This window comes from Streptomyces sp. R302, assembly GCF_012927245.1.
Classification (GTDB): domain Bacteria; phylum Actinomycetota; class Actinomycetes; order Streptomycetales; family Streptomycetaceae; genus Streptomyces.
In genome coordinates, this window is record NZ_JABBGE010000005.1 from 107,563 (window position 1) to 164,629 (window position 57,067).

The 57,067-nt window shown below is 74.7% G+C and carries 49 protein-coding genes and 1 pseudogene (2 of these 50 running past the window's edge); 30 read left to right on the forward strand and 20 right to left on the reverse strand.

The window, feature by feature from the left end; translation table 11 throughout:
- Positions 1-176, reverse strand: partial view of an alpha-N-acetylglucosaminidase gene (locus HHL19_RS16825; protein ID WP_169090382.1) — the 5' portion only. The gene continues 2,092 nt to the left of window position 1, outside the view; 176 of the gene's 2,268 nt are visible here — the first part of the coding sequence; it begins with the start codon at positions 174-176; its stop codon lies beyond the left edge, outside the window.
- A 314-nt stretch (positions 177-490) separates the two neighbouring features.
- Here HHL19_RS16825 and HHL19_RS16830 point away from each other — a divergent pair, with 314 nt between their 5' ends.
- From HHL19_RS16830 to HHL19_RS16840, 3 genes are all read left to right on the forward strand, one after another.
- Positions 491-3,523 (forward strand): AAA family ATPase, encoded by a 3,033-nt coding sequence (locus HHL19_RS16830; RefSeq protein WP_346768441.1) that lies wholly within the window; start codon positions 491-493, stop codon positions 3,521-3,523.
- Between the two features lie 67 nt (positions 3,524-3,590).
- Complete coding sequence (locus HHL19_RS16835) at positions 3,591-4,088, forward strand: hypothetical protein (RefSeq protein WP_169090384.1); 498 nt, start codon at positions 3,591-3,593, stop codon at positions 4,086-4,088.
- A gap of 18 nt (positions 4,089-4,106) precedes the next feature.
- A complete protein-coding gene (locus tag HHL19_RS16840) occupies positions 4,107-4,475 on the forward strand; it encodes an RNA-binding S4 domain-containing protein (RefSeq protein WP_169090386.1) in 369 nt (122 codons plus the stop codon).
- A gap of 54 nt (positions 4,476-4,529) precedes the next feature.
- On the opposite strand, the gene HHL19_RS16845 is transcribed toward HHL19_RS16840, so the two are convergent.
- The 3 genes from HHL19_RS16845 to HHL19_RS16855 all read right to left on the reverse strand — a co-directional run bounded on the left by HHL19_RS16845 (position 4,530) and on the right by HHL19_RS16855 (position 10,313).
- Positions 4,530-6,782 carry a germacradienol/geosmin synthase gene (locus tag HHL19_RS16845; RefSeq protein ID WP_169090388.1) on the reverse strand — a complete coding sequence of 751 codons (2,253 nt, stop codon included), beginning with the start codon at positions 6,780-6,782 and terminating at the stop codon, positions 4,530-4,532.
- Positions 6,783-6,941: 159 nt separating this feature from the next.
- Entirely contained in the window at positions 6,942-8,891 is a 1,950-nt protein-coding gene (locus HHL19_RS16850) for a peptidoglycan recognition family protein (protein ID WP_206325286.1), read from the reverse strand.
- A gap of 285 nt (positions 8,892-9,176) precedes the next feature.
- Positions 9,177-10,313 carry an aminoglycoside phosphotransferase family protein gene (locus tag HHL19_RS16855; protein WP_169090390.1) on the reverse strand — a complete coding sequence of 379 codons (1,137 nt, stop codon included), beginning with the start codon at positions 10,311-10,313 and terminating at the stop codon, positions 9,177-9,179.
- Positions 10,314-10,548: 235 nt separating this feature from the next.
- Between HHL19_RS16855 and HHL19_RS16860 the strand changes: the two genes are divergently transcribed.
- Entirely contained in the window at positions 10,549-12,039 is a 1,491-nt protein-coding gene (locus HHL19_RS16860) for a hypothetical protein (protein ID WP_169090392.1), read from the forward strand.
- 111 nt (positions 12,040-12,150) lie between these two features.
- Here the strand turns inward: HHL19_RS16860 and HHL19_RS16865 are convergent, their stop codons facing one another.
- On the reverse strand, positions 12,151-13,674 hold the full coding sequence (locus HHL19_RS16865) for a SpoIIE family protein phosphatase (protein ID WP_169090394.1): 1,524 nt from the start codon (positions 13,672-13,674) through the stop codon (positions 12,151-12,153).
- 178 nt (positions 13,675-13,852) lie between these two features.
- On the opposite strand from HHL19_RS16865, the gene HHL19_RS37295 reads away from it, so the two are divergent.
- Positions 13,853-16,411, forward strand: coding sequence for a hypothetical protein (locus tag HHL19_RS37295; RefSeq protein ID WP_240981647.1), 2,559 nt, complete (start codon positions 13,853-13,855; stop codon positions 16,409-16,411).
- A 5-nt stretch (positions 16,412-16,416) separates the two neighbouring features.
- On the opposite strand, the gene HHL19_RS16875 is transcribed toward HHL19_RS37295, so the two are convergent.
- Positions 16,417-16,731, reverse strand: a complete 315-nt coding sequence (locus HHL19_RS16875) for a hypothetical protein (RefSeq protein WP_169090396.1) — start codon at positions 16,729-16,731, stop codon at positions 16,417-16,419.
- 234 nt (positions 16,732-16,965) lie between these two features.
- Here HHL19_RS16875 and HHL19_RS16880 point away from each other — a divergent pair, with 234 nt between their 5' ends.
- Both HHL19_RS16880 and HHL19_RS16885 read left to right on the forward strand, forming a co-directional pair.
- Positions 16,966-18,516: a HEAT repeat domain-containing protein gene (locus HHL19_RS16880; RefSeq protein ID WP_206325284.1), complete on the forward strand. Its 1,551-nt coding sequence runs from the start codon at positions 16,966-16,968 to the stop codon at positions 18,514-18,516.
- Between the two features lie 28 nt (positions 18,517-18,544).
- Entirely contained in the window at positions 18,545-19,741 is a 1,197-nt protein-coding gene (locus HHL19_RS16885) for a pyridoxal-phosphate dependent enzyme (RefSeq protein WP_169090398.1), read from the forward strand.
- A gap of 7 nt (positions 19,742-19,748) precedes the next feature.
- Here HHL19_RS16885 and HHL19_RS16890 read toward each other — a convergent pair whose 3' ends face one another.
- Complete coding sequence (locus tag HHL19_RS16890; RefSeq protein WP_169090400.1) at positions 19,749-20,786, reverse strand: hypothetical protein; 1,038 nt, start codon at positions 20,784-20,786, stop codon at positions 19,749-19,751.
- A gap of 117 nt (positions 20,787-20,903) precedes the next feature.
- Here HHL19_RS16890 and HHL19_RS16895 point away from each other — a divergent pair, with 117 nt between their 5' ends.
- Together HHL19_RS16895 and HHL19_RS16900 are read left to right on the forward strand one after the other, a co-directional pair.
- On the forward strand, positions 20,904-21,596 hold the full coding sequence (locus HHL19_RS16895; protein ID WP_240981648.1) for a TetR/AcrR family transcriptional regulator: 693 nt from the start codon (positions 20,904-20,906) through the stop codon (positions 21,594-21,596).
- A 3-nt stretch (positions 21,597-21,599) separates the two neighbouring features.
- Complete coding sequence (locus HHL19_RS16900; RefSeq protein WP_240981649.1) at positions 21,600-22,100, forward strand: GNAT family N-acetyltransferase; 501 nt, start codon at positions 21,600-21,602, stop codon at positions 22,098-22,100.
- Between the two features lie 75 nt (positions 22,101-22,175).
- On the opposite strand, the gene HHL19_RS16905 is transcribed toward HHL19_RS16900, so the two are convergent.
- Positions 22,176-22,760 (reverse strand): YdeI/OmpD-associated family protein, encoded by a 585-nt coding sequence (locus HHL19_RS16905; RefSeq protein WP_346768440.1) that lies wholly within the window; start codon positions 22,758-22,760, stop codon positions 22,176-22,178.
- Positions 22,761-22,965: 205 nt separating this feature from the next.
- Between HHL19_RS16905 and HHL19_RS16910 the strand changes: the two genes are divergently transcribed.
- The 9 genes from HHL19_RS16910 to HHL19_RS16950 all read left to right on the forward strand — a co-directional run bounded on the left by HHL19_RS16910 (position 22,966) and on the right by HHL19_RS16950 (position 35,839).
- Positions 22,966-23,982, forward strand: coding sequence for a LacI family DNA-binding transcriptional regulator (locus tag HHL19_RS16910; RefSeq protein ID WP_346768439.1), 1,017 nt, complete (start codon positions 22,966-22,968; stop codon positions 23,980-23,982).
- Between the two features lie 74 nt (positions 23,983-24,056).
- Positions 24,057-25,751 (forward strand): ABC transporter substrate-binding protein, encoded by a 1,695-nt coding sequence (locus tag HHL19_RS16915; RefSeq protein WP_169090402.1) that lies wholly within the window; start codon positions 24,057-24,059, stop codon positions 25,749-25,751.
- Between the two features lie 87 nt (positions 25,752-25,838).
- The gene (locus HHL19_RS16920) at positions 25,839-26,816 is read left to right on the forward strand and encodes an ABC transporter permease (protein ID WP_169090404.1); all 978 of its coding nucleotides are present in this window, start codon (positions 25,839-25,841) and stop codon (positions 26,814-26,816) included.
- A gap of 16 nt (positions 26,817-26,832) precedes the next feature.
- Positions 26,833-27,765 (forward strand): ABC transporter permease, encoded by a 933-nt coding sequence (locus HHL19_RS16925; protein WP_169090406.1) that lies wholly within the window; start codon positions 26,833-26,835, stop codon positions 27,763-27,765.
- Positions 27,762-28,709, forward strand: a complete 948-nt coding sequence (locus HHL19_RS16930) for an ABC transporter ATP-binding protein (protein WP_169090409.1) — start codon at positions 27,762-27,764, stop codon at positions 28,707-28,709. Before HHL19_RS16925 ends, HHL19_RS16930 begins: the two co-directional genes overlap by 4 nt.
- Positions 28,706-29,713 (forward strand): ATP-binding cassette domain-containing protein, encoded by a 1,008-nt coding sequence (locus tag HHL19_RS16935; RefSeq protein ID WP_169090411.1) that lies wholly within the window; start codon positions 28,706-28,708, stop codon positions 29,711-29,713. Before HHL19_RS16930 ends, HHL19_RS16935 begins: the two co-directional genes overlap by 4 nt.
- Positions 29,710-31,224: a glycoside hydrolase family 32 protein gene (locus HHL19_RS16940; protein WP_169090413.1), complete on the forward strand. Its 1,515-nt coding sequence runs from the start codon at positions 29,710-29,712 to the stop codon at positions 31,222-31,224. The genes HHL19_RS16935 and HHL19_RS16940 overlap by 4 nt, the downstream gene beginning before the upstream one ends.
- Before the next feature lie 92 nt (positions 31,225-31,316).
- Positions 31,317-34,922 carry a glycoside hydrolase family 32 protein gene (locus HHL19_RS16945; RefSeq protein WP_169090415.1) on the forward strand — a complete coding sequence of 1,202 codons (3,606 nt, stop codon included), beginning with the start codon at positions 31,317-31,319 and terminating at the stop codon, positions 34,920-34,922.
- 5 nt (positions 34,923-34,927) lie between these two features.
- The gene (locus HHL19_RS16950) at positions 34,928-35,839 is read left to right on the forward strand and encodes a carbohydrate kinase (RefSeq protein ID WP_169090417.1); all 912 of its coding nucleotides are present in this window, start codon (positions 34,928-34,930) and stop codon (positions 35,837-35,839) included.
- A 21-nt stretch (positions 35,840-35,860) separates the two neighbouring features.
- Here HHL19_RS16950 and HHL19_RS16955 read toward each other — a convergent pair whose 3' ends face one another.
- Positions 35,861-37,150, reverse strand: coding sequence for a bifunctional GNAT family N-acetyltransferase/ATP-binding protein (locus HHL19_RS16955; RefSeq protein ID WP_169090419.1), 1,290 nt, complete (start codon positions 37,148-37,150; stop codon positions 35,861-35,863).
- A 186-nt stretch (positions 37,151-37,336) separates the two neighbouring features.
- Positions 37,337-37,774 (reverse strand): SPW repeat protein, encoded by a 438-nt coding sequence (locus HHL19_RS16960; protein WP_169090421.1) that lies wholly within the window; start codon positions 37,772-37,774, stop codon positions 37,337-37,339.
- A 177-nt stretch (positions 37,775-37,951) separates the two neighbouring features.
- On the opposite strand from HHL19_RS16960, the gene HHL19_RS16965 reads away from it, so the two are divergent.
- On the forward strand, positions 37,952-38,317 hold the full coding sequence (locus tag HHL19_RS16965) for a cupin domain-containing protein (protein WP_169090423.1): 366 nt from the start codon (positions 37,952-37,954) through the stop codon (positions 38,315-38,317).
- Positions 38,318-38,438: 121 nt separating this feature from the next.
- Here the strand turns inward: HHL19_RS16965 and HHL19_RS16970 are convergent, their stop codons facing one another.
- Entirely contained in the window at positions 38,439-40,274 is a 1,836-nt protein-coding gene (locus HHL19_RS16970) for a glycoside hydrolase family 15 protein (protein WP_169090425.1), read from the reverse strand.
- Positions 40,275-40,425: 151 nt separating this feature from the next.
- Here HHL19_RS16970 and HHL19_RS16975 point away from each other — a divergent pair, with 151 nt between their 5' ends.
- The 3 genes from HHL19_RS16975 to HHL19_RS16985 are packed head-to-tail and all read left to right on the forward strand — an operon-like array spanning position 40,426 to position 41,600.
- The gene (locus HHL19_RS16975) at positions 40,426-40,647 is read left to right on the forward strand and encodes a hypothetical protein (RefSeq protein WP_169090427.1); all 222 of its coding nucleotides are present in this window, start codon (positions 40,426-40,428) and stop codon (positions 40,645-40,647) included.
- A gap of 43 nt (positions 40,648-40,690) precedes the next feature.
- Positions 40,691-41,203: a DinB family protein gene (locus HHL19_RS16980; protein WP_169090429.1), complete on the forward strand. Its 513-nt coding sequence runs from the start codon at positions 40,691-40,693 to the stop codon at positions 41,201-41,203.
- A gap of 7 nt (positions 41,204-41,210) precedes the next feature.
- A complete protein-coding gene (locus tag HHL19_RS16985; RefSeq protein WP_169090431.1) occupies positions 41,211-41,600 on the forward strand; it encodes a DUF4440 domain-containing protein in 390 nt (129 codons plus the stop codon).
- A gap of 47 nt (positions 41,601-41,647) precedes the next feature.
- Here HHL19_RS16985 and HHL19_RS16990 read toward each other — a convergent pair whose 3' ends face one another.
- Together HHL19_RS16990 and HHL19_RS16995 are read right to left on the reverse strand one after the other, a co-directional pair.
- A complete protein-coding gene (locus tag HHL19_RS16990; protein ID WP_169090433.1) occupies positions 41,648-42,016 on the reverse strand; it encodes a hypothetical protein in 369 nt (122 codons plus the stop codon).
- Between the two features lie 44 nt (positions 42,017-42,060).
- Positions 42,061-42,459: a nuclear transport factor 2 family protein gene (locus HHL19_RS16995; RefSeq protein WP_169090435.1), complete on the reverse strand. Its 399-nt coding sequence runs from the start codon at positions 42,457-42,459 to the stop codon at positions 42,061-42,063.
- Positions 42,460-42,630: 171 nt separating this feature from the next.
- Between HHL19_RS16995 and HHL19_RS17000 the strand changes: the two genes are divergently transcribed.
- Positions 42,631-44,076: a carboxylesterase family protein gene (locus HHL19_RS17000; protein ID WP_169090437.1), complete on the forward strand. Its 1,446-nt coding sequence runs from the start codon at positions 42,631-42,633 to the stop codon at positions 44,074-44,076.
- A 22-nt stretch (positions 44,077-44,098) separates the two neighbouring features.
- On the opposite strand, the gene HHL19_RS17005 is transcribed toward HHL19_RS17000, so the two are convergent.
- From HHL19_RS17005 to HHL19_RS17015, 3 genes and pseudogenes are all read right to left on the reverse strand, one after another.
- Positions 44,099-44,536: an OsmC family protein gene (locus tag HHL19_RS17005; RefSeq protein WP_169090439.1), complete on the reverse strand. Its 438-nt coding sequence runs from the start codon at positions 44,534-44,536 to the stop codon at positions 44,099-44,101.
- Positions 44,537-44,618: 82 nt separating this feature from the next.
- Positions 44,619-45,287: a response regulator transcription factor gene (locus HHL19_RS17010; RefSeq protein ID WP_169090441.1), complete on the reverse strand. Its 669-nt coding sequence runs from the start codon at positions 45,285-45,287 to the stop codon at positions 44,619-44,621.
- Positions 45,284-46,411, reverse strand: a pseudogene (locus tag HHL19_RS17015) (sensor histidine kinase). The gene HHL19_RS17010 and the pseudogene HHL19_RS17015 overlap by 4 nt, the downstream one beginning before the upstream one ends.
- A 333-nt stretch (positions 46,412-46,744) precedes the next feature.
- On the opposite strand from HHL19_RS17015, the gene HHL19_RS17020 reads away from it, so the two are divergent.
- From HHL19_RS17020 to HHL19_RS17040, 5 genes are all read left to right on the forward strand, one after another.
- Positions 46,745-47,146, forward strand: coding sequence for a DUF6223 family protein (locus tag HHL19_RS17020; protein ID WP_169090443.1), 402 nt, complete (start codon positions 46,745-46,747; stop codon positions 47,144-47,146).
- Between the two features lie 95 nt (positions 47,147-47,241).
- Complete coding sequence (locus HHL19_RS36785; RefSeq protein WP_206325283.1) at positions 47,242-47,622, forward strand: hypothetical protein; 381 nt, start codon at positions 47,242-47,244, stop codon at positions 47,620-47,622.
- Between the two features lie 17 nt (positions 47,623-47,639).
- Entirely contained in the window at positions 47,640-48,080 is a 441-nt protein-coding gene (locus HHL19_RS17030) for a hypothetical protein (protein WP_169090445.1), read from the forward strand.
- Between the two features lie 144 nt (positions 48,081-48,224).
- Positions 48,225-50,588, forward strand: coding sequence for a molybdopterin cofactor-binding domain-containing protein (locus HHL19_RS17035; RefSeq protein ID WP_169090448.1), 2,364 nt, complete (start codon positions 48,225-48,227; stop codon positions 50,586-50,588).
- 18 nt (positions 50,589-50,606) lie between these two features.
- Positions 50,607-51,086: a (2Fe-2S)-binding protein gene (locus HHL19_RS17040; protein ID WP_169090450.1), complete on the forward strand. Its 480-nt coding sequence runs from the start codon at positions 50,607-50,609 to the stop codon at positions 51,084-51,086.
- A 207-nt stretch (positions 51,087-51,293) separates the two neighbouring features.
- Here the strand turns inward: HHL19_RS17040 and HHL19_RS17045 are convergent, their stop codons facing one another.
- The 4 genes from HHL19_RS17045 to HHL19_RS17060 form a co-directional block, all read right to left on the reverse strand.
- Positions 51,294-52,121, reverse strand: a complete 828-nt coding sequence (locus HHL19_RS17045; RefSeq protein ID WP_169090452.1) for a hypothetical protein — start codon at positions 52,119-52,121, stop codon at positions 51,294-51,296.
- Entirely contained in the window at positions 52,121-53,401 is a 1,281-nt protein-coding gene (locus HHL19_RS17050; RefSeq protein ID WP_169090454.1) for a VWA domain-containing protein, read from the reverse strand. Before HHL19_RS17050 ends, HHL19_RS17045 begins: the two co-directional genes overlap by 1 nt.
- A 90-nt stretch (positions 53,402-53,491) precedes the next feature.
- Positions 53,492-54,292: an endonuclease gene (locus tag HHL19_RS17055; protein ID WP_169090456.1), complete on the reverse strand. Its 801-nt coding sequence runs from the start codon at positions 54,290-54,292 to the stop codon at positions 53,492-53,494.
- 198 nt (positions 54,293-54,490) lie between these two features.
- Positions 54,491-54,955, reverse strand: coding sequence for an Lrp/AsnC family transcriptional regulator (locus tag HHL19_RS17060; RefSeq protein WP_169090457.1), 465 nt, complete (start codon positions 54,953-54,955; stop codon positions 54,491-54,493).
- Positions 54,956-55,093: 138 nt separating this feature from the next.
- Here HHL19_RS17060 and HHL19_RS17065 point away from each other — a divergent pair, with 138 nt between their 5' ends.
- Positions 55,094-56,206 (forward strand): asparaginase, encoded by a 1,113-nt coding sequence (locus HHL19_RS17065; protein ID WP_169090459.1) that lies wholly within the window; start codon positions 55,094-55,096, stop codon positions 56,204-56,206.
- Positions 56,207-56,442: 236 nt separating this feature from the next.
- Positions 56,443-57,067, forward strand: partial view of a GMC oxidoreductase gene (locus HHL19_RS17070; protein ID WP_169090461.1) — the 5' end (the start) only. The gene runs 1,025 nt beyond the window's last position; the window shows 625 of its 1,650 coding nt (coding positions 1-625); the start codon lies at positions 56,443-56,445; the stop codon falls past the right edge of the window.

The window sequence follows — 57,067 nt, forward strand, 5'->3', positions numbered from 1 at the left end:
GGCGCCGCGGCCGCCGCGGCCGCCGGGCCCGCGGCGCCGGCGGCCGGAGCGGCGGCCGAGGGGTCCGCGGACGCGGGCGTCGCGGCCGGCAGCGCGGTCAGCGCGGTGGCGCACAGGGCGAGGGAACACACCGAGCGGGCGGCCCAGGACCGGGCGCGGGAAATGGGAGGTCTCATGGTCGGCTCATCCCCTCATCAGGACCGTGCGACGATCATGACCTGACCGTCCGTCATAGAGGAGTCCGCGCGAGGACCACAATCAAGGACGACACGCCCCCTGTGCGCCGCACCCGACTTCGTACATCCGTCCGTCGAACACGCCTCGACCTGCGGGGCCTTCGGGAGGCCCGCCACGCCGAAGGCCACCCGAACTGCTTGGAAGAATGCCGTTACACGGGGCTCGTTCCGGCGTACGCTGGACCTTTCGCGGGGTGATCGCCCAGGCGCCCTGACCGTGCGCCGGGCGTGCGCCCCCTGTGTGGGGGTGGAACGTGGCACGACAGGACGGCAGGGCGGCCCGCCTGGGTTTCGGCCTCTTCGAACGGGAGGCCGCGCTCGACGCCGCGGAGGAGGCGCTCGACCTCCTCACCGGCCTCGCGCAGGACGAGCCCCCGTCCGCGCCCGCACCCGTGCCCGCCCCGCGCGACTCCCGCGTCGTCCCCCTCCTCTCCGCCCGCTCCGCCCCCGACGCCCCGCGCCCCGTCGAACCGCCCGCCGCCCAGGGCGGCGTACTCGTCTACGCGGCGCCCGCCGGACTCGGCAAGACCACCCTCCTCGCCGAGATCCGCCGCCGGGCCGTCTCCCGAGGCTGCACCGTCCTCTCCGCCCGCGGCGGCGACCAGGAGCAGCGGGTCGCCTTCCACGTCGCCCGCCAGCTCCTCCAGCCCCAGCTCGCCCACGCCTCCGACGCCGAACTCCGCGAGCGGCTCGGCTCCTGGTACGACATCGTCGGCCCCGCCCTCGGACTGCGCGCCGCCACCGCCGGCTCCCCGCCCGACCCCCAGGGCCTGCGCGACGGCCTCGACTGGGTCCTCACCCACCTCGCCGTCCGCCGCGCCCCGCTCGTCGTCGTCCTCGACGACGCCCACTGGGCCGACCCCGAGTCCCTCGGCTGGCTCGCCTCCTTCGCCCCGCGCGCCGACGACCTCCCCATGCTCCTCGTCGTCGCCTACCGGCCCGACGAACTGCCCGAGGAGGGAGCCGAGTTCACCGGACGCCGGTCCGGACAGCGCCCGCACGGCCTGGCGCCCCTCACCGCCGACGCCGTCGCCCGCCTCGTCCGGGACCGCATCGGCGCCCACGCCGACGACGAGTTCTGCCGCGACTTCTGGACCGTCACCTCCGGCAACCCCTTCGAGACCGTCGAACTGGCCGCCAAGGTCCGCGACCGGGGCCTCGACCCCACCGCCGACGGCGCCCACGAGCTCCGCGACCTCGCCGCCGCCCTCAAGGGCAGCGGCCTCGTCAACCGCATCGAACGCCTCGGCACCGCCACCATGCGCCTCGCCTGGGCCTGCGCCGTCCTCGGCACCGAGATCTCGCCCTCGCTCGCCGGCGCCCTCGCCGGGCTGGGCGACGAGGCGGTCGCCGATTGCGCCGAACGGCTCCGCGAGGCCCGGGTCCTCGCCGACACCGGCACCGCCGACGGACCCCTCGAATTCGTCCACCCGCTCGTCGCGAGCACCATCTACCGCGCCATCCCCGACGCCATCCGGGTCGCCTTCCACGGCCAGGCCGCCTGGTGCGTCATCGACGCCGGACACGGCCCGGCCGCCGCGGCCCGCCACCTCCTGGAGACCCACCCGGAGGGCGACGCCTGGGTCGTCACCCAGCTGCGCGCCGCCGCCCGCGAGAACCTCCGCGCGGGCGCCCCCGACGCCGCCCGCCGTCAGCTGGCCCGCGCCCTGCGCGAGCCTCCCACCGCCGACGCGCGGGCCGCCGTCCTCTTCGAGCTCAGCTCCGCCTCGCTCCTCACCGAGCCCGCCACCACCGTCAACCAACTCCGCGCCGCCCTGGAGGAGCCCATCTCCGACGAGGCCCTGCGGCACGGCATCGTCTACCGCCTCTCCCAGGTCCTCGCCCACAGCGACCGCCTCGTCGAGGCCTCCGAGCTGCTCGAACACGAGACCCGGCAGACCACCGACCCGCGCAGCCGCCTCCGCATGCAGGCCGAGCGGTTCATGTGGGACGCGCTCCGCTCCGACGAACCCGAGTCGCCGGCCCGCTCCCGCCGCCTCGCGGCCCTCGCCGACCGGCTCACCGGCCGCGACCTCACCGAGCGGTACATCATCGGCCTCCGCGCCTGGGACGCCACCCTGCGCGCCGAACCCGCCGCCGTCGCCCTCCGGCACGCCGAGCGCGCCCTGGAAGGCGGCCTGAGCTGGGCCGACGAGAGCCGCGGCTTCGAGGTCCCGGTCCTCGTCGCCCTCACCCACCTCTACGCCGACCGGCCCGGCCGCGCCGAGGAGCTCTTCGCCGCCGGCACCGCCGAGTTCGAGAAGCAGGGCTGGCGCGGCGCCCACCTCTCCTTCGCGTACACCCTCCTCGGCTACATCCGCTTCCGCCGCGGCCGGCTCATGGAGGCCGAGGACTTCGCCCGCGCCGGACTCCGCCTCGCCGAGCGCGTCGGCCCCCGCACCCCCGCCCTCTGGTACGCCACCGGCGTCATGATCGAGGTCCTCCTCGCCCGGGGCCGTACGGAGGAGGCCGAGCGGGTCGCCCGCGACCACGACTTCGGCGAGCCCTTCCCGGCCGCCGTCACCATCCCGGACTGCGAGACCGTCCACGCCGAGCTGCTGCTCGCCACCGGCCGCGCCGAGGACGCCGCCGCGGCGCTCGCCGACATCAAGCGCCGCCTGGAGCCGCGCGGCAAGCGCAACCCCTCGTGCAGCCCCTGGCAGCTCCACCTGGCCCTCGCCGAGGCCGCCACCGGCTCCCCGGCCAGGGCCCTCGCCACCGCAGAGAACGCCGTCGCCCGCGCCCGCCAGTACGGCGCGCCGTCCGCGATCGGCCAGGCGCTCCGGGTGACCGCCGAGGTCACCGACGGCGCCGAGCGGATCAAGCTCCTGGAGGAGTCCGTCGACTGGCTGGACCAGTCCCCGGCCGCGTACGAGCTGGCCCGCTCCCTCGTCGCCCTCGGCGCGGCGCTCCGCAGGACCGAACGCCATGCCGAAGCCGCCGACCACCTGTACCGGGGCCTGGAGACCGCGCAGGACTGCGGCGCCGACGGCCTGGTCGACGAGGCCAGGGCCGAGCTGGCCGCCGCCGGACTGCGCCCGCGCGCCCTGCACACCGCCGACGGCCACTCGCTCACCGCGCGTGAGCGGGCCGCCGCCCGGGCCAGCGTCCGCGGCCAGGACCCGGCCGCCGCCCTCGGCATCGACGCCACCACGGCCGCCCGGCTGCTGTCCGCCGTCTACCGCAAGCTCGGCACCGACCGCTCCGGCCTCGCCCACGCCTTCGGCGACGCCGGCGAGCCCCGCACGGAGGCGGAGAAGCCGAAGGCGGCGGAGCCGGCCGAGTGAGCCCCCGCGGCGCCGGGACGGAGGAGCCCGGCGCCGCACCGCGCGCCCGGGCACGTACCATGGCCGTATGTCCTTCCTCCGCCGTCGCAGCGCCACTCCCGCCGGTCCGGACTTCGATGTCCTGGCCATGGATCCGGGGGACTGGCCCGGCAATCTCGGCGCGGGCCTGCTGCCCGCTCCCGACGGTTCCTGCCAGGGCGTCTTCCTGCGCTACGACCTCTTCGGCGGCCGCGGCCCCGCGATGATCATCGGCAACCTCCCCGAGGGCTCCCCGGCCCGGGAGCTCGCCGAGGGCCAGATCCCCTTCGAGGTCGCCCAGCTCCTCGCCGCCCTGGAGAACGACGAGCCGGTCGAGGTGCTCGACGCCGAGGACGTCCCCGTCATGCAGGGCGACAACCTCCTCATCGTGCGCCGCCTCAAGCTCTCCGAGAGCCGCATCTCCTGCGTCCAGTTCGACCGCAGCGACAACGTCCTGGTGACGATCGCCAGTTGGGACCGGCCGATCACCGACGACCTCTACGCGCTGCTCAAGCCGCTGCCCGCCGAGCTGTTCCAGCAGGGCTGAGCGGGGAGGGCGGGGCCGATGAGCGCACGCGTCGACGCCTGGATCTGGGCGGTCCGGCTGACCAAGACCCGCTCCCAGGCCGCCGCGGCCTGCCGGGCCGGCCACGTCAAGGTCAACGGCGAGCGGGCCAAGCCCGCGCAGGCCGTGAAGCCGGGCGACGAGGTCCGGGTCTACGTCGCGGGCCGCGAGCGGATCGTCGAGGTCAAGGAGCTGCTGACCAAGCGGGTCGGCCCGCCGGTCGCCGCCGAGGCGTACGTGGACAACAGCCCGCCCCCGCCGCCGCGCGAGCACGTCGCCCTCGCCGCCGTCCGCGACCGCGGCGCGGGCCGCCCCACCAAACGCGAACGCCGCGAACTCGACGAGTTGCGCGGCCGCGGCTCCCACTAGACCCGGTCGAAGCGAAGGGCCGCCCCGGAGACCCGGGGCGGCCCTTTCCGCGCGTCAGGACGACACGCCGGCGAAGGCGGTCGCGACCCGCGCCGCGGTGGTGCCGAGGCCGCGCGGGGTGGTCCAGTCGGGCACCGGAGCGGTCTCCCCGGTGCGGTCGCGGAGCAGCGGGGTCCCGGCGCCCGCGTGGACGTCCCCGGCGCCGTACCGCCGCACGGAGCGGTGCCAGTGCAGGATGCCCGCGAGCCAGTCCTCCAGCTCCCGCAGTCGCGCCTCGAAGGCCGCCCTGCCGTCCGCGTCCAGCTCGAAGTGGGCGTACATCAGGGGTACTTCACGCTGCTTCAGGTGCTCGTACTGGCGCAGCCGGCCGCCCATCAGCTCGTGCACCATCCGGGCGGCGGTGTCCCGGTCGACGTCGAAGAACTTCTCCAGGACGAGCACGCCGTTGTGCAGCTCGCCCTCCACCTCGACCTCCTTCTGGTACGAGAAGAGGTCGTTGACGAGCGCCGCGTAGTCGGCCACCGCGTTCTCCAGCGCGCGGACCGTGCCCGAGCGGAACACCTCCGGCGGCAGGACGCCGCCGTGGCGCAACCGGCCCAGCAGCATGGTCAGTTCGGAACCGAAGGTGCTGCGGCGCATCTCGACGTAGTCGACGGGGTCGGGCACGCGGTGCTGCGCCTGGTTGTGCAGCTCCCACATCCAGCTCTCCAGCATCGCGTCGAGCGCCGTCCACAGCTGCGCCCGTGCCTCGGGCTTCATCGGCCCGGCGGTCCGCGCCCACACGTCGGCGAGCGCCCGTTCCATGGGGTTGACGGCGAACCCGGCGGCGGAGGCGGGGTCGTCGACGGGCAGGCACGCCTTGAGCCGCTCGGTCTGCGCCCGCGCGCCCGCCAGGTCGCGCGGGCGGCCGAAGACCATCGGGTAGTAGTCGTCGGCGTAGGTGCCCCAGGTCAGCCAGAGGGTGCTGAGCTCCAGCTCCTCCAGGGTGGCGTCGGGGTCGAGACCGGCCGAGCAGAGGGCGAGGTCGGCGCCCTCCAGCAGCGGCCGGTCCCAGATGTCGTCCAGCAGCCCCATGGCCTCGGCCCACTCCTCGGAGCGCCGCTTGGCCTCCCGGTAGTGCGGGCTGAGGGCGAGCGGGTAGGGGAGCGCGAAGTCGGGCAGCGGGAGCGGGCCGACGGGCTGGTGGGGCGTGTGGGTGAGGCTCCGCCGCCGTGCCTCGGCGGACCGGCCGCCGAGCAGGGTGCGGATGTCGAGGACGCCGGTGCCGAGGGCGGGGGCGCCGGCGGTGGCGTCGGGGCCGTCGGAGTCGTCGAGCATGCCCTCGTTCATGTACCGGCTGGAGCGCATGTGCCACTCGTGGCCACCGGACTGCCAGTCCTGGAGCCCCTTGGTGTACGCGCCGATCGCCGCGATCTCCAGCGGGGTGAGGCGCTCCAGGACGGCCAGCGCGGGTACTTCGGTGAGCGCGGTGTTCTCGAACTGCTGGAGCCGCGAGGTCAGCAGGTCGTTGACGGCCTCGGCGGCCTCCTGGGTGGAGCAGCGGAGGAAGTGTTCCAGGACGAGTACGCCGTTGCTGTTCTCGCCCTCGTCCTCGACCTCGCGCTGGTACGAGAAGAGGTCGTTGCGCAGGTGGACGGCGTCCGAGAAGGCGTCGCGGAGCACCCGCAGGGGCCGGGAGGCGGCGACCCGGTCGGGGACCTCGGCCCCGGCGGCGTACTCCACGAGCCCGGCGGACCAGGGGGCGCCGCCGACCTTGCGGCGCATCTCGATGTATTCGAGGGGGTTGGCGATCCGGCCGTCGTTGATGTTGTCGAGCTCCCAGAGGGACTCGTAGAGGAGGGCCTCGGTGGCCTCGGCGAAGCGGCGCCGCCAGCCGTCGGACATCGCGGGGACGGTGCGCCGCCACAGGTCGGCGAGGCCGGCCTCGACGGGGTTGGTGGGCTCGGGCATGCCGGTCGCCGGGTCGGCCGGCATGAAGTGGGGGAGCCGGTCGAGGTACTCCTTGCCGGCCGCCCGGTCCTGGGTGCGCTTGAAGACCTCCAGGAAGTGGTCGTCGAAGAAGAAGACCCACGTGTACCAGTCGGTGACGAGGTTCAGCGCGTCCTCGTCGCAGTCGGGGTGGGTGTACGCGCAGAGCAGCGCGTAGTCGTGCGCGTCGAGGTCGGCCGTCTCCCAGACCCCGGAGCCCTCCAGCATGCCCATGGCGCGCGCCCAGTCCCGGGTGTGCGTCCGGGCCGCCTCCACATGGGGATTGAGGCGCGCCGGATACGGGACGTAGAAATCCGGCATGGTGAAGGGCTGAGGCATGTGCGGGCGGGCCTTTCCGGTGGCGGGGTGCTGTTCCGGCCCAGCCTTACCCCTGCCCCGGCCGCCGAACCCCGCGTCGGGATTAGTCATATGAGTGCGGGGAGGGGTGGCGCCGGAGGGGAACCCCGGCGCCACCCCGCACCTTTCGGCCGGACTCGCTCAGCCCTGTGAAACCCGCACGTCAGCGGCGCTCACGAAGGCGATCCGATGGCCGAACTGGATCTGGTAGTACTCCTCCTGCCCGCGCACCACCCGGTGCTTGCTGCTGTCGAACACCGGTGCGTAGTAGTACTCCCCGGGGGTCTTCCCGCCCACCACGTACCGCTGCCCCGCGAGCAGCCGGTACGGCAGCGGCGACACCGCCTGCACCGGAACCCCCGCCGGATACGCCGACGCCTCCGGATAGGCCCGCCCGTACACCGGCACCTCCGCCAGCCCCTCCCGCGGCGTCAGCACCTGCCCGCGCGCGCCCACCGCCGTCGGCGCCGCCTTCGGGTCGTGGAACCACGCCTTCTGCCCCAGGTACCAGACCGCCGTCCAGTCGCCCCGGCGCTCCGCCACCGCGTAGCTCTGCCCCGTCGTCGCCCGTGCCCCCGTGTCGTCGACTCCGGTCGTGGAGTCCTGCCCGCCGGGCCGCAGGCCGATGTCCTTCACCAGGGGCGCGTCGGCGCTCGGCGCGGTGTGCAGGCGCACGGCGCCGCTGCCGTGCGGCGCGCACGCCTCCCCGGCCGCCGCGCACCCCGTGTACACCGGCCGGTTGTCGCCGTACTCCGGGCGGATCGTCACCACGCCCGCCGCCGGGCCCGCGCTCGGCGCCAGCGGCCGTCCGAGGAGCCGGAAGTAGTGCGCCCAGTCCCAGTACGGCCCCGGGTCGGTGTGCATGCCGCGGATCGACGAGGTCACCGTGCCCGGCACGTTGTCGTGCCCGATGACGTGCTGCCGGTCGAGCGGGATGTCGTACCGCTTCGCCAGGTACCGCACGAGCCGCGCCGAGGACCGGTACATCGCCTCCGTGTACCAGGAGTCCGGGGCCGTCAGGAAGCCCTCGTGCTCCAGGCCCACCGACTTGGCGTTCACGTACCAGTTCCCGGCGTGCCAGCCGACGTCCTTCAGCGGCAGGTGCTGGGCGATGTGGCCGTCCGAGGAGCGGAGCGAGTACTGCCAGGAGACGTACGTCGGATCCTGCACCAGCTTCAGGGTGACGTCCCAGGTCGCCTCGGTGTCGTGGACCACGATGTAGTCGATCTTCTGCGAGACCGGCCGGTCCGCCTTGTCGTGGTTGCCGTAGTCGCCGTCGCCGAACTCCTCGTACGGCGCCGGGATCCACTCGCACGCCACCGTCGTCGGGCACTCCACCGGGCCCCGCTCCGGCGCGCGCAGCCCGAGCGCCGCCAGCTGACCCGTCTCCGGCACCACGCCCGGCGCGGCCGCCAGCGCCACCCGCTGCCCGCTGTCCGTGACGCGCGCCTCGCCCGTCCTCAGGACCTCGAAGACGTCGTTCGCGTACGCCGCCGCCGTGGCCGCGTCGTCGGCGCCCGAGTACCGCGCCACCGCCCCGTACCAGTCGGCCGGATCGGCGCTCGGCGCGAGACCGGCCTCCCGCTGGGCCGCCGCCAGCAGGGCCGCGCCGCCCTCGATGTTCGCCGCCGCCGAGGTCCGCAGCTCCTCCGCCGGGATCCCGGAGAGCGCCGAGGCCCGCTCCAGGGTCCGGAGCCGCGCGGGCAGCTCCTCCGGGGCGGGCGGGCGGGCCTCCGCCCCGGCGCGGGCGGGCCGGGACCCGTCGCCGCGCGCGTCCTCGCCGTCCGCCGAGTGGTGCGGTACGGAACGGGCCAGCGCGGTCGCCGTGTCGGTGAGGTGCATCGGCCCGTATCCGCCGGTCACGCTGGGCGCGCCGGCGTGCCCGTCCCAGCGAGACTGGAGGTACGAGACGGCCAGCAGCACGCCCTCCGGCACGCCGTGGCGCTCGGCAGCCGCCGCGAACCGGCGCTGCAGCGAGTCCGTCACCGGCGCGTCGGCACCGGCCGGCGGCGCGCCCGACAGGAGGGGGAGGAGCAGGGCGGCGGACCCGGCGAGCGCGAGCACGCGGCCTCGGGACGCGGAACGGAGCAAGGCAGCCTCCAGGGGCGGGGGTGACACGGGGGCGTGCGGGAACCGAACCCGTACAGGGGTAGCCGCTCCCGGACCATCCGTCAATCACCCCTCACCGAAGGCGAGTTCCCAGGCCAGCGCGGTGGTGTGGGCCGATCGGGGGCACTTTCGCGATGACGGCCCGCCCACCGGCGGCGCGTCGGTGGACTCGACCAATGAGGGGCCTCTGGAGACGGCGAAGCGCCGCACTCCCGGTGTGTCGGCACCGGGTGCGCGGCGCACACCCCCGTCTCGCGGTGGGGACGCTCAGCGCGTCCCCACCGCCGCGCGCAAGGCCCGCCGTGCCATGGCGCAGTCGTCGTGCAGCCGCCTCAGCAGCAGCCGCTGTTCCTCCCCGGGGGCCAGCGCCCCCGAGCCCATCGGCACCGAGCCCGCCGGCGGGGCCTCCTTGATGGTCCGCTGCACGGCCGTCTCGTACGTACGGATCTCCCGCGTCAGCACCAGCATCAGGTTCACCAGGAAGGCGTCCCGGGCGGCCGGGCCCTGCGCCTGCGCCATCTGGCTGATCTGACGGCGCGCCAGCGGCGCGTCGCCGAGGACCGTCCAGAGGGTCGCCAGGTCGTAGCCGGGGAGGTACCAGCCGGCGTGCTCCCAGTCGACGAGGACCGGACCCGCGGGGGAGAGGAGGATGTTGGAGAGCAGGGCGTCACCGTGGCAGAACTGCCCCATGCCCTGCCGGCCGCCGGCGTGCGCCAGGCCGTGCAGCAGCGACTGCAGGTCGTCGCGGTCGCGGTCGGTGAACAGCCCCAGCTCGTGGTAGCGGGCGATCCGCGCGCCGTAGTCCAGCGGCGCGTCGAAGGTCCCGGCCGGCGGCCGCCAGGCGTTCAGCCGGGCGATCGCCCCGAGCGCCGCCCGCACGTCGGCCCGCGGCGGGGCCTCCACGGGGTGGCGCGAGAGGGCCGCGGCCCGCCCGGGCATCCGCTCGATCACCAGGACGCCGTTCTCCGGATCCGCCGCGACGAGCCGCGGCGCGCGCACCGGCGGACGGTGGCGTACGAAGGAACGGTAGGAAGCTATTTCGTGCTGGAACCGCTCGACCCACGCGGGGGAGTGGTCCAGTAAACACTTCGCCACCGCCGTCATGCGTCCGGTGGTCCCGACGATCAGGACGGACCGGCCGCTGCGGCGCAGCACCTGCACCGGATTGAACTCCGGGCAGATCCGCTGCACCGAGGCGATGGCGACCTTCAGCTGCGCCCCCTGCGGACCGGAGAGGTCGATCCTGCCGCTGACCTGCGCACCGGGTCCGGTGCCGGTCCCGGCCGCCCAGGGCCGCGGACGCACCGACCGCTGCGCGGGGGTGAGGTACGGTCCGGCCCCGGCCGGCACCAGGCGGGTCCCCGGCCGGGGCGGGGCGGACACGGAGGACGATGCTGTGTACATGGAGGTGACAGATCCCTTCGTGTGCCGACGAATCGCGTGCGTCGCCCCGCCCGCCCCCGGTCCGCACCCTGGGGAAAATGAGGGCCGGTCGACGGGGCGGGGTGGCGCATACCTACCTGACACCCGCGCGCGGGTGGCGGAACATCGAGCGCACCCTGGCGAACCATGGCGAATAGTCGCCAGCCCTATGACAGCGGGCTACTGTCAACTCAGCCGAGAACCTGGGGGCTTAGACGTGACAGGACAGACCAACACCCGCCTGGCGGACCTCTTCGGCCTCGCCGGCTGGTCCAAGGGCGAACTCGCGAGACTGGTCAACCGGCAGGCGGCGGCCATGGGCCACCCCCAGCTGTCGACCGACACCTCGCGGGTGCGGCGCTGGATCGACAGGGGCGAGACCCCGCGCGATCCCGTACCCCGGGTGCTGGCCGCCCTGTTCACCGAGCGACTCGGTCGTGTCGTGACCATCGAGGACCTCGGGTTCGTACGACGCGGGCGTGCCGGAACGCGGCAGGCCGTCAGGAACAAGGACGAGAACCCTGACGGAATGCCCTGGGCTCCCGACCGTACGGCTGCGGTCCTCACCGAATTCACGGGAATGGACCTCATGCTCAACCGACGCGGCCTGATGGGCGCGGGTATCGCGCTCACCGCCGGATCCGCACTCAACAGCTCCCTGAACGACTGGCTCAGGACCGAGCCGTCCCGACCCGCCGCGGCCCCCCGCGCCACCGATCCGTACCACGCCGACCCCGCCGGCTTCGACCGCTACGAGGCCGCCCCCATCGGCTCCGAGGAGATCGAGGCCCTGGAGCAGTCGGTCAAGATCTTCCGTGCCTGGGACGCCTCCCGGGGCGGCGGCCTCCAGCGCAAGGCCGTGGTCGGCCAGCTCAACGAGGTCGGCGGCATGCTCGCCTACCGCCACGCCGACCACCTGCAGCGGCGGTTGTGGGACGTCGCCGCCAACCTCGCCGTCCTGGCCGGGTGGATGTCCCACGACGTGGGCCTCGAACCCACCGCGCAGCGGTACTTCCTCATCGCCGCACACGCGGCCCGCGAGAGCGGCGACCGGCCGCGCGCCGGCGAGGCGCTCTCCCGCGCGGCCCGGCAGATGGTCCACCTGGGCCGCCCCGACGACGCCCTCGACCTGATGGAGCTGGCCAAGTCCGGTGCGGGGGAACGGCTGTTGCCGCGCACCCAGGCCATGTTCCACACCATCGAGGCGTGGGCGCAGGCGTCGATGGGCCGAGGGCAGGCGATGCGCCGCACGCTGGGCGAGGCCGAGGACCTCTTCGTCTCCGACCGGAACGAGGAGACGCCGAGCTGGATGCAGAGCTTCGACGAGGCCGACATGCACGGCATGCAGGCCCTCGCCTACCGCACCCTCGCCGAGCACGACCCGGCGGCGGCGGCCACCGCCCAGCACCACGCCAAGCTGGCCCTGGACCTGAGGCGCGACGGACACGACCGCTCCAAGCTCTTCGACCACATCTCGATGGCCTCGGCCTGCTTCATCGCCGACGACCCCGAGCAGGCCGACCGCTACGCCCGGCTCGCCCTCATCTCCATGGGCGAGACCTCCTCGCACCGCACCTGGCACCGGCTGCGCGAGATGTACCGGCTCACCGGCCAGTACGCGGGCTACTCGAAGATCGAGGACCTGCGCGCCGAGCTGGAGGTCGAACTGCCGCGCTCGCCGGAGGCCTCGAGAACGGGCCGGATCTGAGGGCGGGGGCAGGACCCGCGCGGCGGTACGCGCATACGCGGGCGGCTCTGTCGACTCCGTCGACTCCGTCGACGAGGTCGCGCGCGAAAGGGCCGGCGGCCCCGGTCCGCCTCAGGAACCGACGCGGACGACCATCAGGCAGGTGTCGTCCTCACGGGCCTCCTCGCCGAACTCCTCCAGGACCGACCGCAGGCACTCCTGCGCGTCGCGGGCCTCGGCGAACCGGGGGGCGAGGGCGAGCAGCCGGGCGAGACCGGCCTCGTCACCGACGGCGCCCGGGGTCCGGGTCAGCCCGTCGGTGTGGAGCACCAGCACGTCGCCGGGGTGGAGCCGGGTCTCGGTCTCCTCGTACGCGCCCCTGGGCGTCGCCCCCAGGAGGATGCCCTCCGGGCGGCGCAGCGGACGGCCCGTCCCGCCGCGGAACAGCAGCGGGGCGGGGTGTCCGGCCTGCGCCCAGGTCAGGGTCTGCGCCACCGGGTCGTAGCGGCAGCACATGGCGCTGCCGAGGGCGGGCTGGCCCGAGCTGTCCAGGAGCTGGTTCAGGTGGCCCATCAGGGCGCCGGGCCGGATGCCGGCCACGGCCATGCCGCGCAGCGCGCCGAGCAGCATCGCCATCGAGGACGTCGCCGCCACGCCGTGGCCGGTGAGGTCGCCGACGGTGAGCAGGGCGTCGCCGCAGGGCAGGGTCAGCGCGTCGTACCAGTCGCCGCCGATCAGGTCGGTGGAGGCGGCCGGGAGGTAGTGCCCGGCGACGTCGAGCGGGGCGGGGCCGTCGTGGGCGAAGCGGAGCGAGCCGCGCCAGGGCGGGAGGACCGCCTCCTGGAGCTCGACCGCGACCCGCCGCTCGGTGCGCTCGACGCGGCGGCTGTGCTCCAGGCTGTCCCGGCTCTCCCGGACGGCCCGCTCGCTGCGCCGCAGTTCGCTGACGTCCCTGAGGACGGCCCACATGGAGGCCGTGCAGCCGTCGGCGTCGAGCACCGGCTCGCCGGTCATGTGCACGGTGCGGACGACGGCGTCGGTGCGGACGATGCGGAACTCGCCGTCGATCGGCTTCCCGTCGATCAGACAGTCCGTCACCATGGCCTGGAGCCGCGGCTGGTCCTCGGGGAGCACCATCGTCGGCATCTCGTCCAGGGACATGGGGCCCCGCTCGCGCGCGCGTCCGAAGATCTGGAACAGCTCGTCGGACCAGCTGACCTCGTCGGTGAGGAGGTTCCACTCGGCGCTGCCGACGCGGGTGAGGAGCGAGCCGGTGGAGACGGGGGCCTCGCCGTAGGCGGCGCCGGCGTCGCTCGTGAACGAGCCGTCGAAGACGGAGGCGTCGTCCGAGGGGGGAAGGTCGGCCGGGTCGGCCGCGGGCTGCGCCACCCTCGGCTGTGCCGTCCCCGACTGTGTCACCGCCGGTGTGCCGTCGCGCAGTTGTCCGAACTGAGCGCGCAGCTCGTCGAGTTGATGCATCGCCAGATCGCAGAGGGCGCGCTGCCAGCGCTGCCGGGGGTCGTCGTCGTGAGCGGCGGCGTCCCGGCGGACCGCGTCGACCTCGCCGCGCAGACGACTCGTCTGCGAGATCAGCGCGTCCACCGCATCCGGCTGGGGAGGCTGGGCGGGACGGTCCGCGAAGAGTGGGGACGGCATGTCGTACTCCGATACAGGCGCGGCGCGGCCCGAATGGAAACAGGGCCAGGGATGACTGTGGCACAGGGCGCGAGTGCCCGTAAGGGGTTTGGCAACACTCGATCCGGTGGTGCTTCTGACATATGCCAAAGGCCCGGCCGTCGGTGGGGCCGACACCACGGGTTACGGTGCACGTGTGGTGAGCGACGAGGTGAACGGTACGGCGGGCGCGGTGGGTACGGACACGGGGGAGGCGGCGGTGACTTCGGGCACGGCGGTGCTGCTCGCGGCGGCCCCGGCGGGGCGCGGCCGCGCCATGGACGCGGTGTCCGTGCTGCCCGCGCTGGCGGCGGTGCCGCCCGGCGTCCTCACCGGTACGGCGACCGCGACGCTCGTCGAACTCGCCGACCCCATCGACCCGCAGACCGTCCTCACCCGGCTGCGCGCCGCCGCGCAGAGCCCCGGCCCGCTCGTCGTCTACCTCGCGGGCCAGCTCCACCTCGACCGCCGCCAGCAGCTGCCCCACCTCGCGCTGGCCCGCAGCACGACGGCGGCCCTGCGCTACACGGCCTTCCCGTGGCACTGGCTCGCGGAGGCGGCGGCGGCGGGACCGACGACGGTCGTGGCCGACCTGGTCGCCGACCCGGAGGCCTGGACCCGCCTCGGCACCGGCCAGGACCTGCTCCACCTGAACCCGTCCCCGACCCTGTACGCCCGCGTCGCCCCGCCCCCGCGCCGAGGCGAACGCGCCACCCCCGACTACCTCCGCGCCTGGGCCGACCAGTGGCGCGCCGGCACCCGCGCCCCCTTCTCCGTCCTCCACACGGAGGCGGCCGCCCGAACACAGTCGCCGCAGTCGCTGTTCCTGCCGGCGGCCGGACACCAGGCGCAGGCGGGGGAGTGGGGGCGCGGGGCGGGGCCGGGTGCGGTGCCGGACCGGACGGCTGCCCCGGCTACGGGTCCCGCACCCGCACCCGCGCCGACCGCCGTTCCTGCGGCTGCTTCTGCACCGGCTCCTGTGGCGGCGCCCGCGCCCGCACGCGTACCCAACCCCGTGCCGGCTTCGGCGCCCGAGGCGGGGCCCGTTCCCGTGCCGGATGCCGCGGCCGCGCCGCTCGTGCCCGGAACGGGGCCCGTACGCGCGCCTGCTGCGGAAGCGTTCCGGGTTCCTGGACCGGCGGACGTCCCCGTCCCGGCGGGGCCCCCGGCCCCGACCCCGCTGCCGTCCCTCCCCGAGGGCTACACGGCGGCTCCGCCCGCGCCGGCTCCCGCGGTCGCCGAGGGCCCGGTGGCCACGGTCGCACCCCCGGCCGAACCCGAGGACCGGACCGAGCCCGCGCCGGTGCCAGTACCTCTGGCACAGGCGGAGCCGGTGGGCGGGGATCCGGCCTCCGAGGCCGGGCCGGCGGCCGTGGCGGCGGGGGAGACCACAGCCGAGGGCGACGTCGTGCCCACGCCCGTGGCCGCGGCGCCGACGTCCACGTCCACGTCCACGTTCAAGCCCAGGGTCGGGCCTGCGGCTGCGGCGAAGGACGAGCCTGAGGCAGAGCTCGCGTCTGGCTCCCCGTCCGAGGCCGGGGCCGTAGCCGTGTCCCCCTCAGCGGCTTCGGCCGCGCCGGAGGGCGGCGGCTCTGCTCCCGACATCACGCCCGGGGCCGGGCCCGTGTCCGGGTCGGGTGGGGAACCCGAGCCCGAGCCCGGGGCCGCGCCCGTTCCCGCGTCCGGTGGCGAACCCCAGCCCGGGGTCGGGGCCGCACCCTCGTCCCCCTCAGCGGCTTCGGCCGCGCCGGAGGGCGGCGACTCTGCTCCCGACATCACGCCCGGGGCCGGGCCTGTGTCCGGGTCGGGTGGCGAACCCGGGCCCGGGGCCGCGCCCGTTCCCGCGTCCGGTGGCGAACCCCAGCCCGGGGTCGGGGCCGTAGCCGTTTCCCCCTCATCGGCTTCGGCCGCGCCGGAGGGCGGCGACTCTGCTCCCGACATCACGCCCGGGGCCGGGCCTGTGTCCGGGTCGGGTGGCGAACCCGGGCCCGGGGCCGCGCCCGTTCCCGCGTCGGGTGGCGATCCCGAGCCCGAGGCCGCGCCCGTGCCCGCGTCGGGTGGCGAACCCCAGCCCGGGGCCGCGCCCGTACCCCCGTCCGTGCCTGCCCCCGCTCCCGCTCCGTCGGTCGCCGACGAGGGCGAAGGGGCGCGCGGGACCATGAAGTTGGTGCCGTCCGGGGGGCGTGGGCAGACGGCGGGGGCGGTGTCCGGGCGGGGCATTCCGCCGATGCCTGCGGCACCGCCGGTCGTTCCTGCCGGGGTCGTGGATCCGCGGCGGGCCGGGTACGGGCAGGCGGAGCCGGTTCCGCACGATCCGCATCCCGCGATCCTGTCGGCCGCGATGGCCGGGCGGCACGCCGAGGCCGCGGAGATGGCGGCCGCGTGGGAGCGGGACGCGCTGCGGCGGTTCGGGCCGCGGTCGGCCGAGGCGGTGCACTGGATGGAGGTGCGGGCGGACCTCGCCCGGCTGGCGGGCGAGCCGGCCCGTAGCTGCGAGCTGTGGCTCGCGGTCGCCGAGGCGCGGCTCGGGCTGCGCCAGCAGCCCGATGACCGGGACGTCGAGGGCGCGGTGGACCGGGCACACCACCAGTGGGAGCAGATCACGGATCCGGCCCGCGCCCGCGCCCTCGGCCCCACCCTCCTGGCGCTCCGCCGCCGCGTCCCCGGCCGCCGCCCCGGCGCCCTGGAGGCGCTCCGCCGTCGCATGCACACCCGCTGACGCGGCTACGCCCCAGTCACCCGGGACAGGTGCAGCGCCGCGCGGACGAGCGGCACGTCGACGGCGGGGACGGCGAGTTCCCAGTACCGGTCGGCCGCGTCGACGGAGAGCAGACGGAAGACGCCCCGGTCGACCGCCAGGCTCCCCGGGCCGGTGACCGGCCCCACCCCGTGGACGTGGAACGGGCCGGTCAGCGCGACGGCACCGCCGCGCCGGCCGGGGAACCGATACGGCCGCCACACCACCGGTGACCCCGCGCCGGGGTCGAGGACCAGCGACCCTTGCCGGAAGCGTCGCCCGTCCCGTACGAACGCGGACACTTCGCGCCCCTCGCCTTCGCGCAGCGCCGCCACATCGGCCTCGGCGCGGCCCTCATTCCTTCCCGCGACCGTGTCGAACAGCCGGCCCGGGCTCCGGAGAAGATCCAGGAACGTCGCTGTGCCCGCGGCCCGTCGGATGGTTCGTCGTCCCACTCGTTCCCCCGTCGTGTCCCCTTCACGTCATCGTCGAGGCCAGGCTACCGACGCCGTGCCGCGGCCTGACAGGATGATCGGATGCCGTCCTCTCCCTCCCTCCCGGACGCCTGGCTCCGGGGGGTCGCCGCCAACCCCGCCGCCCCGGCCGATGCCCTGGTACGCCTGCTCGACCCCGCCGCGCGGTCCGTCTGGCCGGCCCTCTGCGAGGGGCGGGACCTGCCCGAGGACGTCGTGGACGCGGTGGTCACGCACCCGGATCGGGCCGTCCGCCGCGCGTTCGCCCGTAATCCCCACGTCGACCCCGCCCAGCGGGGGAGGCTGGTGCGCGACCCTTCCGGCCTCGTGCGCGCGGACCTCGCCGGCGGCCCCCGTCCGCGTCTCCGCAAGGTTCCGCCCCTGCCGGACGCCGTCCTCGAAGCCCTTCTGACGGCGGAGGAGGCGGGGGAGGACGCGAAGGTCACGGCCGCCGAGGTCGCCGGTGAGCTGCTCTCCTCGGGGCAGATCCCGCTGTCCTTCTGGCGCACGCTGCACGAGCACCCCCGTCCCGAGCTCCGGCGCATGGGCGTGAGCGACATGTGGCACGGGCTCGGCCCGGCAGAGCGCGCGGCCGTGCTGGCCGATCCGGACGCGGCCGTGCGTGCGGCGGCCGCCGCACGGACGAGGGAGCTGGACCCCGTCGCGATGGAGGCCGATCTCCCGGAGCGGGACTGTCACGGCCGGACGCACCTGCTCGTCAACCTCCCCGTCACCGACGCCGTGGCCGAGGCGTGCCTCGCCGCCGGGCGCGACCTCCGGTCGCTGGCGCAGAACCCCCACACGCCGTTCCACACCGTCGTCCGCCTCGCCCGCGACCCGGACCCCCGGGTACGGGAACGCGTGGCGGCCAGAGCGGACGTGGACGCCGCCCTCCTGGCGGAACTGGCCGAGGACCCGGACGAGTCCGTACGGACACGGGCCGTGCTGCACCCGCTGCCCCGCACCTGGGTCGAGCGCGACGCCATCGACTGGCTGGGCGGCGCGGAGGACGACGGTCCGATCGGCGAGGTGCCCGGCGAGCCCGCCACGAGCTGGTTCGCGGAGTGCGCCGTGTCCGCGCACGTGATCCTCCGCCGGGTCGCCGCGAGCTACGCCGCCCTGCCCGCCGAGCTGGTCGGGCGGCTGGCCGTGGACCCCGACCCCGAGGTGCGGCACCGGCTCGCCTGCCGTCACCCGCTGGCGCCGCCCGAGGCCGTCCTCGACACCTTCGTCGAGCGCCCCGAGCAGCGCCGGCACCTGCTGACCCTGCCCCGACTGCCCCGGACCGGCCTCCAGCACCTCCTCGGCCACGACGATCCGGAGGTCCGCGCCTTCGCCGCCGCCGATCCGACCCTGGAACAGGCGCCCGTACAGCTGCTCGCGGATCCCGACGAGCGGGTGCGCCGGGCGACCGCCGCCGCCCCGGCCCTGCGCGACGAGGACACCCTCGCGGCGCTTCTCGACGACCCCGCGACGGCGGAAGGCGCGGCGGCCAACCCGAACCTGCCCGCCGCCCGCCTCCACGAACTGCTCGACCTGGCGGGCCTGCCGCGCCCCGCCCGATCCCTCCCCGCCCAACACCTCCCTGCACGATCCCTCCCCTCCCGGCCCTGAAGTCCCCGCTCCCGCAGGAAGGTTCCTCGTGACGTCTCTCGCCCGTGCCCAGCGGTCGCTCGCCGATCCGTCCGTGCGCCACCCGCTGTGGCCGCCGCTGACCGCCGGGTGCCCGGTGACGTCGACAGGGGAGGTCGCGTACCCGCTGGAGGTGGACTACGACTACGACGCCGTGCCGGCGGACCTGTTCGACCGGCCCGCGGCGCACGGCCTGGAGCGGTGGGCGCCCCTGCTGCCGCCGCTGGCCGCGCCGGGGCTGGGAGAGGGGAACACGCCGCTGGTGGAGCTGGCCGACGGGGTGTGGGCGAAGGACGAGTCGCGGAACCCGACGTGGAGCCACAAGGACCGGCTGAACCGGGTGGCGGTGAGCGCCGCCGTCGCCTCCGGGGCGCGGGGGATCGTCGTGTCCTCGTCGGGCAACCACGGGGCGGCGGCCGCCGCGTACGCGGCCCGTGCGGGGCTGCCGTGTGCCGTGTTCACCTCGCCGGACGCGCCGCCCGCCGTCGCCTCCCACCTGAGGGCCTACGGCGCGACCGTGCTGACCGTCCCGTACGCCTCCGTACGGCCCCTGATGCGGCGGATCGTCGACGAGCTGGGCTACCAGTCGGTCAGCAGCGTCACGGACTCCGCGCACACCGGGCACCCGTTCGGCCCGGAGGGGTACAAGACCATCGCGTATGAGATCGCGCTCGCACTGGGGAGGGCCCCTGTCGCCGTCCATGTGCCCACCGGATACGGCGAGTTGCTCTTCGGTGTGGCGAAGGGGTTCCAGGAGCTGGCCCGGCTGGGTGTGACGGACGCCGTGCCCCGGATGTACGGCGTCGAGCCGGCCGCCTCGGGTGCGCTCACCGAGGCCCTGCGGACCGGCCGGCCCGCCGTCCGCGTGCCCGTCGGGCCGACCGCCGCGTACGCCATCGACTGCGAGGTGAACAGCTACCGCGGGGTCCTCGCGGTCCGGCGCACCGGTGGCTCCGCCCGCACGGTGACGGAGGATCAGCTCGCGGCGGCCCGTGAGGAGTTGTCCGCGCAGGGGCTCTGGTGCGAGGTGTCGGCCGCCGCCGGGCTCGCCGGGCTGCGTGCGCACGGGCCCGACCCGGTGGGCGAGGACGGGCCCGTCGTCTGTGTCGTCACCTCCAGCGGGTACAAGGACGTGGCCACGGGGCGGGCGGCGGTCGCGCCGATGGGCGCCGACTGGGAAGCCGTACGGGCTCTGCTGGAGAGGTGAGAGGACGTCAGGAGGCTTGTGCCGCCTCGCGGTGGTACTCCGCCACCGCGTCGAACGCGGCCTTCGGCTCCCACGGCAGCTCCGGGTAGCGGGTGCCCTTCCGGTCCTCGTACACCTTCACCACTCCGTAGCTCGCCAGGTCCAGGTCCGCGGTCGGGTCGCCGTCGGGGCGGTGGACGTGGTCGTGGAGGGCGAAGGTGAAGACGAAGGTCGTGTCGACGCCCGCCGCGTCGAAGACGGCGAGGAGTTCGCGGACGTACGCGGCCTGGCCCTCCTCGTCCCGCTCGTACGCCCCGGTCAGCCGGACCGGGCCCGTCTCGTCGTACTCGACGACCTCCAGGCCGAGCGCGCCCCGGTCGCCCGCGCCGCGGTAGCAGGCCGCGCCGAACTCGGCGATCGCCACCGGCTTGCCGTCGGCGGCCTCGATCATGGCGCGGACGCCCTCGGCGAAGCCGTCGGCGATCTCCGCCGAGCGGTACACGTCCACGGAGACCAGGTCGAAGGGCGTCCAGTCGACGGCTTCGAGGGGGGCGGAGGCGTAGGTGACCGGGCCGCCGAAGCGCGCGCGGACGACCGCCGCCGCCTCGGCCAGGAAGGCGTTCACCCGGGCCCGCGCGCCGGCGAGCGCCGCCCGCAGCTCGTCCGGGCGGCGGAGCAGCTGCACCCGCTCGTCGGTGTCGGCGCCGGGCAGGAATCCCGGGTTCATCAGGCTCAGTTCGGCGCCCGTCACGAAGACGACCTCGGCGCCGCGGCGCCGCAGCCCTTCCGCGCGTGCGGCGCAGTCCGCGAAGAGCGCGAGCATGTCGGCCTCGCTCTCTTCGAGCGGGTACGGGGAGCACCAGACCTCCAGTCCCAGCTCGGCCGCGTACCCGGCCGCCAGCTCGATCCGGTCGGGGTCGCCGCTCATCACCCGGACCGCCGTGCAGTGCAGGTCGTCCCGGATGATCTCCAGCTCCCGCCGGACGGTCTCCGGCTCGAACGCGCGGCGGGCGTTCCTTCCGTGCTTCACGAAGCCCGTGTCGTAGCTGATGCCTCTGGCGCGCATGGTCCACTCCCGCGTCGGCGGTCGATTTTTAAGGTACTCACCGTACCTTAATTGGCGTGGGGCCGGCCCGGCAAGGAGGATGGGGAGGTACGGCTCGTACCGGAGTGAGGGGTGGTCATGGCGCGGGACGCGGCAGGTGGGGAGCGGCGGGCGGAGCCCGCGCGGACCCGACGGCGGGGCGCCGCCCTGGAGGACGCGATCCTCGACGCGGCCGCCCGCGAGCTCACCGAGTCCGGCTTCGCCGGCATGACCATGGACAAGGTCGCCGCCCGCGCCGGGACCAACAAGAACGCCCTCTACCGCCGCTGGCCCCACCGCCTGGCCCTCGGCACCGCCGCGTACAAGCGCCTCGCCACCACCGCGCCCGTCCCCGACACCGGCACGCTCCGCGGCGACGCCCTGGAGCTGCTCCGGCAGGCCGACCGGCACTGGAGCTCACCGCTCGGGGCCGTCCTGCGGGAACTCCTCGCCGCGGCCGGCGGGGCCGCCGAGTTCCTCGCCGGGCTCCAGGACCAGTCCGGCGAGGCGGCCGCCGCCCCGTGGCTCACCGTCCTCGGGCGGGCCGTCGCCCGCGGCGAGGCCGCCCCCGAGGCGCTGCACCCCCGGGTCGCCACCGTCGCCCTCGTCCTGCTGCGCAACGAGTTCGTGGTGCGGGGCGTGCCCAGCGCCCCCGACGACGTCCTCGTCGAGATCGTCGACGAGGTCTACCTCCCGCTGGTCCGCGGCCGCGGCCCCGCCGGACCGGATGAGGGCCGGACGGGACGAGGGCCGGACCGCGGCCGACCCGCCCCGCCTCCTGCGATGATCTGACGTATGACCGTCTCGCCGCCCCGACCCCCCGCCGCCGTGCTCCGCACCGAGCGGCTGGAGCTGCGGCCCGTGCGGAGCGCGGATCTCCCCGCCGTGACCCGGCTCTGGACCGATCCGGAGGTGCGGCGTCACCTCGGCGGGCCGGTCATCGACTCCGTCGTGCGGATCCGGCAGCGCCGGATCGTCGGTGCGCCCGGCTGCCATGCCGTGGTGCGGGCCGAGGACGGCGTGCTGCTCGGCCTCGTCACCGTGGAGGCGGCCGGACGCGGGGGCGAGACCGAGGTGTCGTACCAGTTCCTGCCCGAGCACTGGGGGAGCGGTTACGGCCGCGAGGCGGTGGCCGCGGTCGTCGCCCGGGTCCTGGAGACCGCGCCGAGCGTCGTCGCCGTCACCCAGGAGGAGAACCACCGCTCCCGCCGCCTCCTGGCGGCCGTCGGCCTGGAGCACGCCGACTCCTTCGTGGAGTGGGACGCCCGCCAGGTCCTCTACCGCCGCCGCGCCTGAGCGGGACGGCGGCCAGGGTCCGCCCGCCCCGTACGGCCTCCCCCGTGGTCCCGGCCGTGATCCGCCGGACAGGCCCTACGGCCTGCCTCCCTCCGCGAGGCGGGTCACCGCCCGCTCGATCCTGGCCGCCCGGGTCTTCGCCGTCCTCGCCTGCCACAGGCCGAGGATCACCAGGTAGCGGTCCGTCTTCCCCAGGGCCTCGAAGGCTCGGGCCGCCTCCGGGCGGGACGCGAGGGCGGTCGCCAGGTCGTCGGGGACCGTCGCGTCCTTCTGGGAGGGGTACGCCGCCGCCCAGCGGCCGTCCGCCCGTGCCGCCCGCACCTCGGCCAGGCCCGGTTCGCGCATCCGGCCGGCGGCGAGCAGGTGCTCGACCTGGCGGACGTTGACCTGGGACCAGAGGCTGCGGGGGCGGCGCGGGGTGATCTTCTGGAGGTACGAGCGCTCGTCGCGGGCCTTGCGCTTGCCGGTGATCCAGCCGTACGCCAGCGTCGCGTCGAGGATCTCGTCGGCCGTCGGCGAGGGCAGGCCGCCGCCCTTGCGGCCGAGGAGCATCCAGATGCCCGCCGTGTCGCCGTGGTGCGCCGCCAGCCACTCCTCCAGGTCGCCGCCGCCGTCGAAGGCGAGGACCTCGAGCCCTTCGTCCGTACCGACCGTTTCCACGGCGTCCCCTTCCCCGGTGTCCCGCACGTGTCCCGCATGTGAGTGGCACGTGACTCGCCACGTCTCGCACGCGCCTCGCACAAGATATTGACACTGATCGGAGATCGGCCGTAACTTGCGTGCAACGTCGTACTAACGCGCGTTACTAAAGCGCGTAACTGATCAGTTCCGGCCGGGGGGCCGCGAAAGGCAGGGAGGGGTCACCGTGGCGGCCAACAGCGGACGCAGCGTCACCATGAGCGATGTGGCCCGGCGGGCCGGCGTCTCGCGCACCGCCGTGTCCTTCGTCCTGAACGACCGGCCCGGCGCGGCGATCCCGGACGAGACCCGGCGCCGGATCCTCGCCGCCATCGAGGAGCTCGGCTACCGGCCCAACGCGGGTGCCCGCGCGCTCGCCGCCCAGCGCAGCGAGTGGTACGGCCTGATCACCGAGATCGTCACCGCCCCCTTCGCGGTCGACGTCATCAAGGGCGCCCAGGACCGCGCCTGGCTCGACCGCAAGTTCCTGCTGATCGCCGCCAGCGAGGGCGACCCGGCCCAGGAGGCCGCCGCCCTCGACAAACTCCTGGAGCAGCGGGTGGAGGGACTGCTCTACGCCACGACCTGGCACCGCGCCGTCACCCTCCCGCGCGCCGCCCGCGAGGTCCCCACGGTCCTCGTCAACTGCTACGACGCGGAGGGCGAGCTGCCCTCCGTGGTGCCCGACGAGGTCACCGGCGGCCACCGTGCCGCCCGGCGCCTCGTCGACGCCGGCCACGAACGCATCGGCCTGATCAACCTCGACCCCGCCATCCCGGCCGCCGTCGGCCGCCGCGAGGGGTACGAGCGGGCGCTGCGCGAGGCCGGTCTCCCGCTCGATCCCGCGCTGGTCGTCTCCGGCCACGCGACCGCCGACGGCGGCTATGCCGCCGCCTGCGAACTGCTCGACCGCGCCGACCGGCCCACCGCGCTCTTCTGCGCCAACGACCGGATGGCGATGGGCGCGTACGACGCCATCAAGGAACGCGGGCTGCGCATCCCGGACGACGTGGCCGTGGTGGGCTACGACAACCAGGAACTCATCGCCGCCTATCTGCGGCCCAAGCTGACCACCCTCGCCCTCCCCTTCGAGGAGATGGGCGCCAGGGGCGTGGAGATGCTGGCCGCCCTCGCAGCGGGACAGCCGCTCGCCACCCGCAGGGTGACGGTCGACTGTCCGCTGCTCGAACGCTCGTCGGTCTGACCGCGAATCAGGCCCGTCGAGTCATCTCGTCCCGTCTTCGTCTGGTGTGTTGAAGAGAGGAAAGAGCCACCATTATGGCACCCTCCCCCGTCCGTGGGCGATCTCCACGAAGGTTCCGCCCCGTCCGCCCCGCCCTGCTCGCGGCCTGCGCCGCGACCGCGCTCCTGCTGACCGGCTGTTCCGGCGGCGCCGGCGCCACCGGCGCCCAGGACACCTCCGGCAGGCAGCTGCTCACGATCCCGCGCGAGGACATGGGCACCTTCACCCGGAACTTCAATCCGTACTCGCCCAAGGCCGCTCCGATGACCCGCGAGGCGGTCTACGAGCCGCTGATGATCCACAACCCGGCCGACGGCAAGGACACCCCCTGGCTGGCCACCTCCTGGTCCCGGGCCGCCGACGGCAGGTCCGTCACCTTCGTGCTCCGCGAGGGCGTGAAGTGGTCCGACGGCGTGCCGTTCACCGCCGAGGACGTCGTCCACACCTTCGCGCTCCAGAAGAAGCTCCTCGGCGGTTTCGACTACCTGACGAAGGTCACCGCCGACACCCCGGCGAAGGTCACCTTCCACCTCTCCAAGCCGTTCTCGCCCGCCCTGTACGAGATCGGCGGCCACTTCGTCACACCGAAGCACATCTGGTCGAAGATCGCGGACCCGGCGAAGGACGTGAACGCCACCCCCGTCGGCACCGGCCCCTACACCCAGGTCGCCGCCTTCCAGGCCCAGTCGTACGAGCTCCGCGCGAACCCCGCGTACTGGCAGCCCGCGAAGCAGCGGATCGCCGGCATCAGGATGCTCGCCTTCTCCGGCAACGACAGCGCCAACCTCGCCTTCACCAACGGCGAGGTCGACTGGACGCAGTCCTTCGTCCCGGAGATCGAGAAGTCCTTCGTCGCGAAGGACCCGGAGAAGAACCACTACTGGTTCCCCACCACCGGCGCGATGATCAACTGGCAGCTCAACACCGCCAAGGCCCCCTTCGACGACCCCGCCCTCCGCAAGGCCCTCAGCCGCGCCGTCGACCGGGCGAAGATCGCCGAGGTCGCCATGAACGGCTACACCGAGCCCGCCGACTGCACCGGCCTCTCGAACGGCTACGACGCCTGGCGCGACGCCGCCGTCGCCGCCTCCTGCGACTGGACGGCGTACGACCCGAAGGCCGCCGCCTCCGCCCTCGACGCGGCCGGATATCCGCTGAAGGACGGCAAGCGGACCCGCGAGGACGGCAGGCCGCTCGCCTTCGACATCTCCGTCGGCTCCGCCTCCTCCGACTGGATCTCGGTCGCCAACATCATCAAGCAGAACCTCGCCGAGGTCGGCGTCACCGCCACCGTGAAGTCCCCCGACTGGTCCGCCGTCGTCTCCTCCTACGAGGACGGCTCCTTCGACAGCGGCATCGTGTGGAGCGGCAACGGCGCCACCCCGTACGAGTTCTACCGGGGCGCCATGTCCCGGAGCACCGTCAAGCCCGTCGGCGAGAAGGCCACCGAGAACTACCACCGCTTCGGCGACCCGAAGGCGGACGCCCTCATCGACGCCTTCGCCGCCGGCGACGCCGCGACCCAGAAGGCCAAGGCCGCCGAGCTGCAGCGGCTGTTCGCCGCCGACGCCCCCGTCGTCCCGCTCTTCCCCGGACCCGAGTGGGGCGCGTACACCGACCGCCGCTTCACCGGCTGGCCGACGGAGGAGAACCCGTACGCGACGCTCTCCAACCGGTCCGTGACCACCGTCCTGGTGCTCACCTCCCTCCGGCCCGTCACGGGCAAGTAAGCCCGCGGGGGCGGCCGTTCGTCCATCGTCCGCCGATGCGGCCGGGAGGCCGCCCCCGCCCCGTACCTCACCAGGGAGGAACGAGCAGTGCGTCTCGTCCTGCGCAACCTGGGGTTCTATCTCCTCGCCTTCTGGGCCTCCGTCACCCTGAACTTCCTGCTGCCGCGCCTCATGCCCGGAGACCCCGTCTCCCGCATGTTCGCCCAGGCCCAGGGGACGATGCGGCCCGAGCAGATAGCCCAGCTCCGGAAACTCTTCGGTCTCGACGAACGGGCCCTGTGGCGCCAGTACGTCGACTACCTCCACCAGGTCGCCACCGGCGACCTCGGCATCTCCCTCTCCCGCTTCCCGACCCCCGTCTCCGAGGTCATCGGCTCCCAGATCGGCTGGACCCTCCTCCTCGGCGGCACCGCCCTCATGGTCGCCGCCGTCGTCGGCAACCTCCTCGGGGTGCTGGCCGCCTGGCGGCGCGGCGGGATCCTCGACTCGGCGTTCCCGCCACTGCTGATCTTCGTGGGCTCGTTCCCGTACTTCTGGCTGGCGATGGGCGCCCTGTACCTCTTCGGCGTCACCCTCGGCTGGTTCCCGCTGCGGCACGCGTACGACGCCGGGCTCGTCCCCGGCCTCGACGCCGCCTTCCTCGGCAACGTCGCCACCCACCTCGTGCTGCCCGCCCTCACCATCGTGCTGGTCTCCGTCGGCGGCTGGATGCTCGGCATGCGCAACACGATGATCGCCACCACCGCCGAGGACTACATCACCATGGCCGAGGCGAAGGGGCTCAGCCCCGCCCGGATCATGCTCCGGTACGCGGCCCGCAACGCGCTCCTGCCCTCCGTCACCAACTTCGGCATGGCGCTCGGCTTCATGGTCGGCGGCGCCCTCCTCACCGAGGTCGTCTTCGCCTACCCCGGCATCGGCTACCAGCTCCTCAACTCCGTCCAGGCCCTCGACTACCCGCTGATGCAGGGCATCTTCCTCACCCTCACCGCGGCCGTCCTGCTCGCCAACCTCGTCGTCGACCTCGTCCACGTCCGCCTCGACCCGCGCGTCCGCGTCCGCTGAGGAAGGAGCCGCCACCATGTCCGTCCTCGACACCCGGAGAGCCACCGCGCCCACCGCCGCCCCGGCGCCCGCGCGTCCGCACGCCCGCCGGGGCCTGCCGCACCGGGTCCTCGCCGACCGCAAGGCCCGCACCGGGCTCGCCCTCCTCGCCGGCTTCGCCCTCCTCGGCCTGCTCGCCCCCGTCCTCGCCCCCGGCGACCCCTCGCTCATCGGCGACTCCGGCGCCACCCCGCCCTCCGCGGACCACTGGCTCGGCACCACCGCCAAGGGACAGGACGTCCTCGCCCTCACCCTGTGGGGCACCCGCACCTCGATGCTGGTCGGCTTCACCGTGGGGCTCGCCGCCACCCTCGTCGCCCTCCTCGTCGGCCTGGCCTCCGCCTACCTCGGCCGGCTCGTCGACGACGTCCTCACCCTCGTCACCAACGTCTTCCTGCTGCTGCCCGGACTGCCGCTCCTCGTCATCCTCGCGGCCTTCCTGCCGCCCGGCACGACCACCGTCGTCCTCGTCCTCACCGTCACCGGCTGGGCCGGCTCCGCCCGGGTGCTGCGCGCCCAGGCCGCCTCCATCCGCGGCAAGGACTTCGTGGCCGCCGCCGTCGTCACCGGCGAACGACCGCTGCGGATCATGTTCCGGGAGATCCTCCCCAACATGGCCTCCGTGGTGATGACCACCGTCCTCGGCTGTGTCGTCTTCGGCATCGGCGCCCAGGCAGGACTGGAGTTCCTCGGCCTCGGCGACTCCTCGGTCGTCAGCTGGGGCACCAACCTCTACTGGGCGGGCAACGACGGCGCCCTCATGACCGGCGCCTGGTGGGCCTTCGCCCCCTCCGGCCTCTGCGTCGCGCTCGTCGCCTTCGCCCTCGCCCTCGTCAACTACGCCGTCGACGAGATCACCAACCCGCGCCTGCGGTCCCGGCGCCGGTCCCGCCGGAAGGAGCAGCAGTGAACGTCCTCGACGTCCAGGGCCTCACGGTCGCGTACCGGAGCGAGGGCCGCACCGTCGTCGGCGCCGACGACGTCTCCTTCACCATCGGCGCCGGCGAGGTCTTCGGCCTCGCCGGAGAGTCCGGCTGCGGCAAGTCCACCCTCGCCAACGCCGTCATGCGGCTCCTCAAGGAACCCGCCGAGATCACCGCGGGCCGCGTCCTCTTCCAGGGCCGCGACGTCCTCGCCATGGACGAACGCGAGCTGCGCGCCTTCCGCTGGCGCGAGATCGCCATGGTCTTCCAGTCCGCGATGAACTCCCTCAACCCCGTCCTCACCGTCGGCGAACAGATCGCCGACATCTTCACCACCCACGAGAAGCTGCGGAAGAGGGCCGCCCGCGACCGCGCCGGCGAACTCCTCGGGCTCGTCGGCATCAGCCCCGACCGGCTCCGCGCCTACCCCCACCAGCTCTCCGGCGGCATGCGCCAGCGCGTCGTCATCGCCATGGCCGTCGCCCTGCGCCCCAGGCTCCTCATCATGGACGAACCGACGACCGCCCTCGACGTCGTCGTCCAGCAGGAGATCATGGCCCAGATCGCCGAACTCCGGCGCGAACTCGGCTTCTCGGTCCTCTTCATCACCCACGACATGTCCCTCATGGTCGAGATGTCCCACCGCATGGGCGTCATGTACGGCGGCCGGATCGTCGAACTCGCCCCCGCCCGGGACCTCTTCGCCCACCCCCGGCACCCCTACACCGAGGCGCTGATGCGCGCCTTCCCGCCGCTCACCGGCCCCCGCGCCACGCTCACCGGCCTCTTCGACGCCCCGCGCACCGCCGACAGCTGCGGCTTCCACCTCGCCTGCCCCGCCGACCGCTCCGACTGCTCCGGCAACATCCCGGACCTGCGCGAGCTCGCCCCCGGCCACTGGGCCGCCCTCACCGAAGGCGCCACCGCATGACACTCCTCCGGATCCGGGGCCTCACCAAGGACTTCCAGGTGGGCTCCGTCTTCTCCCGCCGCCGCGTCCGCGCCGTGAACGGCGTCGACCTCGACCTCGACCGGGGCCGTATCACCGCCCTCGTCGGCGAGTCCGGCAGCGGCAAGTCCACCATCGCCCGCTGCGTCTCCCGCCTCGAACGGCCCACCGCCGGGCAGCTCCTCCTCGACGGCGAGGACGTCCTGCGCACCGAACGCCGCCGGGCGAGCCGCGCCTACCGGGGCTCCGTCCAGATGGTCTTCCAGGACCCCTTCGGCTCCCTCAACCCCGTCCACCGCGTCGAGCACTTCCTCACCCGCGCCCTCCTCCTCCACGGCCACCGGGCCGACCGGGGCAGGCTCGCCGAGCTGATGGCCGAGGTCGGCCTCCCCGCCGACCACCTCGACGCCCACCCGCACGAACTCTCCGGCGGCCAGCGCCAGCGGGTCGCCATCGCCCGCGCGCTCGCCGTCGGCCCGCGCGTCCTGCTTGCCGACGAACCCACCTCGATGCTCGACGTCTCCGTCCGCGTCGGAGTCCTCAACCTGATGCGCCGGCTCCGCGACGAACGCGCGCTGTCCCTGCTGTACATCACCCACGACCTGGGCTCCGCGCGCTACCTCGCCGACACCACCGCCGTCATGTTCGCCGGCGAACTCGTCGAGGGCGGCGACGCGCTGGCCGTCATGGACGCCCCCGCCCACCCCTACACCCGGCTGCTGCTCTCCGCCGTCCCCGACCCCGACCGGCGCACCGGCTACGACAAGGCCGAACGCGCCCGCCTGCGGGCCGCCGTGCTCGACCCCGTGTCCTGCCCGTACGACGACGGCACGTGCAGCGCGACCCTCCCCGTACGCCACGTCGTCGGCGAGGACCAGGGGCAGCCGCACTGGGTGCGCTGCCACCTCTACGCCCCCGCCCGCGAGCTCGCCCACCGCGTCCTGACGGGCACGGACACCCCGGAAGCCGAGACCACCGCCGCATGACCCACGACCTGATCACCGCGCCGCAGCCGCTCGCGGAGGACCTCGCCGAGCGCGCCTTCCGCGACCCGCACCGCCCCCGCTACCACTTCACCGCACCCGGCGGCTGGCTCAACGACCCCAACGGGCTCACCCACTGGAACGGCGTCTTCCACCTCTTCTACCAGTACAACCCGCTCGCCCCCGCCCACCACCGCATCCACTGGGGCCACGCCACCTCCACCGACCTCGTCACCTGGACCGACGAGCCCGTCGCCCTCGTCCCCGGCGCCACAGGGCCCGACCGCGACGGCTGCTGGTCCGGCGTCCTCGTCGACGACGGCGGGATCCCCACCCTCGTCTACTCGGGCCGCCACGGCGACCGCGAACTGCCCTGCGTGGCCACCGGAAGCCCCGACCTCCGCCACTGGACCAAGGACCCCGGCAACCCCGTGATCGCCGCCCCGCCCGAGGGCCTCGACCTCACCGCCTACCGCGACCACTGCGTCTGGAAGGAGGACGGCCGCTGGCGCCAGCTCGTCGGCTCCGGCATCCGAGGCCGGGGCGGCACGGCGCTCCTGTACGACTCCGAGGACCTGCGCACCTGGCGGTACGCCGGTCCCCTCCTCACCGGCGACGCGCGTGACGGCCGCTCCGGCGACCCCGACTGGACCGGCACCATGTGGGAGTGCGTCGACCTCTTCCGGGTGGACGGGACGGACGTCCTCGCCTTCTCCGCCTGGGACGAGGGCACCACCCACCACCCGCTGTACTGGACCGGACGGTACGAGGGCGACCGCTTCACCCCCACCGCCCTGCACCGGCTCGACTACGGGCAGAACCACTTCTACGCCCCCCAGTCGACCCGCGACGCCGCCGGCCGCCGCATCCTGTTCGGCTGGCTCCAGGAGGGCCGGGGCGAGGACGCCACCGCCCGCGCCGGCTGGTCCGGCGTCATGTCCCTGCCCCGCCTCGTCACCCTCGGCGCCGACGGCGCCCTCCACCAGGCCCCCGTCCCCGAACTGGCCCGGCTCCGCCGCGACCACGTCGCCGTCGGCCCCTTCACCCCGGGCCCCGACCCCGAGGCCGCCCTGGACGCGATCCGGGGCGACCAGCTCGACTTGGAGGCCGCTCTGCGCCTCGCCCCGGGCGCCGCCGTACGCCTCGGGGTCCGGGAGACCCCCGACGGCGCCGAACGGACCGTCGTCGAACTCGCCAGGGAGACCACCGCCCCGACCGCCGTCCTGCGGCTGCGCCGCGAGGCGAGCAGCCTCGACCCGGACACCGACACCACCCCCCGCTCCGGGGAGGTGCCCCTCGACGAGGACGGCACCGTCGAACTCCGCGTCCTCGTCGACCACTCGGCCCTGGAGGTCTTCGCCGGCGGCCGCGCCCTCGCCTCCCGCGTCTACCCGACCCGCCCCGACGAGGCCGTCGGCGTCTCCCTGACCGCCACCGGCGAGGCCCGCGTCCACCGCCTGGACGCCTGGCACATGGCCCCGGTCTTCACCGCGCCCCGCGCCCTCTGGCCCTGACCGGCCCCTCCCCGGGAGCGCGCGGCCGTCCGTGCCGCGCGCTCCCCGTCCCTGTCGTCCTCACGCGCCACCCACCGCCGAGGAGGCCCCCCATGAACACCGTCCCCACCCCCGCCACCCCCTCCCGGCGGGCCGTGCTCGCCGCCGGGACGCTCGCCGCGCTGCCGCTCGCCCTGACCGCCGCACCCGCCGCCGGAGCCCTGCCGCAGGCCCGCCGGAAGCGGGTCGCGCCCGCCGGTGCCGTGACCTCGCCCGTACCCGATCCCCTCCCGTACCGGGGGAGTTGGCAGCGCACGGCCGACGGAGGACAGCGGGCCGCGGCCCCGGCCGGAGCGGCCGCGCTCGCCGTCACCGAGCACCGGACCGGAGCCCGCGCGGGGCTCGCCGTCCGCGTCACCGCCGACCCCGCCACGCCGGGCGCCCGCGGCGGACTCGTCCTGCGGGCCGCTGCCGACGGCTCCACCGGATACGCGGTCACCCTGGAGCCCGCCGACGGGCGGGTCCGCCTCCTGGACCTCGCCGACGGGACCGTCCTCGCCACCGGCACCGGCGGACCGGGCGAACTCCTGGAGGTCACCACCGACGGGCCCGCCCTCACCGTCCACGTCGACGGCCGGACCGCCCTGGCGACCACCGACCACCGGCACCGCGCCGGGCACACCGGCCTGTACGCCGACTCCGGCACCGTGCTGTTCGGCCCGCCCCGGTCCTGGACCGTCACCACCGACCTCACCGGCTGGGCCGGCGACCCCGGCTGGACCCCCACCCCGCTCGGCCTCGCCGCCGACGCCCCCGCCGGCGCCGACATCCGCACCGTCGCCGCCGAGGAGGCCCACGACACCTCCCTCCAGGCCGACCTCGTCGTGCACGACCCGTACGCGGTCGCCGCCCTCCTCGTCCACGCCGACGCCACCGGCAGCCGCGGCTACGCCGTCGAAGTCGACCCCAACCAGGGGTGGTTGCGCCTCTACCGGATCGACGGCGACACCACCCTCGCCACCCACGCCGTCCCGGTCCTCCCCGGCACCGTCCACCGGATCCGCGTCGAGGCCGCGGGCCGCCGGCTGCGCGTCCACCGGCAGGGCGACTTCCTCCGCCCCGACGGCTACGCCCCCGTCATCGACACCGAGGACCCGGCACCGGACCCCCACCTCTCCGGCCGGCACGGCCTGCTGGCCTACAACGGCCGGGTGTCCTACGAGAACGTCACCGCCCCCGGAGCCGGCGAACTCCCGGACGGCACCACCGAGTCGGGCACCTGGACCCGCGACCTCGCCGGCCTCCGCGGCCACGACGGCGTCCGCACCGCTCCCGCCCCCGACGGCCCCGGCCTCGTCGTCTCCGCCGACGTCCGGCTCGCCGGCGCCCACGCCGCGGGCCTCCTCGTCCGCGGCCACACCGTCCTCCTCGACCGGCGGGCGGGCGCCGTCCGCCTCCTCGACCACACCCGCGGCACCCTCCTCGCCACCGCCCCGCCGCCCGTCAGACCCTGCCGGGACGGAGACCTCGTCCGACTCGAAGTCCACCTTCTGGAAGGGGAGTTCGCGGTGTACGCCGACGGCGTCCGGGTCCTCTCCGCCCCCGCCGTCACCACCGGATCCACCGTGGGGCTCGTCGCCGACGGCGGCACCGCGTACTTCCGGGAGGTGTATGCGGGCGACGTCCGCGACCACTTCACGGAGCCGTACCGGCCCTCCTACCACCACACCAAGCGCTCGGGATCGGCCTGCGACCCCAACGGACTCGTGTGGTTCGAGGGGGAGTACCACCTCTTCCACCAGGACCAGGGGCAGTGGGCGCACGCCGTCTCCACCGACCTGCTGCACTGGCGGGCGCTGCCGCTCGCCCTGGAGCGGAACGCGTACGGCCACTGCTGGTCCGGCTCCGCCGTCGCCGACCTCCACGACGCCTCCGGGCTCTTCGGCGGCGGCTCCGGCCTCATCGCCTACTACACGAGCTTCCACCCCGACCGGATCGGCGGCAACCAGTCCGTGCGGGCCGCCTACAGCACCGACCGGGGCCGCTCCTGGCAGACGTACGGCGGCCCCGAACCGCTGGTCGGCAACCCCGGCGGCCCCGACGGCGGCTGGGACTTCCGCGACCCGAAGGTGCTCCGCGACGAGGCCCGCGACCAGTGGGTGATGGTCGTCTCCGGCGGCGACCACGTCCGCTTCCTCACCTCCCGCGACCTTCTCCACTGGACGCACGTCAGCTCCTTCGGCTACGGCCCCTGGGTCACCGGCGGCGTCTGGGAGTGCCCCGACCTCTTCCCGCTGCCCGTCGACGGAGACCCCGACCGCACGGCCTGGGTCCTGACCCTCTCCACCGGAGCCGTCCGCGCCACCGACGGCTCCGCCGCCGTCCACCTCACCGGCGCCTGGGACGGCACCTCCTTCACCCCCGACCAGGCCCCCGGCGGCTGGCTGCGCACCGACCACGGACGCGACTTCTACGCCGCCGTCACCTACGACAACACCCCCGACGGGCGCCGGACATGGCTCGGCTGGACCACCAACTGGGACTACCCCTTCAGCGCCCCCACCGGCCGCTGGCAGGGCCAGCACAGCGTCCCCCGCGAGCTCTCCCTCGCCTCGGGGCCCGACGGCCACCCCGTGCTGCGGCAGCGGCCCGTCGCCGAACTCGCCGCCCTGCGCACCGCATCCACCGTCCGCACCGGCCTCACCGCAGGACCCGGCCTGCCCGACCCCTGCGCGGGCTTCGGGGGGACCGCGTACGAGATCGAGGCCGAACTCGCCTTCCCCGCCGCCGGATCCGCCACCGACTGCGCCTTCCTGCTGCGGGCGAAGGACGGGCGGGCCGTCCGCGTCGGTTACGACCCCGGGCGCGGACGCCTGTACGTCGACCGCACCGACTCCGGGCGCACCGACTTCACCCGCTGGTTCGCCGGCCGCTCCGAGGCGCCGCTCGCGGCCCCGCCCACCGGGGACGGCGGTCGCCGCGTGCGGCTGCGGATCCTCGTCGACTCCTCCTCCGTGGAGGTCTTCGGCGGCGACGGCGAGGCCGTCCTCACCAGCCTGGTGCTGCCCGACCCGGACGCGGACGGGCTCTCCTTCACCGCCGAGGGCGGAACCGTCCGGATCGTCACCCTCGCCCACCACGCGCTCGCCTCCACCGTCCGGCTCGGCGGCGCCCCCGGGCGCGGCCTGCCTCCCGCACCGCCGCAGGGGGAGTTCCGCACCGACCTCGGCACGCCCACCGTGCTGCCCGCCGGCCGCTGGGAGCCCACCGGCGCCGGCCTGACCTGCGTCTTCGACCGGGACAGCGACGCCCTGTCCACCCGCCGCTTCGCCGACCTCGAACTCACCACCCTGCTGCGGCTCGGCGGCGCCGACGGGGTGCGCGGGGCAGCGTCCCTGCTGTGGCGGGCCTCGGCGGACGGCGCCGACGGATACGTCCTCAACGTCGACCCCGACCTGCGGGCCGTCCGCCTGGCCGTCCGGCGCGGCGGCGCCTTCGACGACGCGGACGTCCTCGCCCGGGTGCCGCTGCTCGTGCGGCACGGCGTCACGTACCCCCTGCGGATCGTCCACCGGGGCACCCGGATCCAGGTCTTCCTCGACGGGCGCGGGATCATCGACCTGACCGACCCCGACGCCACCTACGCCTCCGGCCACGTCGGCCTGAACGTCTTCGGCGGCCGGGCAGGCCACCAGGACACCTACGCCAAGGAGCTGTGAGACCGATGTCCTTCCTGGTGATCGGCGAGTGCGTCGCCGACATCGTCCGCGACCCCGGCGCCGCCGACGTCGTCCACCCCGGCGGCAGCCCCGCCAACGTGGCCTACGGACTCGCCCGCCTCGGCCGCGCCACCACCCTGCTCACCCAGCTCGCCGACGACCCCTCCGGGCGGCTCGTCGCCGCGCACCTCACCGGCGCCGGGGTGCGGCTCGCCCTCGGTGGTGCCCCGGCCCGCACCCCGTCGGCCGTCGTCTCCCTCGACGCGCACGGCCGGGCCACGTACGCCTTCGACATCGCCTGGACCCTGTGCGCCGACGAGCCGCCGGCGACCCCGGAGCCGGTGCGCCACGTCCACCTCGGCTCGATCGCGGCCGTCACCGACCCCGGCGCCGCGACCGTGCTCGCCCTGACCGGGCGGCTCAGGCCCGCCGCCACCGTCAGCTACGACCCGAACGTGCGGCCCGCCCTGATGGGGGAGCACGGGGCGGCCGTGGCCCGGGTCGAGCGGTGCGTCGCCCTCGCCGACGTGGTGAAGGCGAGCGACGAGGACCTGGCCTGGCTCCACCCGGGCGAGCCGCCGGAGGCGGTGGCCGCGCGCTGGCTGGGGCTCGGGCCCTCCGTCGTCCTCGTCACCCGGGGCGGGGACGGGGCGCTGGCCGTGACCCGGGAGCACACGGTGGCCGCCGCGGCGCCGCCCGTCGCCGTCGTCGACACGGTCGGCGCGGGCGACTCCTTCATGTCGGCCGTCCTCGACGCCCTCGCCGGCCGCGACCGGGCCGCGCTCGCCGCCCTCGGCCCCGGCGACCTCGCCGCGCTGCTGGCCCGGGCGGGCGCCGCGGCGGCCGTCACCGTCTCCCGGGCCGGCGCCCAGCCGCCCGACCGGGCGGAGCTGGACGCGGCGCTCGCCGACCGGTGACGGTGACCGCCCGGGGGGCCGTCATGTGCGGGCGTGGCTCGTGATGTCCTCCGCGAACCGCTCGACGAGCTCCGGCGTCACCGTCGGGCGGGCGGCGGCGATCGCCGCCAGGTAGTCCGCGGTGGACGCGCCCGGCGCCGGGGCGTCCGCGCCCCGGCCGCCGGCGGCGACGAGGTCCCGTTCGAAGGAGGCCTGCGCCGCCACCCGGGCCGCGTGCTCGATGTCCGCCGGGGTGAACAGGTCGCTGGCGAGGACCAGTTCGTCGATGTCCACCTCGGGTCGGCCGTCGGTGTAGCGGGACCAGATGGCCGCCCGGGCGGCCTTGTCGGGCGTACCGATCGGGATCAGGTAGTCGAAGCGGCCGGGCCGCAGGAAGGCCGGGTCGAGGGAGCGGACCGAGTTGGTCGCACAGACCAGGAGCCGCTCGTCGCCCTCCCGGAACCCCGGGATCAGTTTGAGGAGTTCGTTGGTGACCCCGTGCAGCCCGCCCGGCTGCGCGGGCTCGGAGCGCACCGGGGCGATCTCCTCGACCTCGTCGATGAAGACGAGGACCCGGTCGAGCTCCGCGATCCGCGCGAAGGCGGTGCGCAGCGCCGCCGCGAGGTTGCCGCCGTCGGCGAGCCGCGACGGCAGGATCTCCACGAACGGCCAGCCGAGCCGCGAGGCCACCGCGCGGGCGAAGGTCGTCTTGCCGGTGCCGGGCGGGCCGAAGAGGCAGATCGCCCGGGGCGGCCGGACGCCGTGGCGGGCGGCCCGCTCCGGTTCGGCGAGCGGCAGCACCACCCGCCGCTCGATGAGGTCCTTCTCCCGCTCCATGCCGGCCACCTTCGCCCACAGGTCGCCGGGCAGGAGCCGGCCGCCGAGGTCGTCGAGGAGTCCGGCGGCGGGCCCGTGCAGCGGCTCGGTCTTCTCGAAGTACGCGACCGCCGGCTGGCGCGTGTACCCGGCGTTGAGGAGCCCCTCGCCGAGCAGTTCCTCCTCGGGGAGCACGTACGCGATCCTCCCCACCCGGGCGGCGACCAGTTTCCGCTCCAGCTCCACCAGGAGGGCGCTGGCCAGGCCCCGGCCGCGCCAGCCGGAGGCGATCGCGACCCGCATCACCCAGGCGCGTTCCCCGGAGACGCAGGCGAGCGCGGCGCCGATGGGCACGCCCTGGTGGACGGCGACGACGGCCGGCTGCCGGGAGGTGAGCGCCCCGATGCACTCGGCGAGCGAGAAGACGGACTCCTGTCCCAGCTCGGCCGTGGTGTCGATCAGATGGACGACGGCGGCGAGATCGTTCTCGCGGTAGTCGTGGATGTGCCAGTTCACCGGTGGTACCGCCCCTCGTGTGCTCGTTGCGGCGAGGCTAGGCGGGGGTGGTGCGGCGGGGCCTGCGCCATCCTGCACAAGGCGTGGCACGGAAACGCGCCGCTTCGTCACTGGGCGGAGCGGCGCGGACACGCGTACGGCGGCGTTCCCGGGGGAGCGCCGCCGTGGGGACGGGAAGGTGCTGCCTCACGTCCTGCGCTTGCTCATCAGCAGTCCGCCCGCGGTGAGGGCGAACAGGCAGACGCACGCGCCGGCGATGACGTTGTTCAGGATCATGCCGGTGTCGGGGTTCCGGGTGACGACCCACGGGGCGACGATCGTCCAGGCGCCGAGCAGCAGGACCACGAAGTTCAGGTCCTGGGAACGCTCGGGGGCCATCGACGTGCACAGGCCGAGGACCGCGAGTGCGATGCCGACGACCAGGTTGGTGATGGCCAGCTCCGGCCGGGCGGCCGCGAAGTGGACCGTGTAGGCGGAGACGGCGATCCAGACGCCGGCGAGGATGATGAGCTCCTCGACGGCCGCTACTCCTCTGGTCTGCATGATCTGCGCGTAGCGCTCGCGCATCTCGGTCGCGTCGGGGTGTCCCGCGATGTCACCGGGACGGTGAGAGACGTCGGCCATGTGACTCGCCTCCTTGCTTGGCGTGCTGCGTGTCGGACCGCGCTCGCGGCACGGATGCCGCAGTCCCATTGTGCTCTTATATGTTCCTTATGTGAAGTGGGGACGAGAGCGGCGGACCGGTGCGGCGTACGCTGGGAGAGGACTCGGGGTATCCGCTCACCGCCGGAGGCGGAGACGATGACCGGCATCACGCGAAGAAGCTTCGACAAGGCGGACGAGACCCGTCCCTTCGAGGGCGGCAAGGGCAGGCTCGATCTGATCACCGTGGAGGGCGGGTCCGTCGGACGGGCCGTGTTCGAGCCCGGCTGGCAGTGGTCCAAGCACGTGAAACCGATCGCCGGGACGGACAGTTGCCAGGCGGCGCACGTCGGCTACGTGGTCAGCGGACGGATCCGCGTCGTCATGGACGACGGCGAGGAGGACGAGTTCGGCCCCGGCGACTTCATGGAGGTCACCCCCGGGCACGACGCCTGGGTCGTCGGCGACGATCCCTGCGTGGCGCTGGACTGGAACGGCTTCGCCGAGTACGCCAAGGGCTCCTGACGCCCCTCGATCACCCCTTCGACACGGACTCTGCCGGTGGTTGGGCACGGGACGGCGGGGACGGCCGCGAGCGACGGCCGTCCCCGCCGGCCGCTCCCTCCGCCGCCGAGCGGGAGCCGGCTCAGCCCGGCCGGGCGGCGAGGGCGTCCAGGGTCTCGTCCAGGGTCGTCGCCGCCATGATCAGCGACAGATGGGTGAACGCCTGCGGGAAGTTGCCCAGTTGCTCGCCGCTCGGCCCGATCTCCTCGGCGAACAGGCCCACATGGTTGGCGTACGTGAGCATCTTCTCGAACGCGAACCGCGCCTGCCGCACCCGCCCGGCCCGCGCCAGCGCGTCCACGTACAGGAAGGTGCAGAGGCTGAACGTGCCCTCGGCGCCCCGCAGTCCGTCCGGCGCGGCGCCCGGGTCGTAGCGGTGGACCAGGTTGTCCCGGACGAGGCCGCGCTCGATCGCGTCCAGGGTGCTCAGCCACCGGGGGTCCGTCGGGTTGAGCAGCCCGGTCCGGGGGATCAGCAGCAGCGAGGCGTCCAGCACGTCCCCGCCGAAGTACTGGGTCAGCGCTCCGCGCCGCTCGCTCCAGCCGCGCCGCATCACCTGCGCGAAGATCTCGTCCCGCGCCGCCCGCCAGGTCTCCAGGGCCGCCGGCCGGCCGAACTCCTCCGCGAGGCGCAGCCCCCGGTCGAAGGCCACCCAGGACATGACCCGGCTGAAGGTGAAGTCCTTGCGTCCGCCGCGCGTCTCCCAGATGCCCTCGTCGGGCGCGTCCCAGGCGTCGGCGAGCCAGTCGAGCATCCCCGACACCGCCCGCCACCCCTCGTACGTCGGCTGGATGTCCCGCCCGCCGCCCTGCGCCAGCGCGTACAGCGCCTCGCCGAAGATGTCGAGCTGGAGCTGGTCCGCCGCCGCGTTGCCCACCCGCACCGGGGCCGAACCCCGGTACCCCTCGAACTCCGACAGCACCTCCTCGGGCAGCGACGGGTCGCCGTCCACCCGGTACATGATCTGCAGCGGCCGCCCGTCCGCCGGGCCCGACGCCCGCTCGGCGACCCGCGCCGTCAGCCACTCCGTGAACGCCGCCGCCTCCTCCGCGAAGCCCAGGTCGAGCAGGGCCCGCACGGCCAGCGCGCCGTCCCGCACCCAGGTGTAGCGGTAGTCCCAGTTCCGCTCGCCGCCCACCTGCTCCGGCAGCCCCAGGGTCGGCGCCGCGATCGGCGCCCCCGACGGCAGGTACGTCAGCAGCTTCAGCGTGATCGCCGAGCGGTGCACCATGTCGGGCCACCGCCCCCGGTACCGCGCGGTGCGCACCCACCGCTGCCAGAACTCCACCGCGTCCCACAGCGCGGCCTCCGCCTCCCGCAGGTCGGGCAGCGGCGGCGGCGCGGCCTCGGGGCCGTCCACGGTGAAGGACGCCCCGGCGATCTGCCCCTCGGACAGCTCCAGGCGCCCGCGCACGTCGTACGGCCCGTCCCTCTCCAGCGGCACGTTCGACTGGAGGAAGCCCGCCATCGCCGCCGAGCGGAAGGCCGCCGTGCGGCCGTCGATCCGGACGTCGTGCGGGGTCCGCCCGAAGCCGAACCGGGGCCGGCACTCCAGCGTGAACACGACGCTGCCCCGGGTGCACCGCATCGCCCGCATCAGGGTGTGCCGGTCCGTGGGCCTGCCGGTCCGGTCCGGCGGCATCCAGTCCATCAACTCGCCCACCCCGTCGGGCGACATGAACCGGGTCACCAGGATCGCCGTGTCCGGATAGTAGAGCTGTTTGACCGTCACGCCCGGCCCGTCCACCGAGAGCCGGAACCAGCCGCCCCGGTCGTGGTCCAGGAGCGCCGAGAACACCCCCGGGGAGTCGAACCGGGGCGCCGCGAACCAGTCCACGACGCCCTCGTCCGAGATGAGCGCGGCGGTCTGCAGATCCCCCACCAGGCCGTGCTCGGCGATGAGCGGATAGCGCTTCATCCCTCCACTATCGGCGATCGACCGCCGCCGCGCCCCGCCGACGGGATGCCGTCGCCGCCTGCGGGGCGCACCATGAACGAGGGACGGAGGACCGGTACGGGGCGACGCACACAGCCGGCTCGGGGACTGCCCGTCCGGACACGGCGAGGCCGTGGAAGCAACGCCCGCGGTACCGGGGCGCCGCCCCGCGGAACAGAGCGGCCTCGCCATGGACCGCAAGATCTTCCTGCTCTCCCGGCTCCGCGAGGACCGGCCGCGCACCGGCGACGCCGAGACCGCCGTCGCCCACGCCCCGGAGACCGCCTCCCTGGACGCCGAGGGCGAGGAGGCGGTCACGCGGGACGAGGCCGCCGCCGCGCCGCCGGGCCCCTGAAAACCCGCGCGCCCCGACGCCCGGGACCCGGCAGAATGCCCGCATGATCCGGAACGACGACCGCACACCCGTGCCCACCGCCACCGCCGACGAGCGCGCCACGCTCACGGCCATGCTCCAGTTCCAGCGGGACACCCTCGCGCTCAAGTGCGCCGGGCTCACCCCGGAGCAGCTCAAGGAGCGCGCCGTGCCGCCCTCCGGACTCTCCCTCCTCGGCCTGGTCCGGCACGCCGCCGAGGTCGAGCGCGGCTGGTTCCGCAACGTCCTCGCGGGGGAGGAGAGCCGCAGCCCCTGGACCCGGCCCGGGTCGACCGAATGGGCCGACTTCGACGTCGAGCACGCCGACGCCGAGGCCGACTTCGGCGTCTGGCACGCCGAGTGCGCCCGCTCCCGCGCGATCGTCGACGCGGCGGACTCCCTGGACGTCACCGGACGCCTGGGGGAGGAGACGTACTCGGTCCGCTACGTCCTCGCCCACATGATCGAGGAGTACGCCCGGCACAACGGCCACGCGGACCTGCTCCGCGAGCGCATCGACGGCACGACGGGGGAGTGAAGCTGTCATGACGGACCATCAGCATCCGGACATCGCCGAGGCGATCACCGGCGAGCTCCGCCTGCACGACCCCGCCGTCCGGCTCGCCCGGCCCCTCGCCGAGGCCCTGTTCGACCCGGAGTTCACCGAGGTCGGCGCCTCCGGACGGCGCTGGACGTACGCGGAGATGATGGCCGCGCTGCCCGCACTCCACGGCGGCGAGGACGGTCCGCCCATCGTCGCCGACGCCTTCGCCGGCACGATCCTCGCCCCCGGCGTCGTGCACCTCACCTACGAGACCGTCATCGACGGCCGCCGCGCCCGCCGCTCCTCCCTGTGGCGCCGCGACACCGCCGGCAACCTGCGCCTCTACTACCACCAGGGCACCCCGGTCCCGGACGGCGCGGCTCGGCCGTAGGCGTCCGTCTGCCGCCGCCAGGGCACCCGGTCCGGGCGGCACCGCGCTCAGCCGTAGGCGTCCGTCACGCAGTCCGCCGCGCAGCCGTGCTCGCGGAAGCCCCGGCGGAGGGCGGCCGCCGCGTGCCGCCGCTCGACGTGCTCGTGCCCGTACCGCTCGCGCAGCAGCCGCTCGACGGCCTCGACGGTGACGATCGCCGGCTCGCCCTCGCCGGCGGCCCGGCGGGCGGCGGCGATCGCCTGGTCCGTGGCGCGCGTCAGGTCGCGGACGTACGCCCGGTGGGCCATCACGCCCGCGCGCCGGGCGGCGAACGGGCGGGTGGCGCGCCCCTTCCACACCAGTCCGGCCACCATGAGCCCGATCCCTCCGCCGCCCACGATCAGCCCGGCCACGACGCCGCCGATGCTCCACTTCACGACCTGTCGACCCCCTCGTCCGCAGGCGATCTTACGGCCGAGGGTCAGGCCTGGACGAGGTCGCCGTGCCGGTGGACCACCCGCCACTCGCCGTCCTCGCGGCGGTACGTCTGGGTGGCGCGCAGCGTGTAGACGCGGGCCTCGCCGTCCACCGACGCCGAGATGTGCTCGAAGCAGGCGGTGTAGGCCATGTCGCCGACGACGTCGTGGCTGAGCACCTCGACGCGGTAGTCGACGCAGTCGGAGAAGCGCCGGGCGAGTGCCGTGAACAGCGTGTCCACGTCCTCCTGCCCGATGGCGTTGTACCAGGCCCCCAGCACGCTCACCGGCTCGCGGCGCGACCAGAGCGCCCGGCGCGGCGCCGGGTCCCCGTCGTGCAGCGCCCGTTCGGCGGCCTGGAGGTCGGTCCTGACCCACGTCAGGAAGTCGTCCCGGTCGGTCATGGCTCCATCATGCCCACGGGCCGTCCGGCCCCGCACCTTGTCGTTGACTCGTGTCAGTGACACGCGTCACCATCGCCGTTCCAGCCCTTGACGCCTCTGCTGCCGGGCCCCGAACCTGACGCGGTCACCCATCGCCGCCGCGCCGGCCCGCGCACCTCCAGGAGTCGCCCGATGACCTCCACCGGCCCCCTCGTCAGCACCACCCGAGGCCCCGTGCGCGGCGAGCGACGCGCCGACGGTACGTACCGCTTCCTCGGGATCCCCTACGCCAAGCCGCCCGTCGGCGCGCTCCGGTTCGCCGCCCCCGAGCCGCCCGAGCCGTGGACCGAGCCCCTGGACGCGACCGCCTACGGACCGACGGCGCAGCGCCGCCCGTTCGCCGAGGTCACCACCATCCCCGAGCCCAGCGTCCCGGGCGCCGGCGTCCTCAACCTCAACGTCTTCACGCCGGACACCGCCCCCGCCGAGGGCCTCCCGGTGCTCGTGTGGATCCACGGCGGCGGTTACGTCGCCGGTTCCGCCGCCAGCCCCTGGTACGACGGCGCCGCGTTCAACCGCGACGGCGTCGTCCTCGTCTCCCTCGGCTACCGGCTCGGCATCGAGGGCTTCCTGCACCTGGAGGACGCCCCCGCCAACCGCGGGGTCCGCGACTGGATCGCCGCCCTGGAGTGGGTCCGCGACAACATCGCCTCCTTCGGCGGCGACCCCGCCAAGGTCACCGTCGCCGGCCAGTCCGCCGGCGGCGGCGCCGTCCTCACCCTCCTCGCCGTCCCCGCCGCGCGGGGCCTCTTCCGCGGCGCGCTCGCCGTCTCCGGCGCCGTCCTGCGCCCCGACGGCCCGGAGACCGCCCGCGCCGCCGCCCGCCTCCTCACCGCCCGCACCGGCCTGCCCGCCACCGCCGAGGCCCTGCGCGACCTGAGCGACGACGCACTCCTCGCCCTCCAGGACCGGCTCGCCGAGGACGGGCCCGACCGCGAGGGACTCCCGCCGATGCCGGCCCTCGCCCCCTTCGCGGACGGCGAGCTCATCCCCGTACCGCCCGCCGAGGCCCTCACCGCCGGCGGCGCGGGCGCCGGAGTCCCGCTCCTGCTGGGCTTCACCGCCGACGAGTTCTCGATGATCCCCGCCCCGGACGGCGTACCGCTGCCCGTCCTCCTCGGCGCCCTCGGCCTCGACGAGGCGCGCGCGGCGGCGTTCGCCGCCGCCCACCCCGGCGCGCCGGAACCGGCCCTCTTCGGGAAGGCGCTCACCGACGTCTTGTTCCGGGCCCCGAACCTCGCCGTCGCCGACGCCCGCGCCGCCCGCGAACACCCCACCTGGCTCTACGAGTTCACCTGGCGCTCACCCGTCCTCGGCCTCGCCCTCCACTGCCTGGACCTGCCCTTCGCTTTCGACCTCCTCGACGCCGAAGGCGTCCCCGAAGTCGCCGGCGCCACCCCGCCGCAGACCCTCGCCGACGCCGTCCACCGCGCCTGGGTCGCCTTCGTCAAGGACCAGGACCCCGGCGCCGACTGGCCCCGCTACACCCCCGGCGGCCGCGCCACGATGCTCTGGGACACCGAGAGCCGCGTCGCCGCCGACCCGCTCGCCCACGTCCGCGCGCTCTGGCCGTACTGACCGCCGGGGGGAGGGGCAGGGGTCAGCCCTCGAAGCCGACCGTGCCGTCCGGCAGGATCGCCTCCACCCGCGCCCCGTGCTCCACCGTGCGGCTCACCGTGCAGAAGTTCTCGTGCGTGAGCCGCACCCCGCGCGCGAACACCTCCGCCGCCTTCGGATTCGACTCCGGCAGCTCGACCTCGTAGCTCACCCGGATCCGCCCGATCCGCCCCTCGTCCTCCGGCGCCGACACCGACTCCACCACGATCCGCAGCCCGTCGTGCTCGACGGCCCGCGCCGTCCGGTCGACCACCAGGCCCCCGCACCCCGCCATCGCCGCGAGCAGCAGCTCCACCGGCGTGAACGAGGGCTGCGCCCCCTCGTCGTCGGCGGCGGCCATCAACACCTCCGCGCCCCGGTCGTTGCGGGCGGTCCACCGGCGGTATCCGGTGCGTTCGGTCTCGACTCGGTAGTCGGCCATGCGAGTACTCCTCAGCTGCGTACGGACATCTGCCCCCGTACGCTACGGCTCCCGGCCCGCCCGACCCACCCGGCCCCGCGCGTCACCACTCCTGCGGGGCGACGAGACCGGACTCGTAGGCGAGCACCACCAGTTGGGCCCGGTCCCGGACGCCCAGCTTCGTCATGGCCCGGTTGACATGCGTCTTCGCGGTCAGCGGACTGATCACCATGCGGGCGGCGATCTCGTCGTTCGACAGCCCGCGCGCCACCAGGACGACGGCCTCGCGCTCCCGGCCGGTCAGCTCGTCGAGACCCGGCGCACCCGCGGCGGCGACGGCCGGCGGCCGGGCGAGGCAGTGGTGGATGAGCCTGCGGGTGATCGACGGCGCGAGGAGCGCGTCACCACGCGCCGCCACCCGCACGGCGTGCAGAAAGTCCTCCGGCAGCACGTCCTTGACGAGGAATCCGGCGGCACCGGCACGCAGCGCGTCCAGGACGTACTCGTCCAGGCCGTAGTTGGTGAGGATCACCACGTGCACCCCGGCGAGTGCCGGATCCCCGGCGATCCGCCGGGTCGTCTCGATCCCGTCGAGCACGGGCATCCGGACGTCGACGAGCGCCACGTCCGGCAGGTGCGCGCGGACCAGGGACAGCGCCTCCCGGCCGTCGGCGGCCTCGGCCACCACCTCGATGTCGTCCTCCAGATCGAGCAGGGCGCGGAAACCGCTGCGGATCAGCGGCTGGTCGTCGACGAGCAGGACCCGGATCACAGCGGCCGCTCCACCGGCAGCTCGGCCCGGACCGCGAAGCCGCCGCCGTCGCGCGGCCCCGCGGTCAGCAGGCCGCCGAGCGCGGTCACCCGCTCCCGCATGCCCAGCAGACCGAGCCCCGGCACCGGCGGCAGGGACGGGGTCGCCAGGCCGTCGTCCTCGACCCTGACGGTCAGGGCCTCCGGGCGGCAGTCGATCCGCACGCTCGCCGTGGCCGCGTCCGCGTGCCGCGCCACGTTGGTCAGCGACTCCTGGACGATCCGGTACACCGTCCGGTCCACCGCCGTCGGCACGTCCGCAGGCCGCCCTGCCACGCTCAGCGTCGCCTCAAGCCCTCACACCCGCGCCCGCTCGACCAGTTCCGGCACGTCGTCGAGGCCGCGCGGCGGCGCGGTGGCGTCGTCGCGCAGCGCCTCCAGCGTCGCCCGCAGCTCCCGACTGGCCTCCCGCCCCGCCTCCTGGATCGCCAGCAGCGCCGCCGGCACCTCCTCGCCTCTCCTGCGGGCCACATGGACGGCCACCTCCGACTGCACCTTGATCACCGAGATCTGGTGCGTGAGCGAGTCGTGCAACTCCCGGGCGATGCGCAGCCGTTCCTCGTCGGCCCGGTGCCGCGCCACCTCCTCCCGGGTCCGCTCCGCCTCGTCCGCCCGCCGCTCGGCCTGCCGCAGCGCCTCGCCCGCGGCGCCCGCCGCGAGCAGCCAGGCGATCTCCAGCGCGCCCCGAGCCCGTGCGAACGCCTCGCCCGCGTCGGCGGGGCCCGACAGCAGAGCGGCCACCGGCAGCGCGGCCAGCATCAGCACGCTCGCCACCACCGTGACCTTGCGGTGCCCGGCCCGTACGGCCGCGTACACGGCGAACAGGAAGGCCACGACCGGCACGTCGAACCCGGCCGCCTGATACCCGACCGCGCACGCGCCGGTGACCGCGAGCACCACCCGGGGGGCCCGCCGCCGCGCCTCCAGCGCGAGCCCGCCGACCGCCAGCAGGCCGTACCCGGCCACGGCGAGCGCGGGACCCGGCCGGTCACCGGAGGCCGCCGTGACCAGCAGCGCCGCCGTCACTCCCGCCGCGACGGCCGTGTCCACGTACCGCCGCCGGGCCCTCGCTCCCACTTCCGCCATGGGCGCACCCTAACCGGACCGGCAGGCCGGGGAGTCGGCCCCGGGGACGAGCCACCGCCTACCACGGACGCAGTAGGCGAGCGCCCGGTACCGCGAGCGCGGCAGACGAAGTGTCCACGGCGGGCGGACGACCGGGACGGGGCCAGGGGGACATGCTCGGGGCACCTGGTCGCACGGCGAGGAGCCGTCCGGAGCGGGAGCGCCGCACCCGGCGGGGCCGAACCCGAGCGGGGGCGAACCGAGCGGGGCCGTACCGAGCGGACCTGCACCCGGCGCAGCCGTACCGACCAGAGCCGCATCCAGCAGAGTCGTACGAAGAAGAGGAGCCGTCCCATGAACGTCCGCCGCCTGCTCGCCACCGGCACGGCCGCCGTGCTCGCGGTCGTCGCGACCGCCGCCTCCGCCGTCGCGTCCGCCCCCGCCCAGACCCTCGCCGCGTCCGTCACCACCTTCAGCGTCGGCCGCTTGGCCGCGTCCGCCGGCGCGGTGATCGGTCTGATCGGTCTGGTCGCCGCGTGGCGCGCCCTCACCCGCCCCACCGCCCGTCGCGGAGCGCGGCTCGCCCTCGCCGCAGGACCGGTCGCCGTCGTCCTGGGCGCCGTGGTCGCGGCCACCGCCGACGGCGGCCTCGGTACCGGCAACGGCCTCGGCGGCGCCTACGTGGCCCTGCTCGTCGGCCTCGCCGCGACGGCCCTGGGCGTCCGGGCCCACGCACGCGCCCGCCGCACCGACTGACGGCACCTGCGGGTGCGCGGCCCTGAGTACGGCGCCCACCTCCCCTGAGTACACCGGCGCATCCGCCAGGCGCCGCCGGCGGCTGAACTGGACACATGAGCCTCCGCAGCCCGCGCCGCCCCCGCCCCCTCCGCCGCGCCTCCGCCACCGGCACCGCCCTGGTGGTCGCCCTCGGCCCGGTCGTGGTGGGCGCGCTGCTCGCCCGTTCGGTCGGCGGCGACCCGATGGTCTCGGTGAACGCCCTCATCGCGGGCGGCGGTCAGCGGGCCCGCGTCTCCCGGCACCAGCTCCGCTCCTGCGGCGGCCGGATGAACGCCCGCCGCGTTCAGGCCCTGCGCGACCTGCGCGGCCTCCGCGCCAGGACGAAGCCCTGGGGCGAGGCGTCGGTGGCGTCCGGCTCCCGCACCAGCCGCGCCGACTCCACCAGGCCCGCGGTGCCCAGGAGCCGTACGATCCGCTCCGTGGCCCAGCGGTAGACGTCGAGGTCCACCGCGTGCCCGTACGCCCGCTCCAGGCGGCGCCGCTCCCGCTCCGGGCCCGTGGTCACCTTGAAGGCGAGCAGGAGCAGCCCGCCCGGGGCCGGGACACGCGCGAACTCGACGAAGACGGCGGCGAGTTCCGGATCGTCCAGGGGGACGGTCGAGTACCGGGCCAGGGCGCCGCCGAGCTCATCGACCCGACCTCGAAGCGGAGCCCGGAGCCAGGAGCCAGGAGCCCCGGATGCGCCCCGCGGGCCACCGCGACCATCCCGGGGGAGAGGTCGATGCCGAACACCTCCGCGCCCAGCCCCGCAGATGCCCGGTCACCCGCCCCGTCCCGCACCCCAGAGCATCCCCCGGTCCAGCGGTGCCGCGTCGAGCTGCGCGTCCAGCAGCCGCCGTCGGCGGCGACCGTGTCGCAGGAGCGGCGGGAGAAATCCGGCGGACCTGACTGAAAACGCCTCTGACCAGCGAGGATCTTCGCCGAATCCGCACCGAAGTGGTCCCGCGCGGGCCCTGGATGCGCGATGATCGCCCCCGCACCCGAGAAGGAGACCGGTCCCCTCGGGCCGGTACGGCAGCGTCGAAAGGCACCCCTCATGGCCAGGCGGCATCCCGCGCGCGCGAACGACGCGAACGAGCAGAGTCCCCCGGCCGGCGCCGGCGAGACGCCCGGCATCGGCCGGCGCCGCTTCCTCGGCTATGTGCTCGCCGCGCCCACCCTCACCGTCGCCGCCCAGGTCGGCGCCGAGGCCGTCGCCCCGGCGACCGCCGAGGCCGTCGTCCCCTCGCTGCCGGGGCCGGCCGAACTCCTCGACCTCAACGACCTGCTGACCCTGGCCGCTCTGCCGACCAGCCACCTCATCACCCTCCGCCTCGACCCCGACGGCACCGTCCACTTCGCCCTGCCGCGCGCCGAGGTCGGCCAGGGCGTCACCACCTCCTCCGCCATGCTCATCGCGGAGGAACTGGACATCCCCCTGGAGAAGGTGAAGGTCACCCTCGCCGACGCCCGTCCCGAGCTGCTCTTCAACCAGCTGACCGGCGGCTCCAACACCACCGTCTCCACCTACACCCCGATCCGGGTCGCCGCCGCCGTCGCCCGCGGCCGGCTCCTGCACGCCGCCTCCCTCGTCCTGGGTGAGGCCGTCTCCACCCTCACCACCAAGGCGGGCGCCGTCCTCTCCCCGGCGGGCGCCGTCCTCGGCTACGGCGAACTCGCCGCCAGGGCCGCCGCCGTGGCGGACTCCGCCGTCACCGTCACCCTCAAGGACCGCGAGGACTTCCGGGTCATCGGCACCGCCCGCAGCCGGCTCGACGGGCTCGACGCCGTCACCGGCCGCAAGAAGTTCGCCATGGACCTCCAGGTCGACGGCGCCCTGCCGACCATGGTCTGCCGCCCGCCCACCATCAACGGCACCGTCCGCTCCGTCGCCAACCTCGACGCCGTACGGGCCATGCCGGGCGTCACCGACGTCGTCACCGTCTCCACCGGCGTCGCCGTCCGCGCCCGCACCTTCGGCCAGTGCGTCGACGCCGTCCGCGCCCTCGACGTCGACTGGGGTCCCGGCACCGCCGAGGACGCCACCGACGCCACCGTCCTCGCCGAGCTGCGCCGCGCCGAACTCCCGCTCGTCGTCCCGCCGTTGCCGCTGCTCACCAAGGCCGTCGACGCCCGCTTCACCTTCCACTTCGCCAGCAACGGCGCCCTGGAGCCCAACTGCGCCATCGCCGACGTCCGCCCGGACTCCGCCGAGATCTGGGGCTCGCTGAAGGCGCCGATCGTCGCCCAGGAACAGCTCGCGCTCCGCCTCGGCCTGCCCGTCTCCGCCGTGAAGGTGCACGTCACCGAGGGCGGCGGCTCCTTCGGCCGCAAGCTCTTCCACGACGCCGCCCACGAGGCCGCCGAGATCTCGAAGAAGCTCGGCAAGCCGGTGAAGCTCATGTGGCACCGCACCGACGACTTCCGGCAGGGGCGTACCCACCCCATGTCGACCTCCCGGGTCCGCGCCACCTACTCGCTCGGCGAGGTGCTCACGTACGAGCAGCGGCACACCTCCGTCGCCACGGACTTCGGGCACGGCATCGGCGAGGTCCTGACGGCGGAGGCGGCCCGGCTGCCGGTCGCCGACCTCACCTTCTCCGAGACGATGTTCCAGCTCACCCAGATCAGCCCCTACCACCTCGGCGTCACCACCCAGCTCCTCGCCGAGACCGACAAGGGCTACAACACCGGCTCGATGCGCAACATCTACTCGCCGAACGTGCGCACCGCCCAGGAACTCGTCATCGACGAACTGGCCCGCCGCCTGGGCGAGGACGCCTACGCCCTGCGCCGCCGCCTGGCGAAGGAGTCCCGGGCCAGGGCCGTTCTCGACGAGGTCGCCCGACTGGGCCGCTGGGGACGGCCGATGGAGCCCGGCACCGGGCAAGGCATCGCCGTGCACCCCGAGTACCACTCGTACGTGGCGGTGCTCGCCGAGATCGACTGCCGGCCCGCGACCACCGGACGTACCGTGCCGAACGCGTACACCGGCCCCCGCGTCACCAAGGTGGTCTGCGCGGTCGACGTCGGCCTCGCCGTCAACCCGCGCGGCCTGGAGGCCCAGATGATGGGCGGCATCTCCGACGGCATCGCCCTCGCGCTCACCTCGGGGCTGCACCTGAAGGACGGCGCCTTCCTGGAGTCCAGCTGGGACAACTACTACTACACCCGGCAGTGGAACACCCCGCCCGAGCTGGAGATCGTCGTCATGCCGCCGACGGGCGACAAGCCCGGCGGGGCGGGCGAGCTGGCCGTCGCCGCGGCGATGGCGGCCGTCGCGGGCGCGTACGGCCGGGCGACCGGCACCATGCCGACGGTCTTCCCGGTCAACCACACCGCCCCGCTCGCCTTCACGCCCACGCCGGCCGTCCCGCCGGTCCCGGCCTCCCCGACCGACGGCCGCGACCGCGTCCTCTGACCCCTCCCGGAGCTCCCCGTGCCCCAGCACACCTTCATCCTCAACGGCAAGGCCGTCACCGCCGAGGTCGAGTCCGACGTCCGGCTCCTGTGGGTCCTCAGGGACGTCCTCGGCGTCACCGGACCGAAGTACGGCTGCGGGGTCGGCGTCTGCCGGGCCTGTACGAGCCATCTGAACGGCAAGGCGTTCACACCCTGCGCCGTGCCCGTCGGCGAGCTCGCCGACGACGACGAGGTCACCACCATCGAGGGCCTCCCCGACACCGTCGGCGCCGAGCTCCACCCGATGCAGGAGGCCTGGCTGGACCTCGACGTCGCCCAGTGCGGCTACTGCCAGCCCGGCCAGATCATGGCGGCCGTCGACGCGGTCCGCCGGGCCCGGGAGGCAGGCCGCGAGGTCACCGAGGCCGACCTCGACGAGCTCCGCAACATCTGCCGCTGCGGCACCTACCACCGCATCCGGCAGGCGGTCCTCGAAGGGGCCCGCCGCATGCCGTGACCCGGATGGTTCGTGAGGCGAAGGGGATGGTGACGGCATGGCGAAGGACGAGAGCGGGCGGATCGGAGCCGCCGTAACGCCCGCCGATGACGGTGCCGATCGCGTTCATGTCCCTGCTCCCCTTCGGAAGAAGCGCCCCGGAGGCGTGCCCAGGTCCGCGCGAAGGCCCCCGCCGCGCTCGCGACGGGGGCCTTCGGAAGGGGTGGCTCAGGCGGCGGGCGGCACCCGCGGCGGGCGGCCCGTACCCCTGGTCAGGACGTAGCCCCCGATGCCCGCGAGCGCGGCGAGGACACCGCCGGCGGCGGTCCAGATCCAGCGGTCGGACCACCGGCCGGAGGACCAGCCGTCCTCGGGCGCGGCCGCCTCCACGGCGGTCCGGCGGCCCTCCTCCTCGGCCTGCTCGGCCAGGTCCGCCGTGGTGGCCCCCGGCACCAGCGGCGCGGCGAGCGCCCCGTCGGTGGCGTACGCGCCGCCCTTGTCGGAGATGTCGACGCCGATGCGGGCCGAGAACGACTGGCCGAGGTCCTCCTCCGGCAGCCCGGTGACGGTCAGCCGCACGTAGTAGCTGCCCGGCAGCGGGTCGTTCGCCCAGGCGTCGGCGGAGGCCCGCACCGGCCGCAGCACACAGGCGAGCTCCAGCGAGGCGGCCTCCTTCGCGGCGGTACGCGACTGGGCGCCGTACATGCACGGCTGACGGCGGCGCAGCCCGTCGTACACGTCGACCCGCCAGGTGGCCGGGCCGTGCCGCAGTCCGCTCTCCGGCAGCGTCACCGTCGCCTTGACGGTGGGCCGCTCGCCGGTGTCGGCCGGGAACGCCCAGTACAGGTAGTCGCCCGTCGCCGCCTGCGCGGTGGCCTCCTGACCGGGCCGGAAGGCGGCGGCGGTGCGGAAGGTGGTGCCGGCCTCCGTGGGCCCCGACTCCTCGCCGGCCGAGGCCGTGGGCGTGGGCGTGTCGGCGAGGGCGCCCGGCGCGGCGGGGCCGAGCAGGGCGGCGCCGGCGAGGGCGGCCGCCGCGAGCATCCGTACGGTACGCATCAGTGGGTCCTCCAGACGGCGACGCGCCAGCGGGACAGCCAGCCCCAGATCAGACCGGCGAGGAAGCCGGCGAGCACGAGCGCGCCGAGCAGCCACCAGCCGCGGCCGAGGCCGAAGGAGGCGACGTCCGAGGCGTCGGCCGGGCCGTCGACGATGTCGACGGTGAGCTCGATCGGCATGCCGGGCGTGGTCTTCACCGCCGGGGGAGCGGAGAAGGAGTTGCTGACCTGGAGGCAGACGGTCTCGGCGGCCGGCTTCCCCTCGCCGTCCATGTCCGCGTCCTCCGCCTCCGGCTTCGGGTAGCGCAGTCCGGTGGAGATGACGTCGGTGCGGCCGTCGCCGGCCTCCGAGCCGCGCACGATCTCCCGGCCGTGCCGGGTGACGGCACGCAGCAGCACCCCGTAGTCGTTGTCGACGGCGCGGTCGGCGGAGACGCTGACGGAGGCGCGCAGTTCCTGGCCGGGCAGCAGGTCGACCTTGTACCAGCGGTGCTCGCCGAAGGTCTCCCGGTCCGTGTAGAGGCCCGGCGTGAGCTGCGGGGCGTCCGCGCAGCGCCCGGCGCCCTCGGTGGCGACCGGGGTCACCACCGGGTCGGCGGCGCGGTCCACCAGCTGGCGGACCCGGCGGGAGAGTTCGTCGGTGCGGTGGACGGAGGTGTACGTGCCTCCTGTGGCCTCGGCGATGCAGGTGAGCTGCTGCCGGGTCTTGGCGTCCGGGACCAGGCCCAGGGTGTCGATCACGAGGTGGATGCCCTTGGCGGCGATCTCGCGGGCCACCTGGCAGGGGTCGAGCGGGGCGCAGGTGTCCTCGCCGTCGGTGATGAGGACGATCCGCTTGGTCGCCCCGTCCTCGCCGAGGTCGTCGGCGGCGCCGAGCAGGGCCGGGCCGATCGGGGTCCAGCCGGTGGGGGCGAGGGTGGCGACGGCGGTCTTCGCCTCGGTCCGGTCGAGCGGCCCGACCGGGTACAGCTGGCGGGTGTCCTTGCAGCCGCGCTTGCGGTCGTCGCCGGGGTAGTCGGCGCCGAGCGTGCGGATTCCGAGCCGTACCTCCTCCGGGACCGCGTCGAGGACCTCGTTGAAGGCCTGCTTGGCGGCGCTCATCCGGGACTTGCCGTCGATGTCCTTGGCCCGCATGGAGCCGCTGACGTCGAGCACCAGCTCGACCTTGGGGGATTCCTTCGCCGCCGGTTCGTCGGCGGAGGCGCTCGTGGGCAGCAGCGCGGCGGTCAGGGCGACGAGCAGCGCGCAGGCCCCGGTCGCCAGCCGTTTTCTCGTGATCATCGGCGGATCGTATTGATGAACCTCCGACAATCCAAAACCGGGGGTCCGGCTTCCCGCCGGACGGGGAGCCGGACCCGCGGTCCTGACGGACTACCAGATCGCCTCGACCCACTCCGGGTGGTCGATGAAGGGGTTCCGGTTGCCCTGGTACGTGTTGAAGATGACGTCGTTGCGACGCTCCTCGAAGGCGCTCGGCGGGTCCTGCTCGTTCCACTGCTTCAGGACCGAGAGACGGCCGTGCCAGGGGCTGCTGCCGTTGCTGGTCGACTCGTTGGGCTCCAGGTCGGCCCAGGCGTCGTCGCCCTCGTAGCGGACGGCCATGTAGAGGATCATACGAGCCACGTCGCCCTTGTCGGCGTTGCGCGGCTCGAAGGAGTCGGAGTCGGTGTAGCTGCCGGTGGCGCCGCCGACCGGGCTGCCGCCGAAGTCCCAGTCCTTGTTGCCGCGGATGCTGTTGACCTGGACGTCGCAGGCGCGCAGGTGGTGCAGGTCCGTGCCCGGTCCTGTCGAGGTGCCGAAGTCGCCGTGGGACTTGGCCCACACGTGCTCGCGGTTCCAGTCGCCGACGTCGCCGCCGTTGAGGGACTTGCTGCGCGAGACGCCGCTGTACAGCAGGATGACGTTGTTGGTGTTGTTCGGGTCCTGGTCGGTGACCTTCAGGGCGTTCCAGACCGCGCTGTACGAGATCTTGTTCTGGGTGCTGATGATGGTGTGCAGCGCCGACTTGAGGCTGGTGCCGGTCTTGCCGACGGCGTTCTTGTAGTACGTGGAGTCGTACGCGGTCGTGGTGGCGGCGGCGGGGGTCGCCGTGACCGTGGGGAGCGTGAGGCCGACGACGGCGGCCGACATCGCCGCCCAGACCTTCCAACTGCGTATCCGTGCAACCGACATGGGGGCCCTTTCCCGGGGACGGGCACGCGGGCGACCGCCGTGTGCCCGGCTCGAGGGCGGCGGTCTACGCGTGTTGACTTCGTGTCATCCGGGAGGTTCGCACGAGAGAGGGGGTTGTCGTGTTACGGACAAAGAGCCATTCGGTGACGTTCTCGCATACGTGGCAACCGCTCACGGGTGAATGGCGCCACTTCGACCTCAGGCGCCCCGGAGGTCCACCGGCATCCCCTTCGGCTCCTTGATCCGCTTCATGATGATCTGGGAGTTCACCTCGGTGACCCCGGCCAGCGCCGTCAGCTGCTCGATCCACAGCCGCTCGTACGCCGAGAGGTCCGCCACCGCGATCCGCAGCAGGCACCCCGGGCTGCCGAAGAGGCGGTACGCCTCGATGACGTCCGGAATCGACTGGAGCGCCGCCTCGAAGGCCTCCACCGTCTCCCGGTCCCGCTTCACCTCGACGGAGACCAGCACCTCGAAGCCCCGGCCCACCGCCTCCGGGTCGATGATCGCCCGGTACCCCCGGATCACCCCGTCCTGCTCCAGCTGGCGCACCCGGCGCAGACAGGGGGAGGGGCTCAGTCCGACCCGCTGGGCGAGCTCCTGGTTGCTCAGCCGGCCGTCCTGCTGGAGCTCGCGCAAGATGTGGAGATCGATTCGGTCCATGGCGCCATTATCTGCCACACAGAAACAATTCTGCGCCCACATTGGCAATCGAATGCCCCCCTCTTTGGCCTACCGTTGCCGAGATGGCCCCGGAACCGGGTGGGGCCGTGGCACACCAGGCACGGAGAGGCGGCGGACATGCAGCGGACGAACGACGGAAGCCCGCGGCGGATCGTCGTCATCAGCACCGGCGGCACCATCGCCAGCCGCTGGCAGGGGACCGGCTACGCGGCCGACGCCTCCGGCGACGACGTCCTCGCCACCGCCCCGCTGCCCGAGGGCGTGACCGTCGAGGTCCGCGACCTCTTCAACGTCAACAGCTCGCTCCTCACCGCCGCCCACCAGCTCGTGCTGCTCCGCGCGGTCCACGAGACCCTGGCGGACCCGGGCGTCGACGGCATCGTCGTCACCCACGGCACCGACACCCTGGAGGAGACCGCCTTCCTCCTGGACCTCCACCACGACGACGCCCGTCCGGTCGTCCTCACCGGCGCCCAGCGCCCCTTCGGCACCGGCGACGGCGACGGCCCCGGCAATCTGTACGACGCCCTCCAGGTCGCCGCGACCGTCCGCGACCTCGGCGTCCTCGTCGTCTTCGACGGCCGCGTCCACGCAGCCCGCGGCACCGTGAAGACCCGAACCCTCGCCGCCGACGCCTTCTCGGACCCGTCGGCCGAGCGCCTGGGCCGGGTCGGCTTCTCCCGCGTCGACATCGAGCGCCTCCCGGACCGCCCGGCCGTCCTCCCGCTGCCGTCCGCCGCCCGCACCGCCGACCCGGACGCGGGCCGCGGCGCGCTGCCCCGGGTGGACGTCGTCTTCCACCACACCGACGGCGACCGGCTCCACTTCGACGCGGCCCTCGCCGCCGGGGCCCGCGGCATCGTGCTCGTCGCCACCGGCGCCGGCAACGCCACCCCGGAGATCGCCGAGGCCGTCGCCGAGGCCACCGCGCGGGGCGTCCTCGTCGCCGTCACCACCCGTGTCCCGGCCGGCCCGCTCGCCGAGATCTACACCGGCGGCGGCGCCGTCGACCTCGTCGCCAACGGCGGCCTGCTGACCGGCACCCTCCGCGCCGGCCAGGCCCGTATAGCCGTCCTCTCCGCGCTCCTCGCCGATGTCGACGGCGACGGCCCGGCCCGCCGCACCGCTCTCCTGCGCCGCCTCCTCGAAGGCCCGGTCCGTCCCGCCCCGGCCCTCGCCACCGGCAGCTCCCGCGAGGCGACCCCCACCCCGGCCCCGGCCCGCGCCTGACGCCTCCGACCGGGCGGGCCTCGCCCCCCTGGCACCGGCTCGCGGGTGTCGGACCCCACCTCTCCGCCCGCGAGCCGGAAACACCCCCCGTACGGCCCCGGTGCCTTCGCGCGGCGTATCCCGCGGAGCGATCAAGAGGGCGTATCCGGCCAGAAGTTACCCGTCGGTTTCTCGTGACTTCCTCGGCGGCCAGTCGTAGAACGTGTTCCCATTCACTCACGAGTGAGGAAGATCACATGAGTGAACACCCCCTGTCCGCCCAGGGAATCCACGGAGTCAGCCGCCGCCGCTTCCTGACGGGAACAGGTTCCGTTCTCGGTGCCGCCGCCCTGGCCGGCACCCTCACCACCCCCGCCCGGGCCGAGGGCCCCGGCCTGAACATCTGTCCCCTTCCCGACGGCTCCCACGTGCGCGCCCTCGTCGTCGGCACCGGCTACGGCGGCTCCGTCGCCGCCCTCCGCCTGGCCCGCGCCGGCGTCGACGTCCACATGATCGAGATGGGCATGGCCTGGGACACCACCGGGCCCGACGGCAAGATCTTCGCCAACACCACCACCCCCGACTACCGCTCCTTCTGGCTGCGCACCCGCACCAAGCAGCCGCTGAGCCAGTTCCTCGGCTTCCCCCTCGACAAGGACGTGCCCCGGCACACCGGCATCCTCGACGCCGAGGACTTCGCCGGCATCACCGTCTACCAGGGCCGCGGCATCGGCGGCGGCTCCCTCGTCAACGGCGGCATGGCCGTCACCCCGCTCCGCGAGCGCTTCCCCGAGATCCTCCCCACCGTCGACCCGGCCGAGATGTACGCCACCTACTACCCGCGCGCCAACGCGGGCCTCGGCGTCACCTCCGTCGACGAGG

Excerpts from the sequence above, each read along its gene's own strand:
- HHL19_RS16835 (WP_169090384.1), top strand. The coding sequence starts at position 3,591 with ATGTCCTTCCTCCGCCGTCGCAGCGCCACTCCCGCCGGTCCGGACTTC.
- HHL19_RS16840 (WP_169090386.1), top strand. The coding sequence starts at position 4,107 with ATGAGCGCACGCGTCGACGCCTGGATCTGGGCGGTCCGGCTGACCAAG.
- HHL19_RS16845 (WP_169090388.1), bottom strand. The coding sequence starts at position 6,782 with ATGCCTCAGCCCTTCACCATGCCGGATTTCTACGTCCCGTATCCGGCG.
- HHL19_RS16855 (WP_169090390.1), bottom strand. The coding sequence starts at position 10,313 with ATGTACACAGCATCGTCCTCCGTGTCCGCCCCGCCCCGGCCGGGGACC.
- HHL19_RS16865 (WP_169090394.1), bottom strand. The coding sequence starts at position 13,674 with ATGCCGTCCCCACTCTTCGCGGACCGTCCCGCCCAGCCTCCCCAGCCG.
- HHL19_RS16880 (WP_206325284.1), top strand. The coding sequence starts at position 16,966 with ATGCCGTCCTCTCCCTCCCTCCCGGACGCCTGGCTCCGGGGGGTCGCC.
- HHL19_RS16890 (WP_169090400.1), bottom strand. The coding sequence starts at position 20,786 with ATGCGCGCCAGAGGCATCAGCTACGACACGGGCTTCGTGAAGCACGGA.
- HHL19_RS16895 (WP_240981648.1), top strand. The coding sequence starts at position 20,904 with ATGGCGCGGGACGCGGCAGGTGGGGAGCGGCGGGCGGAGCCCGCGCGG.
- HHL19_RS16900 (WP_240981649.1), top strand. The coding sequence starts at position 21,600 with ATGACCGTCTCGCCGCCCCGACCCCCCGCCGCCGTGCTCCGCACCGAG.
- HHL19_RS16915 (WP_169090402.1), top strand. The coding sequence starts at position 24,057 with ATGGCACCCTCCCCCGTCCGTGGGCGATCTCCACGAAGGTTCCGCCCC.
- HHL19_RS16925 (WP_169090406.1), top strand. The coding sequence starts at position 26,833 with ATGTCCGTCCTCGACACCCGGAGAGCCACCGCGCCCACCGCCGCCCCG.
- HHL19_RS16935 (WP_169090411.1), top strand. The coding sequence starts at position 28,706 with ATGACACTCCTCCGGATCCGGGGCCTCACCAAGGACTTCCAGGTGGGC.
- HHL19_RS16940 (WP_169090413.1), top strand. The coding sequence starts at position 29,710 with ATGACCCACGACCTGATCACCGCGCCGCAGCCGCTCGCGGAGGACCTC.
- HHL19_RS16945 (WP_169090415.1), top strand. The coding sequence starts at position 31,317 with ATGAACACCGTCCCCACCCCCGCCACCCCCTCCCGGCGGGCCGTGCTC.
- HHL19_RS16950 (WP_169090417.1), top strand. The coding sequence starts at position 34,928 with ATGTCCTTCCTGGTGATCGGCGAGTGCGTCGCCGACATCGTCCGCGAC.
- HHL19_RS16960 (WP_169090421.1), bottom strand. The coding sequence starts at position 37,774 with ATGGCCGACGTCTCTCACCGTCCCGGTGACATCGCGGGACACCCCGAC.
- HHL19_RS16965 (WP_169090423.1), top strand. The coding sequence starts at position 37,952 with ATGACCGGCATCACGCGAAGAAGCTTCGACAAGGCGGACGAGACCCGT.
- HHL19_RS16970 (WP_169090425.1), bottom strand. The coding sequence starts at position 40,274 with ATGAAGCGCTATCCGCTCATCGCCGAGCACGGCCTGGTGGGGGATCTG.
- HHL19_RS16980 (WP_169090429.1), top strand. The coding sequence starts at position 40,691 with ATGATCCGGAACGACGACCGCACACCCGTGCCCACCGCCACCGCCGAC.
- HHL19_RS16985 (WP_169090431.1), top strand. The coding sequence starts at position 41,211 with ATGACGGACCATCAGCATCCGGACATCGCCGAGGCGATCACCGGCGAG.
- HHL19_RS16995 (WP_169090435.1), bottom strand. The coding sequence starts at position 42,459 with ATGACCGACCGGGACGACTTCCTGACGTGGGTCAGGACCGACCTCCAG.
- HHL19_RS17000 (WP_169090437.1), top strand. The coding sequence starts at position 42,631 with ATGACCTCCACCGGCCCCCTCGTCAGCACCACCCGAGGCCCCGTGCGC.
- HHL19_RS17005 (WP_169090439.1), bottom strand. The coding sequence starts at position 44,536 with ATGGCCGACTACCGAGTCGAGACCGAACGCACCGGATACCGCCGGTGG.
- HHL19_RS17020 (WP_169090443.1), top strand. The coding sequence starts at position 46,745 with ATGAACGTCCGCCGCCTGCTCGCCACCGGCACGGCCGCCGTGCTCGCG.
- HHL19_RS36785 (WP_206325283.1), top strand. The coding sequence starts at position 47,242 with ATGAGCCTCCGCAGCCCGCGCCGCCCCCGCCCCCTCCGCCGCGCCTCC.
- HHL19_RS17035 (WP_169090448.1), top strand. The coding sequence starts at position 48,225 with ATGGCCAGGCGGCATCCCGCGCGCGCGAACGACGCGAACGAGCAGAGT.
- HHL19_RS17045 (WP_169090452.1), bottom strand. The coding sequence starts at position 52,121 with ATGCGTACCGTACGGATGCTCGCGGCGGCCGCCCTCGCCGGCGCCGCC.
- HHL19_RS17050 (WP_169090454.1), bottom strand. The coding sequence starts at position 53,401 with ATGATCACGAGAAAACGGCTGGCGACCGGGGCCTGCGCGCTGCTCGTC.
- HHL19_RS17055 (WP_169090456.1), bottom strand. The coding sequence starts at position 54,292 with ATGTCGGTTGCACGGATACGCAGTTGGAAGGTCTGGGCGGCGATGTCG.
- HHL19_RS17060 (WP_169090457.1), bottom strand. The coding sequence starts at position 54,955 with ATGGACCGAATCGATCTCCACATCTTGCGCGAGCTCCAGCAGGACGGC.
- HHL19_RS17065 (WP_169090459.1), top strand. The coding sequence starts at position 55,094 with ATGCAGCGGACGAACGACGGAAGCCCGCGGCGGATCGTCGTCATCAGC.